Raw genomic sequence first — 55,265 nt, forward strand, 5'->3', positions numbered from 1 at the left:
CGGATCTTCCCGATGTGCCGACGCCGATCGAGGCGGGATACAAGGATGCGGATAGTGCAATCTGGTTCGGCGTCTTCATGCCGTCGAAAACGCCGCGTGATGTCGTTGAAAAATTTCACGCTGCAGGCATCAAGGTGCTGGCCGATCCTGCCATGCAGGCAGGATTGAAGCGCCTCGGCGTTGATCCGTGGCCGCTGACGACCAAGGAAATGGATGAGCTCGTGGGGCGCGAACTCGTTGCCAACGCGCAGCTCGTCAAAGCGGCGGGAATAAAATAAACGCAGAGAAGCGAATATTTGCGGATTATTAATAGTGAATCGGCCCGCGTAATGCGGGCCGATATTTTTATGATAATCTTTAGCGATGATCAGGCTCGTGACAGTTGCTTCGGTGCTGTCGTCGAATACCGGTCCTGCACCGGTGATCGACACGAAGGACGATTCTGCCGCGTCCTACTGGGCATCCAGGCTAAAAGTTTCACCTGAAGAGATCGCCCACGCGGTGTCGAAAGTCGGTCCCTCAGTGGCGGCCGTGCGTCGATATCTCGGCAAATAGAACCCCCGTCACGTTCTCTCGACTGTTCAGCGATAATAGTAATCGCGGAAGGTGCGGCGGCGCGGTGGGCGATTCAGGATGAGGGCCAACGCAAACCCCACGGCGCCGGCCACGAGCAGCGCGCCGAGTGGCTGTTCCTTCACAGTTGAGGCGACCGCGCGGCTACCTTCCCGATAGTATTCGCTGCCGGTGTCCATCGCATCCTTGGCGAAACTGCTTGCAGCTTCACCAACCTCACGCGCGGTATCCTTGGCCTGGCCGTAGAGATTTTGTGCTGTGCCGGATGCCTCGCGTGCACGTCCGGATGCTTCGCGCGCGGTATCGCCTGTTGCGCGTCCGAAAGCACTCTCGACCTTGCCCGCGGCATCGTTCGCCGCGCCCGTAATTCTATCCTTATCCATGGATGATCCTCCTGATATGGCAGGCTAACTGCCGTCATGTCCGAGGGTTCCGTGGAGCGATCAAATCACCAATTTGCCGCAGATGTTGTGAAGCGGTTCCCGCAACTCCCCGATCTTTTCGTCGTTAGCGTGAGGCAGACACGGAGATGAAGCAATGATGGATCTTTCGAAAATCAAGGAACATATGGATGTGTTCGATTCCACCGGAAAGAACATCGGTCAGGTCGACCATCTGGAAGGCAAGGATAAGATCAAGCTCACCAAGAGCAGCTCCCCTGACGGGCAGCATCATTTCGTACCGGTGGCATGGATCGATCACATCGATACCCATGTTCACCTCAAGAAACCGGTGAGTGACGTGACCACCATGATGTAAGCGTTGCAGGCGGTCGCGCGAGGTCAGCAGACTTCGAGATCGCAAACTTGGCCTAACAAACTTGGCCCAAGAAGGCCCGCTCAACCGAGCGGGCCTTCTTGTTTGGAAAATCTGACCTGTTTCAACTTTTGATAAACGCGAGAAGATCGGCGTTGATTGTTTCAGCCTCCGTGGTCGGCATGCCGTGCGGAAAACCCTTGTAGGTTTTCAGGGTGCCGTTCTTCACCAGCTTGGCGCTGAGCGGACCGGAGTCGGCATAGGGCACGATCTGATCGTCATCGCCGTGCATGACCAGAACCGGCACCGTGATCTTCTTGAGATCATCGGTGAAGTCCGTCTGCGAGAAAGCGACAATGCCGTCGTAATGCGCCTTGGCACCGCCCATCATTCCCTGCCGCCACCAATTCTGGATGATGGCTTCTGAGGGCTTCGCACCTGGCCGATTGAAACCATAGAACGGTCCTGACGGCAGATCGCGATAGAACTGGGAGCGATTTGCAGCGAGCTGCGCCTGGAGATCGTCAAACACGCTCTTCGGCAGACCGCCGGGATTGTTCGGCGTTTGCACCATGATCGGTGGGACCGCGCTGATCAGCGCAGCTTTGGCAACGCGGCTTTCGCCGTGACGACCGATATAGTGTGCAACCTCGCCGCCGCCGGTCGAGTGGCCGACATGCACGGCATTCTTCAGGTCAAGATGTGCGGTCAGTGCTGCGAGGTCGTCAGCGTAGTGATCCATGTCATGGCCGTCTCCGGTCTGGGTGGATCGGCCGTGGCCGCGGCGATCATGAGCGATAACGCGAAAACCCTTGTTCAGAAAGAACAGCATCTGGGTGTCCCAGTCATCTGCCGAAAGAGGCCAGCCATGACTGAAAACGATCGGTTGCCCTGAACCCCAATCCTTATAAAAAATTTCGGTACCGTCTTTGACTGTAATGCTTGGCATCTCGATGTCCTCTTGAATCAATCCACAAACCTAGCGGACGGAATGTAGCGAATCCTCGTGGCATTTGCGCGGCCCGACATCGTCGCCTTAAGTATAGGCCGATCGTCCCTAAGGTGTAGGTTCGCAAAATAAACGCCTGTCCTCGAGAGCGAGACAGGCGTTCGTTGGCATTGTGTGGTCTGAAAAAAACGGCGGCATCGATACCGATACTGCCGTTTCTTTAATTAGCCGTGCAGCTTCTTGGCTGTTTCGGCGATGGTCCTGCCCTGGTAGCGGGCGGCGTTGAGTTCGTTCTCGCTTGGCTGACGGCTGCCGTCGCTGTCGGTGATGGTCGAGGCGCCATAAGGCGAACCGCCGGTGATTTCTTTCACGCCCATCTGTCCGGCAAATCCGTAGTTCAAGCCGACAACCACCATACCGAAGTGCAAAAGGTTGGTGATGATCGAGAACAAAGTCGTTTCCTGGCCGCCATGTTGCGTGCCCGTCGATGTAAATGCACCGCCGACCTTGCCGTGCAGTGCGCCCTTCGCCCACAGGCCGCCGGCCTGGTCGAGGAAGTTCGCCATCTGCGAGGTGATACGGCCGAAGCGTGTGCCGGTGCCGACGATGATGGCGTCATAATTCGCAAGGTCTTCAATCTTCGCGATCGGCGCGGCCTGATCCACCTTGTAATACGAGGCCTTGGCAACCTCGGCGGAAACGAGCTCCGGCACGCGTTTGATGTCGACGGTCGCGCCGGCTTCACGAGCGCCCTCGGCGACAGCGTTCGCCATCGCCTCGATGTGGCCGTAAGCCGAATAATAAAGAACGAGAACCTTAGCCATTGTAGTCTCCATTTACGGATTGGTATTTCGGTTGTGATGCGAGAGAAAGGTGCTTCAGATTCATTCGCTGTCATGGCTGCACTTTGTGTGCAGGTGACGACAGAAAATCGAGGATCAGGCTGCGTCGACCATCACGATCTCGGAATCGTCGAGCGCGGTGATCTTCAGCGTTGCTTCGTCCGCGATGGCGAGGCCGTCGCGAGCATTGACGCGAACACCATTGACTTCGACAGTTCCGGCTGCGGGCACGAGGTATCCCTTGCGACCGTTCGCGAGCGCATACTCCGCGCTTTCGCCGGCCTTCAACGTCGTGGCGAGCACGCGCGCATCCGCACGGATGGGAAGTGCCTCCTTATCCGCCTCAAAGCCGCTGGCAACCGTGACGAGTTTGCCGGAGCGATCCGCTTTCGGGAAAGGCTTGGCACCCCATGTCGGCTGGCCGCCTTCTCTCGTTGGCTCGATCCAGATCTGAAACAGCGTCGTCTTCACGGGCTCGAGGTTGTATTCGGCGTGCCGGATTCCCGAGCCTGCGCTCATCACCTGAACGTCGCCGGCCTCAGTGCGTCCCTTGTTGCCAAGGCTGTCCTGATGGGTGATTGCGCCTTCGCGGACGTAAGTGATGATTTCCATGTTGGCATGGGGATGCGCGGGAAAGCCGGTATTGGGCTCGATCTCGTCGTCGTTCCAGACGCGCAGCGCGCCGTGGCCCATGTTGTTGGGATCGTAGTGGCTGCCGAATGAGAAGTGATGCTTGGCCTTCAACCAGCCGTGATCGGCACCGCCAAGCTTATTGAAAGGACGAAGTTCAATCATTGGATTGGCTTTCTTCTTGGGGACAGTGAAGGGAGAGGGCCAAGCCACGCGGGTCCCGCGTGGCTTGATGGAGTCTAGTGTCAGGCAAGCACGCCACCATCGACGTTGAGAACGGTGCCGGTGACGAAGGACGCCCCGGGACTCGCGAGAAAGACCACACCCGCAGCGATCTCTTCCGGAGTGCCATACCGTTGCAGTGCATGCAGCATGCGCTGACCTTCGGCTTGCGCGCCGTCGGCCGGGTTCATGTCCGTGTTGATGGAGCCCGGCTGCAGAACGTTCACCGTGATGCCGCGCGGACCGAGGTCCCGTGCTGCGCCTTTCGAGTAGCCGACGATCGCCGCCTTGCTCGCGGTGTAATCGGCCAGTCCCGGAAACGAGGCACGGTCTGCAAGGAAAGAACCGATGGTGACGATACGGCCGCCTTCGCCCATGAGCTGTGAAGCCGCGCGGATCGCCGTCACGACGCCGTTGACGTTAATCGCATACTGACGATTGAAGGCGGCGACATCACTTTTGGGATCATCGACAGCACCACCAACGGCCACACCCGCATTGTTAATGAGGATATCGAGGCGGCCAAATTGCACGGCAACGTCCCTGATCAGTTGCTCGACTTCTGCCGGCTCTGCCTGATCGGCCTTGAAGGCCTTTGCCTTCACGCCCTTGGCCTGCAATTCGCGCACAACCGCCTCGGCCTTGTCCGGAGATGACGTGTAGCTGATGGCGACATCCGCGCCTTCATCAGCGAGTGCTTTGGCGCTCGCCGCGCCGATGCCGCGTGAACCGCCGGTAACGAGTGCAACTTTCCCTTTGAGTGTCTTGGTCATCGCATTTCTCCGTGAGCTCGTTGCTCTTGTTTGATGACCCCTAGCTAAAGGGTTCTGGTTGATGCATAAATAGAAACTATTGAAACTTATCGTTTCCAAAATTGCTATTAAGGGGGGAGGCCGACATGCCCAAGTTGCCGGACTTCGAGGGTCTGGCGATCTTCGCGAAGGTCGTGGAAATGCGATCGTTCGCCAGGGCGGCCACCGAGCTGGCACTGTCCAAGGCAACGGTGTCCAAAGCGGTGACCCGCCTGGAGGAGCGTCTCGGCGCGCGGCTGTTCAACCGCACCTCGCGGCAACTGGCGTTGACCGACGCGGGTCAAAGATTGTCGGAGCGGGCCGCACGTCTGCTTGTGGATGGCGAAGCTGCCGAGAACGAGGCGCTTGCGCAGTCGGTGGTGCCGCGCGGGCTGGTCAAGGTCGCGGTCCCGATGACCTATGGCGTGAAGGTTATCTCGCCGCTTCTGCCTGAATTTCTTGCGACCTATCCTGAAGTGTCGATCGATCTGCATCTCAGTGATGCAACCGTCGATCTGATCGGGGATGGGTTCGATCTCGGCGTGCGCATCGGCAGTCTTCCGGACTCATCACTTGTTGCGCGCAGGCTGTCCCCGATGCGGCGTTACACCGTCGCCGCGTCGTCTTACTTGAAGAAGTATGGCTGCCCGACGCATCCCATGCATCTCGCGCAGCACAAATGCTTTGCATATGCCTATCTTTCGACCGCGAGCGCCTGGCACTACACCAACGCTGCAGGTGAAGAGGCCTCGGTACGCCCCTCCGGGCAACTGCGCGTCAACAATGGCGAGGCCGTGATTGCGTCGCTGATTGCGGGGTTGGGCATCGCGGATCTGCCGGATTTCATCATCGGCGAGGCTCTGGCGTCGGGACAGGTCGAGGCCATCCTGAAGGACTGGCGGCAACAGGAAGGTTCAGTGCACCTCGTGATGCCGCCGGGCGATCCGCGTCCCGCGCGGGTCGAGGTGCTCGCAGACTTTCTGACGAAGCATTTATCGGGCGCGTCCATGCGCAAGCGGCGCTAGCCAGTGCTGGTTCATAAAGTTACGGTGCCCCCCTCATTTCTAAAGGTTCCATCATGCGCAATTTCATGACTCCATCCCGCTCGGTCGCGGTGGGTGAACGCGGCATGGCCGCCACCTCTCATCCGCAGGCCACGCTTGCTGCCCTCGATATTCTCAAAGCCGGCGGCAACGCGATGGATGCGGCCATCGCGGCCGTCGCCCTGCAGGGCGTCGTGGAGCCGCAGATGACCGGCGTCGGCGGCGATTGCTTCGTGCTCTATTCGCCCAAAGCGGGCAAGCCGGTGGCATTGAACGGATCCGGCCGGACGCCAGCCAGGACCGATCTCGCGACTGCGATGGCGAAGGGTGCAAAGGATCTCGCGCCGACGGCGGTTGAGGGCGTGACGATTCCTGGCGCAATCGATGCGTGGTGCAAGCTCGCCGCCGCTCACGGCAGCAAGTCGCTCGAAGAAATTCTCAGGCCTGCCATCGATGCCGCCGAGAACGGTTTCCGTGTCACGCCGCGCGTCGCCGCGGATTGGGCGAAATTCAAGGCGCGGCTGGAAAGCAATCCTGCGGCGAAGGAGCATTTCCTGCCCGGCGGCGTCGTGCCGGCAATTGGCGATAAACGCAGTCAGCCTGCTCTTGGCAAGACGTTGCGCCGCGTCGCCCGCGAGGGCCGTTCGGCCTTCTATGAAGGCGAGGTGGCTGAAGAGCTGGCCTCGGTCCTGCAAGCATTAGGCGGCGTGCATACCGTCGAAGACTTTGCGGCGCATTTTTCCGAAGATGTCACGCCGATTTCGACCAAATTTCACGGCTACGATATTCTTGAATGCCCGCCCAATGGACAGGGACTCGCCGCGCTGATGATCCTGCGCGTGTTGGCCGGATTTGACATCAAGTCTCTCGCGGAAGTCGACCGCGTTCACGTGCTGGCTGAAGCAACCAAGGCGGCCTATCGCGCCCGCGATGCATTTTTCTGCGACCCCGCACATGGTAGGGTCGATGCCGCGCATTTCCTGTCGGACGACACCATCGGCAGGATCCGCAGCAAGATCGACATGAAGCGCGCGAGCAGCAAAGCCGACTGGGACGATATCGAACATACCGACACCGTGTACGTGACGGTGGTCGACCGCGATCTGAATGCAGTCTCGTTCATCAACTCGCTGTTCAATCCGTTCGGCAGCGGCATTTACGCGCCGAAGTCGGGCGTGCTGCTACATAACCGCGGTTATGGGTTCAGACTGCTGCCGGGACATCCGAACGCACTCGCCCCCAACAAGCGACCGATGCACACCATTATTCCCGGCATGGTGATGAAGGATGGACGCTGTCAGATGCCGTTCGGCGTCATGGGTGGTCACTATCAAGCGACGGGCCATGGCAACTTCCTGTCCAACATCTTTGACCTCGGCATGGACATCCAAGCGGCGTCCGAAGCACCGCGGTCGTTCGACTTTGATGGCGTCCTGTCTCTTGAGACCACACTTGGGAAGGATGTCGGCGCGGAGCTTGCCGCGCGTGGCCACAACGTGAGCTGGGCGGAAGCGGCAATCGGTGGTTGTCAGGCAATCTGGATCGACCACGAACGCGGCGCGCTGCTCGGCGCAAGCGACCATCGCAAGGACGGCGTTGCGCTCGGCCTCTGATGCTCTGCTTTCGGCGTCTCGCGCATCCAGCTTTGGCTGGATGTGCAAGACGCGTTAGCCGTCTCTATATGCTGCCGTACTTCATGAAGAAGCACCGCCTTTCTCCAGCATAGTTATGGCATCGCCATGTTTTGCCATCTTCGCTGGGCGTCGCCTGGTCGAAGGGAACCAGCTCCTTGAAGCGGGTGAGCCAGATTCCATCGGGCCGCACCTGAACTTCCTCGGAACTCAATTGCTCGCAATCACTGGGTCCACAACAGTGGACGCCGTCGGGACCTCTGTAAGCCCCCTCGGCAATCCAGTTTGGTCGCCCTTGCGCATCGTGAGCAAAACAGGCGGGGGTCAACAAACCCATCGCCAGCAGCAAGAAAATGATTGAGCGCATCACATCACCTCCTTCAAGGTGTATGCGAGGCATCAATCATGCCAAATGAAAGGCAGGCCGGGCAAGGTGTAGGTCTGAGCTACAACTTATTTTGAAGCAGCAGAACCAACGCCTCTAGCCGGCGTTCTTTGCGATTTTCGGCAAGTCCATCAGCGCAGAAATGCGATGATCCGGTTCCCAGCCATACTCGTCCATCTGCATTCGGAGTGCCTTGAACATCGACAGCGGCCGCACGAGATCGGCTTTCTTGAATTCATCGGCCATCGCTTGCGGCGTCACCCGTTCAATCCAGGCCACGTTGAATCCAAACGCCTTGGCGCCGCATGCATCGAACGGGTTGGATGAAACGAACAGCACGTCATGCGGCTTCAGGCCGAGCTTCGTTTCGACCAGCGTATAGGTTTGCGGATTCGGCTTGTAGGTCTTCGTTGAGTCGATGCTGATCGTTGCGTCAAGAATTTTGTCGAGGCCGGTATTTTGAACCAGCGCATTCAGCATGTCGGTGCTGCCGTTTGACAGGATCGCAAGCTTGCGGCCCTTCAATGCGGTGAGGGCATCTTTCGCATCGGGATAGAGATCGAGGTGGACGTATTTGTCCATGATGCGATCGAAGACAGCGTCATTGAACGAGAGCCCAAGCGTTCGCAGCGTGAAGGCGAGCGATTGGCGGGTGATGACGGAAAAATCCTCATAGCGCCCCATCAGCGAGCGCAGCCAGGTATATTCGAGCTGCTTCAAGCGCCAGATCTGGCTAATGAGTTCACCATAGCCGGGAAACGCTTCATCGGTCACTGAAGTCACCGATTGAACATCATAGAGCGTGCCATACGCATCGAATACTACTGCCTTGATCGTCATTTTTTCATCCACTCAAGAAGAATAAGCAGCCGGATACTAGTCCGTGATTTTCTCCGGGCAACCAACGAAATCTCATGGGAGCGCCGCCCCGGTCGATCGAGGGGCGTGGTTGTTAGGAGCTATTTCACCAATTCGAGCTAACACACTGGACTGCATAGAATCCGCTTATTGCTCGTTGTTTTTTCAGGAAGGTCGTCCTCCATGCTCGGTAACTTGCGAATCTCCTCCAAGCTCCTGATCATGGTAGCTCTCTCGGTCCTTGGCATCGTTGTCGTCGCGGGCATCGGCCTCTCGGAACTCAAGGACAATTTGCTGGAAGATCGCAAAGCCAAGCTTCAGGACCTCGTTCTTCTCACGCGGCAGGCGCTGCAGAACGATTACGAGTCGTCCCGCAAGGCCGGACTTTCGGAGCAGCAGACTGTCGAAAAGGGCAAGGCGCTGTTGCGCGGCCTGCGCTTCGGCAAGGACGATTACTTCTATTCCTTCAACAAGGAAGGCGTTCTCGAGGCGCATCCCAATCCCAAGGTTGAGGGCAAGAACCTCTATGCGGTGCCGGATTCCGATGGCGTATTCTATACCCGGACACAGATCGAGCTAGCGGCAAAGGGTGGTGGCTTCGTAGGCTATCGCTTCTTAAAGCCGGGTTCAGATCAGCCCATGCCGAAGATTTCCTATGCCGTCGAGTTCAAGCCCTACGGATGGGTCATCGGTGGCGGCATCTATCTCGACGATATTGATGCGATCTTCTGGTCTCAGGTCATGAAGATCGGCGCGATCGCTACGATCACGCTGCTGTTGGTTGCCGGCATGTGTCTGCTGCTCGGCCGCAGCATTGTACGACCCATCACCGCGATGACTGCGGCGATGCGCAAGCTGGCGGGCGGCGATACCGCGACCATGATTCCGGCTCAGGAGCGCCACGACGAAGTCGGTGCAATGGCCCAGTCGGTCCAGGTCTTCAAGGACAACATGATCGAGGCGACGCGGCTGCGTGGCGAACAGGACGAGATGAAAGGCCATGCTGAAACCGAGCGGAAAGCTTTCCTCGGCAAGATGGCGGATGACTTCGAGATGGGCATTCGCAGTTCGCTCGATGCGGTCGCGGGAGCGGCCACCGATATGCGCTCGACATCGGCGAGCATGACGGCTGCCGCCGAGGAAGCGAGCCATCAGGCCACGAGCGTTGCCGCCGTGGCAGAACAAGCCTCGGCCAATGTGCAGGCAGTCGCTGCGGCAACCGAAGAGCTGTCGTCGTCGGTCGCCGAAATCGGACGCCAGGTGGCCGAATCGACCCGGATCGCCGGGCAGGCTGTGGGCCAGGCCAACCGCACCAACGTAACCGTTCAGGGGCTTTCCGCTGCGGCGCAAAAGATCGGTGACGTGGTCAAATTGATCAGCGACATCGCAGGCCAGACCAATCTCTTGGCGCTGAATGCGACCATCGAGGCTGCCCGTGCCGGCGATGCGGGCAAGGGCTTTGCCGTGGTCGCGAGCGAGGTCAAGTCGCTCGCCAGCCAAACCGCGAAGGCGACCGAAGAGATTTCCGCGCAGGTTGCGGCCATGCAAGGCGCCACGACCGAGGCTGTCCAGGCGATCGAGGGCATCGGCGGGACGATCGGGACGATCAACGAAATCGCCACCGCGATTGCGTCGTCCGTCCAGCAGCAGGGCTCCGCGACCCAGGAGATCGCCCGCAATGTTCAGGAAGCGGCTCAGGGTACCGGCATGGTGTCGAGCAACATTGTCGGCGTGAACAATGCGGCTACCGAAACCGGCGCTGCGGCAGGGCAGGTGCTCGTGTCCGCCGAGCAACTGAACGGTCAGGCGGCGATGCTGCGTGCGGACGTCGATCGCTTCCTCGCGAACATCCGCGCCGCATAACCCCCGAACCAGATTTGTCGGCCTCCCAGAGTGTGCTAGTCACACGGCATAAAAAATAAAACTGGGAGGTTTGGAATGAATCGGCGTGAGATTCTCAAGGCTGGAGCGGCCCTGCCGCTGTCGCAGGTGGCGTGGTCTGCATTGTCGGGACATGCGCAGGCAGAAGCGGCTTGGCCAACGCGTAACATCACCATGATTGTGCCGTTTCCGGCCGGCGGTCAGGCGGACCTTGCCGCGCGTCCGGTCGCGGCGGCGCTGGAGAAGATTGTCGGCAAGCCGGTGATCGTTGATAACCGGGCGGGTGGCGCCGGCGGTTCTGTAGGCAACGCAGCCGCAGCACGAGCCGAGCCGGATGGCCATACGCTGCTGATGACGTTGTCCTCCCTGGCCGTGTTGCCGGAAGCGGACCGGCTGTTCGATCGCCCGGTGGCGTACGAGGTTTCGCAATTCGCGCCCGTCGCACGTGTTCTGGCCGATCCGACAATGCTCGCCGTTCCTGCGTCCGCTCCCTGGAAGACGGTGGAAGAATTCGTTGCCGATGCCAAAAAACGGCCCGGTGAAATTCCCTATGGATCGTCGGGACCTTACGGCACGCTTCACGTTGCGATGGAGATGTTCGCCGCCAGTGCCGGCATCAAGCTGCTGCACGTGCCGTTCCGCGGCGCGGGACCTGCGCTGACCGGATTGCTTAGCGGCACCGTGCAGGCGGTGGCATCGGCACCCGGCACGCTGCGTGCGCAGGTCGATGACGGCAAGATGCGGGTGCTGGCCTGCTGGGGCGCGCAGCGGGTGCCGAGCTTCCCGGACACACCGACCTTCCAGGAGCTCGGTTACAAGGATGTGGAGTTCTACATCTGGGCCGGTCTGTTCGCTCAAAAGGCTTTGCCCGAGCCGATCATGACCAAGCTGCGTGACGCAACGCGAAAAGCGGTGCTGGCGCCGGAAGTGAAAAAGACCTTCGAGACGGCCGGAAGCCCGGTTGCCTATATGGACGCGCCGGAATTTGCCAAGTTCGTCGAAACCGACAGCGCGCGGCTGATCGCCGCCGTCAAAAAGATCGGTAAGGTCGAGTAATACTCGATCGCCTTCTGTTTCCTGTTCAGCACTGAGTGGAATCCAAAATGAAGTTTGCTTCGTTCTCTCATAAGGGCTCGATCCACATCGGCGTGGTCGATGACGCAGCCGGCCGCGTGCGGCCGGTGAGCGGTGTCACCGGCATGGTCGATCTGATCGCGCGCTACGACCAGATCAAATCGTCGCTCAAGTCGGATGGCGCGGATATCGCGCTGTCCGATGTGAAGCTGCTTGCGCCCATTGCAGCTCCAGCCCGCAACATCATCTGCGTCGGCAAGAATTACGGCGAGCATGCGCGCGAATTCTCGAACAGCGGTTTTGAGGCGGGCGCGGTGAAGGGCGCGGAAATCGACGAATACCCCGCCGTGTTCTCGAAGGGACCCAATACCGTTGTGGGTCCCTATGACGACGTGAGGCTCCACGCACACATCACCTCGAGCGTGGACTACGAGGTCGAACTGGCGCTCGTGATCGGCAAGGGCGGCCGCGACATTTCCAAGGCGGACGCTTATCGCCACATCTTCGGCTACACGATCGTCAATGACGTGACTGCGCGCGATCGGCAGAAGAATCACAAGCAGTGGTTTCTCGGCAAGACGCTCGACACGTTCTGCCCCATGGGCCCATGGATCACGACGAGCGACGAACTCGATCCGGAAAATCTCGACGTCAAGTGCTGGGTCAATGGCGAATTGCGACAGAACGCCAATACGAGCGACCTGATCTTCGACATTCCATCGCTGGTGTCGACGATTTCCGCCGGCATGGCGCTGGTCCCGGGCGACATCATCGCGACCGGCACGCCGGCCGGTGTCGGCATCGGCTTCAATCCGCCGAAATTCCTGAAGTCCGGTGACGTCGTGGCGATGGAAATCTCGAACATCGGCCGGATCGAGAACAAATTCGTTTGATAACGTCCGGCACAGTCCTGATCTATCAGGACTGTGCCGGAACGGCGATCTCGCTGACGTCGATCCATTCCGCGTTTGTGAGTTCAGCCATCCGCTGAGGTGAAATGCGCACCGCGCTATTGATTGAGCCGGCCGCAGGCACAACCTCAGCAAACTGTTTCAGCGATACATCACAGTAGACCGGCAACGGCGTCTTCAGGCCGAACGGACATATTCCACCCACTGGATGTCCCGTCGCCTCGAGTGCTTCCTCGGCGCTCAGCATGCGAGGCTTGCCTCCGAATACGGCACGGGCTTTCTTGTTATCGAGCCGCGCGGTCCCGCACGTCACCACCAGGAGCACGCGGTCGCCGACGCGCAGCGACAAGGTCTTTGCGATCTCCGCGGGCGTTACGTCGAAAGCTTCGGCCGCCAGCGTGACGGTGGCGGAACTCTTGTCCGATTCAATGACGGAAATGTCGGGTGCGTTTTCTGCAAAGAACGCGCGAACCGATTCAATGCTCATGCTTTGTCCTGTCAGGAAGAATCCGCGCGAACGCGCGGGAGACGATGCAGGAGACCTAGCATGGCACGAACCGCCCGCAAATCTTCGACAACCCGCACAACGACGCGCAGGTCAGCCCCGCGGAAGGGGCGCAAGACATCGGCCGCCCGCAAAAGCGCAAAGCGGCCGGCCAGCAAATGGTCGGGCCGTGTGACCGAGACGAGCGATGCGCTGGATCTCAAGAAGGATGTCTTTAAGCTGGATAGCCCGAAGGCCATCGCACGCTCTCTGAAACGTTCAGCCGAACAGAGCCATCGCCGCAAGAGCGATCCGTATCGCTCGGCGATGTCGATGCTGGTGTTCTACATCAACCGCGCCGGCAAGAATTTGCCTGCGACCCGCAAGCGCAAGCTCGAGGCGGCCAAAGACGAGCTGCGCAAGGTGTTCGGCAAAGCGAGTTAGGATCGCTAGGATCCGCTTGCGGCGGTTTGGGTGCGGATATCCTGCGCCGTCCGCTTCAAGGCGACCAGATAGCGTTGCTTGGCTTCTTCCTCCGTCACCGTGCCTGAGATCGTGTTGATGCTGACGGCAGCGACCACCGCGTTGCTGTGGTCACGCACAGGCACCGCGATGCCGCAGATGGCGGGATCGAGTTCGCCATCGACCCACGCATAGCCCTGTGTGTTGACGCGATTGAGTTCGAGGTCGAAAGCCCGCGGATCTGTGATGGTGTGGGGGGTGACTGGTTTGAAATCGGTCATGGTCAGGTAGTGCGAGCGTTGCTCCGGTGGCAAGGACGCGAGAAGAACGCGCCCCAGTGACACCAGATGTGCGGGCAGCCGGCTTCCGATTCCGAGATTGGACGACAGGATGCGTCTTGCCGGCAGGCGCAACACATAGACGATCTCGCCTTCATCGAGCACCGCGAGCGCGCAGGATTCATTGATTTCGTTGCGCAGGTCTTCCAACGCGCGTTGGGCAAAGCCCCAATAAGGCAATGCATTGAGATAAGCCAATCCCAGTCCGAGCGCGCGGGGACGGAGGCTGAAATAGCGACCTTCGGCTTCACAGTAGTTCAATGCAACGAGTGTCGCGAGGATGCGCCGCGCGGTGGCGCGGGTGAGACCCGCGGTCGCGGCAGCTTCGGAGAGCGTATGCCGTCCCGGTGGTTTGCCCAGTGCTTCCACAATCGAAAACCCTCTGGCGATTGCGCGGACGAAGCCGTCGCTTTCCTTGGCCATGAATTCCAACCTTCCAAGACGCGCCGTTGTCAGCGCGGAAATGACTGTTCGAAATGTTCGTAAAGCGATTAAAAAGTTCGCCAAACGAACAATAGGCGGGAGATTGGAATGCCGCAAGCCCCAGTTATCTGCAGGGACGGCGCAAAACTCGTCGATGCTGAGATCAAGACGTGGGGCGGGTGGTGACGGCCGCGAATGTGCCGCTGGAGCGACTGGTTGCGGAGGTCAGTCCGAAGACGTGTCAGTGGAGTCGTGCGTTGTCGCGTGGACTCTTGCGGCGATGTGCGGGTTCGGGCCGACGACATCTTCGGCAAGCCCGACCATCTCGAACAGCCGGATGGTGAGATAGGTGGTGTCGAATTCCCACCATTTGTGGCCATGACGGGCGGAGCGCGGATCGGCGTGGTGGTTATTGTGCCATCCTTCACCATGCGCCAGCAGGCCAATGAAAACATTGTTCCTGCTGTCTTCGCCGGTCTCATAATTCCGGTATCCCCAGAGATGGGTCACGGAATTAACAGCCCAGGTTTGATGCCAGACGAACACTGTTCGCACGAACACGCCCCAGACCAGTAGGCTCAGGCCGAACTGCGCAGCCTCCGCGTACGTACCGCCAACCAGAAGTTCGGCGAGGAAGCCTGCACCGAAAAACACGACCCATTGAGCGAGGATGATCTTGAGCTGCAGGAAGTTGCGTTCCAGCGCGGCATAAAATGGATCCCGCAAGATGTCCTTGGCGTAACGGTCGTAAATGCCGAGACGGTTGAGTTCGGGATTCTTGATGACGACCCACCCGACGTGGCCCCACAGGAAATTGACCAAAGGGCTGTGCGGATCGGGCTGCTCGTCGGCATGCTGATGATGACGGCGATGGACCGCGACCCAGCGGGCAGGAGTGTCTTGAACACAGCAGATCGCAATCACCGCGAGGACATGTTCGAACCATTTGGGGCACTTGAAACCGCGATGGGTCAGCAGCCGGTGGTAGCAGATGTTGATCCCGAGCAAACCCGACAGCCGCGCGACGACGATCGCAAGGATCACCCCGGTCCAGCTGAAGAGCGATGGGACAAACGCCAGCAAGGCCAGCAAATGGTAAAGCACGATCACCGAGGCGATCGGCCAGTCGATCTTTTGCAGGATGACCCCAACGGGCAAAGGCAGGCGCCGGCGCGAGCCAGGGAACGGTAAATCGGCTTGGCCAAGTACAGCTGCCTTAGAGGCCGTCGGATGCTTTGTCGTCATATCGGCGGTCACTGGTCCCTATCTGGGGTCCCTGTCTGGAAGGCATGGCCTGTGTATCTGAAGTGCCGGCCAAGATGAAGGCAGTTGAACATGGTGGCATCCTCATCGCGACCAAAAATCGCGATTTGTCCCCGTTTCAGGCCGAAAATGGGGAAAACAGTTCCGTTGGAGCGCAACAAGCACGCTGATATGGCTAAACCAAGCCATGGTTTGGATTGACATTCCAGCCCCAGATGGCCTAGAACCCCGCCTGTCTCGCATGGCTGCGCCTACGGGACATTGCCCATTTGAACAAAGTTCCAACAACGGCCCCGCGGCCTTCCAGAGAGCATTGTCCCATGAAGGTCCGTAATTCGCTCAAGTCCCTGCGCGGTCGTCACCGCAACAACCGTCTGGTCCGCCGCAAGGGCCGGGTTTACGTCATCAACAAGGTCCAGCGCCGCTTCAAGGCTCGCCAGGGCTGATTGTTGCGTGCGGCGCTTGCCGCCGCTGCCTGAAATTCTGACTATCACGTGCCTTTGACGCCGCTTGCGCTTTGCAGGCGGTGTTTTTCGCGCTTACACTTTCGGTCATGAGACTACGATCGATATCAGCGACGTTAGCGATAAGCGCACTCGTTCTTGCGGGAACGGTCGGGACGGCGCCCGCCCAGGATCCCCGGCTCGTTCCTCCGGGAAAGCAAAAGACTTTGCCCGGGGCGCCTTCCAAGCTGCCCAACGTGTCCGGCGATAAGACCAAGAATCTGGACTTTTTGTTCGGAGCGCTGAAGGCCGCGCCAGACGAGGATAGCGCCAAGGCGGTTGAAGCTAAAATCTGGGCGGTGTGGACGACGACCACAAGCGACACGGCTGCGCTTTTGATGCTGCGCGCGAAGACCGCGATGGACCGCAAGGAGATGGATGTCGCGCTGAAGCTTCTCGATGCGGTGATCAAGCTTCGTCCCGATTACGTCGAAGCGTGGAACAGGCGCGCCACCCTCTATTACCTGCAGAACGACTATGCCCAGTCGATGGAAGATATTCGTCAGGTGCTGATCCGCGAGCCGCGTCACTTCGGCGCGCTGGCTGGGCTTGGCATGATCATGCAGGAGACCGGCGACGACAAACATGCGCTGGATGCATTCCGCAAGGCGCTTGCCATCAATCCGCATATGGAACGTGTGCCGGATTTGGTGAAGTCGCTCACCGAAAAGGTCGAAGGGCGGGACATCTGAAATTCCCGGACAACGTTGCCGGATCCGAACATTCTACCCGCCGCTTTTGGAACGCCGGGCAAATACCCTCAAATCTGAAACGGATTGGGTGGCTTCCGCGAAGCTGTCTCATTGATTTCCAAACAGGCCGCTGATAGGTCCGCGGCTTTCGCGGATGCAAAAGCTGTGTTTTGGAGAATTAATATGAAAGCCTCGTCATTGAGCTTCGTGATTGCGGTTTTGGCCGGTCTTGTCGGCATGTCCTGGGGCATCGTCATGGCAGTCTCCCACGATCATGCTGCGATGCCCGCTCACGCTCATCTCAATTTGCTCGGTTGGGTCTCTCTGTTTTTATTTGGAATTTATTATCGCCTGCACCCGGTGCTGGACCGAACCATGATGGCACGCGCGCAGGTTGGTGTGTGGGTTGCCGGTACCATTCTCCTCACGGTGGGTGTCGGTATGATTCATAGCGGCCGTCCGTCCGGTGAACCGTTCGCCGCTATCGGTTCAATCATCGTACTGGCCGACATGCTTCTGTTCGGTTGGCTGGTGTTGCGTCAGGAGCGCGCAGCAACTGCTGCTTAATTGCTACGCGTCATTACCCGATCGAGTAGTGCTGCGCGCGCGCTGCGTTTCCGATTGTGCAAAGCAAACTTGATTTCTTTTTCTCAGGTGAAGCAAACATCACACAACCGCCATGTGGCGATGATTGAGTAACGTCGTTCCACGTCCTTGTTCTGCTCTAGCAAAATGTAGGTCGCCAAATGACAAGCCCTTCAATCCATGAAAGCTATAAGCCGGCTGTCTCCCTGCCGTTCTTCGATTTCGCACGCGTGAGCGAGATGAATGGAAACATGCTGTCGGAGACAGCAAAGATAAATGCAAAATTCAGCGCAACGATGCAAAATCTCGGCAAAGAGTGGACCGAATTCGTTGGAGCTCGTTTGCACGAAGATCAGCAATTGCTCGACGCCTTGCGTCATTGCAAAACCTTGCCAGAGATCCAGCAGGCCTATGTCCAATTCTGGCAGGACGCGTTCGCGCAGTACGGCGAAGAAGCCCGACGCATCATGAAGATCTCACAGGGCGTCGTGGAAGAAACAGCGCGCGCGGTGCAAGAACATGCGGATGCGTCCGCAGAAAGTATCAATCGAGCAGCCTGACAGGTTTGCATCGAAAGGGTGTTGCGACCATCGCTCGCGCCGAAAGCAAAATCTGCGATATCGTGTTTCGATATCGCAGATTTTTTTGTTTGGAGACGGTATCAGTATGTCGCGGTCAGATACTCGATGATCTTGGCTGCATCGGCGTCGTCAATCGGGGCGCCATAGACCTTGATCATCTTTGTGACTTCCGCTTGCCAGAAATCCTTTTTGAACTTCGGGCCGTGCGGCTGGGTCTGGATATAGTCGGCCGAGTGGCACGCCGTGCAATTGTTCAGCGCAACGTCCTGATTAGGTCCGGGCTTTAGCGCGGCGGTCTCGGGCGGAAGCTCGTATTTCACAGGCTTGGCTTGAGCGATCAAGCCGCCGGCGGTCAGAGCGATGACGCCGATGGCGGCGCTGAGGATCGATGTCTTCATGATGATCAATCCTTTCACGCGGCCGTCACGTGCACGGTTTCGACAACGTTGCGCAGGTAGCCCGCCGGATTCCACAACGGCTCCATTGGCTGGGTCTGTCCGGCATTGTTTGTGGCGCGGACTTTCAGTTCGTGCGCTCCTGCCGGAAGTTTGACGGCTGTCTTCCACTCCCGGAATGAGTACTTGCCGAGATCCTTGCCGAGCTTCGCAGGCGTCCAGGTTTTTCCGCCATCGGTCGAGACAGCCACTTCCTTGATGCCCTTGCCGCCGTCGAAGGCGATGCCTTTGAGACGCGTGGGCTTGCCGGCCTTGACCTTGGCGCCATCGGCGAGGTTGGTGATGAAAGAGCGAACCTTAAACCGGTTGATCGGAATGGTCGCCTTCGGCGCTGTGCCGGGTTCGACGCAATTGCACTCGTTATCCGGAATCCGATAAGCCGTCTTCATCCAGAAGTTATCGAGCACGTTGTCGAGCACCGTGATTTCGTTGACGTGCTTGACCCAATAGGTGCCGTAGTAACCCGGCACGATAAGGCGCAACGGAAATCCGTTGAGCATCGGGAGGTAATCTCCGTTCATTCCGTAGGCCAGCATCACCTCGCCGTCGCGGGCGTGATCGATGTCGAGAGCCTTCGCAAAGTCCGGCGTCCTGTCGCTGACAGGGCCGTCCATGCCGGCGAACATAACCTGCTTTGTGCCGCTCTGTACGCCGGCTTTATCCAGAACAGCCTTAAGCGAAACGCCCTTCCAGCGCGCATTGCCCATGGCACCATTGCCGCTCTGTCCGCCAGCAACGCGCGGATTGGAGAAGCCGCGGCTGTTGCCCGAACATTGATTGACCGCCACCAGTTCGACGGACGGCATCTTCTTGATCTCGGCCAACGACAGCTTCAGTGGCTTGTCGACCTTGCCCTTGATCTCAAGGGTGAATGTGTCGGGATCGATACTGAGTGGGATGTCGGCCAGGTGATACCGGACGAAAAATGCGTCGTTCGGAGTAATCACGCCTTCGTTGAACACCGAGAACGGTGTCTCGAGCTGCGGTGGGCGGGATGTCTGGCCAATCATCATCCGCTTCTGCGGATATTTGACCAGCGGTCGCTCGCCGTTCTCGAACGGCAAGGTGACGGTTTCGGCAAGGGCTTTAACGGAATTAAAAATTGTCTCGGTACCGAGTGCTGCGATGGTCGCAGCCGATCCGGTGATCAGACGACGTCTGTCGATCATGGCTTTCTCCATAGGACGAGCAGTCCATTTCCGGCGATCTCAGGTCGCCTTCACACTTCGGAGTGACATCCGGGCAGGAAGCCACTGCCGAAGCTTGGCACTCAGCATGAATGGAGAACGTGTTGCCCGCAAGAAATACCTTCGGGCGATGTCTTGATGAGTGAAATTCGCGATCAGATGCGAATGTCAGATATCCGCGTCGCGATCGGGACCGACATAGGCGATGCGCACCATATTGGTCGTGCCCGGTGTGCCGAGTGGAACGCCCGCGACGATGATCACGCGCTGGCCAGCTTTGGCAAATCCGTCTCGGAATGCGATACGGCCCGCGCGATCCACCATGTCATCTTGATCGTGAGCATCTTCGGCGATGACGCAGTGCACACCCCACAGCAACGACAGTTTGCGGCCGGTGATGAGGTTGGGTGAAATGGCAACGACCGGTGGCTTGGGCCGTTCGCGCGCGACGCGCAGCGCGGTCGAGCCGGAACTGGTCCAGCAGATGATGGCCGAAAGCTCCAGCGTTTCGGCGATCTGGCGTGCGGCGTCGGCAATGGCATCGCCCACGGTCGCTTCCGGGTCCGGCCGCTGTGAGGAGATGACGCCGCGATAAGTCGGATCGCGCTCGCACTCCTCGCCGATACGGTTCATCGTCATCACCGCTTCGACCGGGAATTTACCAGCCGCGGATTCCGCCGACAGCATGATCGCGTCGGCGCCCTCAAACACGGCGGTCGCGACGTCGGAGACTTCAGCGCGCGTCGGCACGGGTGACTGGATCATGGATTCGAGCATTTGCGTCGCGATCACAACCGGCTTGCCGGCTTTTCGCGCCATGCGTGTCATCTGCTTCTGAAGGCCGGGGACGCGTTCGGCAGGGAGTTCGACGCCGAGGTCGCCACGGGCCACCATCAAGGCATCCGACGCTTCCATGATATCCGCGAGACGTTCGATCGCCTGGGGTTTTTCGATTTTGGACATCACCGCTGCGCGGCCGCGCACCAGTTTCTTGGCTTCGATCACGTCGTCGGCGCGCTGCACGAACGACAGTGCGATCCAGTCGATGCCCGTCTCCAGGGCAGCTTCGAGATCGGCGCGGTCTTTCGTCGTCATGGCCGAGACCGGCAAGTCGGTATCGGGCAGGCTGACGCCCTTGCGGTCGGACATGCGGCCGCCGGTCACGACGCGAACGAGAGCGTGATCGGGTGAGGTTTCTTCCGCGATCAGGCGCAGCTTGCCGTCATCGATCAGCAGTGCATGGCCCGGCTTCAACGCGCGGAGAATTTCGGGATGCGGAAGATAGACGCGGGTCTTGTCGCCCGGTGTCGGGTCAGAATCCAGCGTGAACATCGCGCCGTTGTTCAGCTCGACGGCGCCCTCGGCAAAATTGCCAAGCCGCAACTTGGGACCCTGCAAATCGACAAGGATACCGATTGGGCGGCCGTAGCTGCTTTCAACATTGCGGATCGTCGCCACCAGCTCCCGCATTTTGTCATGCGAGGTGTGGCTCATGTTGATGCGGAAGACGTCCGCACCAGCTTCGAACAATTTGCGGATCGTGGCGCTATCGGATGATGCTGGACCCAACGTGGCGAGAATTTTAATACGACGCAAACGTCTCATTTCGGATTTCCGGGGGCAGTGCCGGGAAGGGCGCCCGGTTGTGTGGCTCCCGGCGAATTCGGCATGCCGGGAAGACCCGGCGTGCGCTTTGGATTTTGCTCGCTCGACTCGGTCAATTGCACAGTCCAGGCGCGCTGTTCACCGGTATCGACTTCAAAGAACCCGGTCCGGTCGAAACCGCGCGCGAGGCAATCTTCAGTGCCTTTGATGGTGAATTCCTTGTCGCGCGAGCACATGAAGGCCTGGCCGGACCATTCTCCGCCGCGATCATAGTCGACCGCATAGATATAATAATAACGCGCGACGAGAGTGCCCTTCAGCAACGTCTCGCAGCTGTTGGAGGATACGTTCCACCAGCCTTCGGTGATCCAGCCTTCGTTATCCTTGTAGCCCAGCGCAATACCGACCCGGCTCGACGTGTTGTTGCAGAGCCGAAAATCTGCGGCCGCCGGGCTGCTCCAGGCGCACAAAGCCACGAACGCAACAAGCCCGGTGAGGCTGGCGATGATGGTGCGGCGGGAGAAGGCGTGTCGGGCGGGGGCTGTCATCTAATCGAGTGTATATCAACCAATGATTGATTTCGCGTAACAGATGGCCGGCATCGGTAAAAAACCGTCGCGACTTCCCTTTCGCGGTCAGTCAGTTCCAGTCCATCATACAGGCGCATCGGCGGATCGCCAAACCGTCGGGCATCGTCGATCAGCCGGTTGCACCTTTGAACCTGTTTGCCCCCGCGACATGGCAGATTGTGGGACGATACCCATGTTAAGTTCAATCTAGTGTCCCGTCTCCGAATAACCGACCCATTTGCGGCGCGCTCGCACGGTTATTCGGAGACGAAAGGACACTAGCAAAATCAAAGCGCTAGTGTGGCTTCTGTCTCGCAATTGTCGATATGAGACTAGCTGCAAGACAGGTCGGCAATTGCGAGACGCCACACTAGAAAACAACAATCTCAGGAAAGTAACCATGACGATGGACCACAAGACCCAGACCGAACTTGAGGCGGCCGCTTTTCGCCGGCTCGTCGAACATCTGCGGACGCGCACCGACGTGCAGAACATCGACCTGATGAATCTTGCTGGATTTTGCCGCAACTGTCTGTCGAACTGGCTCAAGGATGCCGCTGACGCCCAGGGCGTCGCGCTCAGCAAGGACGAGAGCCGCGAGGTGGTTTACGGGATGCCGTATGACGAGTGGAAGGCCAAGCATCAGAACGAAGCGACGCCCGAGCAGATTGCGGCGATGAACAAGAGCGCCGCGGGCCACTGATCTGAAACATCGAAGAATCGCGATGTTCCGTTTCATCATGGCAAGTCGAATTGCTCCTTCGGGACGGATTTTTCTTTCTTCTGTGGGTCGCTGTGGATGAACTGCCGCGTTGCCTTGACGCAGCGGGCCGTACTCTTGAGTGTGAATTGGAGATGACGTGTCGCCGTGAGGGTGCGCACTTCGTTCCCATCACAAGTTCAGGAGTACCCGATGGCCACCGCTGCTGCCGCCGTCACTGATGAAGCGCATCGCTTCGCAAAGGATCAGCTCAAGTCGATCATCGAACGTATCGAGCGGCTCGAAGAAGAGAAGAAGGCGCTCTCCGACGACATCAAGGACGTTTATGGCGAAGCCAAGGGCAATGGGTTTGATGTCAAGGCGTTGCGAACCATCATCCGTCTGCGCAAGCAGGACGCGGATGAGCGCCAGGAACAGGAAACCATCCTGGAGACCTATATGCAGGCGCTGGGAATGCTCTGATCGCGGCTGTCCGGACGTCTGATTGATTGGTGCGCGGTCGTGTACCGCGCAGCCCACCCAAAAATTTCTGAAAAGAACGGTCTGGCTAGGCCGACGGCAGTCGGGTGATCACCGCAGCGACGCGGTTCGCATCGCAAAGGATGTCGTCGGCAAGGTCGCGATCGCCGAACCGGTGAACTGCTCGCAAACCACGCCCATCTGCGGATCGTCCGAGAACGTCATGGCGACGGCGGTATTCGGTTTGACGAAGTGCGTACGTAGCACGGTCATGTCCTGATCGCCGATCGTTGAAGCTGTGAGCGTTCTGCTGGCGCTCGGCGCGACGATCATCGCGCGCAACCACAGATCATTCGCTTTCGACACCGCCCTGACGCGTACCGTTTTTGCGATCGCGCCTGACTGGTTCTGGGCCATCAAGGCTTCGTTTGTTCCCAGCGGATTGGGTGTCTGCGATGTCGAGCGCGTGCGTGGAGGGACAGGTGCGCTGGCGGCTACGATCTGGCTGCGGTCGAGCGGTGCTGCCGTCGGTGCGTAGGCGAGTGCGTCCGACACGTTCTCGGGCAGGCTGGCCGTCGACTGCGGATCGGCCGCCACCTGCGCGCCGCGCCGTTTGAGCGCTGCGACCTGCGCCGGCGGCGCGTAATTCTCTGCTGACGCGTTATCCCAAATGCCGCGGGCATTGATCATATCGACAACAGTTGGCTCCGACGGTTCTGCCGTCGCCGTGGCAGGCTCCTTGAGCACAACAGGTGTCGGAGCTGCGGCTGAGGCGACCTGATAGGTTGCTGCCGCTTTCGGCTTGGCACGGGGGAGCGGGACAATCTCGGCAAGTTTCGCCAGCGCGCTCGGCTTGGTCTCGGTTGCAACCTTTACGCTCGCATTGCTGCCAGCCGCATCGCTCGCAGCGCTTTCATCATCGTCGTCAGCTTGCTTGCGACCGAACAGCGAGGCCAGGAAGCTCTTGCTCTTGGACGGCGCATCGGCCTCGTCGCCACGCTTACGAATATCGGCCAGTGCCAGCTCATAACCTTTGAGCGGCTTGCCGTCGGTCGGCACATGCACCGTGCGGCCATCCGGGAACACCCGTGCCAGCTGGTCGTGCGTCATGCGCGGCCAGTGACGGATGTTGCCGGTGTCGAGATGCACGAAGGGCGAGCCGGAGGTCGGATAGAAGCCGACGCCGCCGCGCTGCAGGCGCAATCCGGCGAAGCGGATCTGCTCAAGCGGAACGCCCGGGATGAAGAAGTCCATCGCGTGGCCCTGCATATGCTGGCTGAAGCGCGCCACGCCCGAGGAGCGGCGGCGGAGCATCGCGTTGGTGGCCGGAGAGCGATAGGCGGAAATGATCTGGATCGGCTGCTTGCCGTCGACGTCGCGGTAGACCTCCCAGATGATGTCGAACAGCCGTCGATCCATCGTGGTCTGGTCCTGGCTGCGCCAGTCGCGGAGGAAGTGATTGAGCTTCTTCAGCGCGGCTTCGTCGTAGCGGCCGCTGCGCTTGAAGGTGATAGTGAGGTCTTCGCCGGAGTGGGTATGGTGGAAGGAGAGGGTGCGGGTGTCGCCGTCGGCGGTCGCATTATGGACGGAACGGGCGCCGGTGACGATCAGCAACAGTGCTGCGAAGCTGACGCGAACGCCGGTTCGCGAAAGTCGCCGATAGTCGAAGCTGCGTGGAAAACCGCCCGCCACTCAGAATCCCGTCAGCTGTAGCCTGTTCGTTAAAGGGATCCCCCGCTACCCCACGCAACGAGGGAGGATGTCAATTTGATGAACGCAGTCTTAAGGCAGGAGAGTTAACCGAGTTTTAGCCATCCCCAAAGTCACCTGCCCAAGTCAACCCGAAGTCTGCCCAAACGCGTCTACCCAAGTCCAGACTTACCCAAGTCTCAACGTACCCAGTTTGCAGGTACTCAAGTTACGTACCCAAGTCTTACCGATAGTTCATGAAGACCCGTCGGGATATGACGCGGCGAGTATGGCAAAAAAGGGCCGGTATGCCGATCCGACGGGGGACGGATTAAAAGGGATGGTTAATAAAAAGGCCCCGAACTCGGTTCGGGGCCTTTTTTAGTTCTATCGGGAGATGGAAACCCGCGTTTGTTCTCGCCAGATCAAAGGCTTAGCGGGCGACCCGGCGCCCGCGGACCGGTGCTGGCGGCGGGGTCGGGGCGCCGAACAGGCGCTCAAAGAATCCCAGGCCGCTGCCGCTGTTGCTAGCATAGGTGTCGCCGGGAACGTTCACATTTGCGGTCGGCCGCACGTAGTTCGGCTGCGAATGGGCCACGACCGTTTCGAGGTCCTTGCCGCTGCCCTTGAGCATCGCAATCATGGTCGCGTCGCGGCCATAGACGTCCTTGCGGAATTCAAGCTTGCCTGCATCGTCCACGAATGCCGTTTGATAGGTGATGTTCACCGGGATCGGCGTCGGGAAGTTGATGTTGACTTCGTTACGGCCGTACATGCTGCGGATTTTTTCCGGCGTGTAGTGATCCTGCGGCAGCACGATGCCCAGCAGTGTCGCCGCATATTGGTCGGGGTTCTGCACGCGCATGCAGCCATGGCTGAACGCGCGCTCTTCCTTCGCGAACAGATACTTGTCCGGTGTGTCGTGCTGATAGACCAGGAACTTGTTCGGGAAGTTGAAGCGGATGCGGCCAAGCGCATTGCCTTCGCCCGGCGGCTGCGAAATGTGGATGCTGCCATCCCGATTACGCTCAAACTTCAGGCCCATACGCTGCAAAACGGTTGGGTCCTGCTGCATCGCCGGAAGATATTCATTGTAGATGATCGAAGGCGGCACATTCCAGGTCGGATTGACGGTGATGTACTTCATCGTCTCCGTCAGGAGCGGTGTGGCGTGGGTCCCAGGCTTGCCGGTGACGACGCGGGTCTTCCAGACCTGCTCGCCATTGTGCATCACCTTCAACGTGTAGTCGGGAATGTTCAGGATCACGTAGGCGTTGCCCAGCGACTTGGCGCCTAGTTCGCGCGGCAGCCAGCGCCAGCGCTCCATGTTGACGCGCACGATATCGATCTGGCGCTCGCTCTTGGGTCCGTTGATGGCCTGCACCGTGCGGTTATCGAGAACGCCGGTCGCCTTCAGACCATTGCTTGCCTGAAACTTGCGGACCGCTGCGGCAACGTCAGCGTCGTAGTTCTTGTCGTCTGCGTTTTCAGCGACATTGAGCTTGGCGCGCAACGCCGGTACGCGCTCGTCTCCCATCACGACCGGCGCCGGATTCTTCTTCGTCGGCTTGACGAACTTCAGCGTCTCGCCTTCGGCGATCTGCTTGGAGGGGTCGTCGCTGACGCCACGCAGCTCCGCGAGCTTGGCCTTCAGCGCCTGATAGCCCTTGTGCTGCGGATTGTAGCCGTCGAGCGCGGCCGATGCGTTTTTCGCCGTCGAAAGGTTGGTCAGCACTTCCGTCGGATCGATCGGATGCTCCGGAAACAGAATGTCGGCGCTGACGCGTGACCAGTGCATGCGGCCGCTCTGGGCGTGGCGTGCATAATCCATCGCGCTTTCGGTCAACTTCAGCTCGGCTTCGGCCAGCGCGTCCGGGGTCGCTGCCGCGGCGAAGTCAGGCGTTGGATAGTCGTTCGGATTGAGACCTTCAGCGGCGGCGTCCTTCAGGCGCGACATCACACCCTTCGCGCGCTCGGTCGCTTTGCCGCTTTCGCTCCAGACCGGTGCGTAGCTGCGATCCTTATAAAAGGCTTCGACGGCGGCACGCTCTGCCTTGCGGTCGAAATATTTTGTTGCCCTGCTGGCAATCAAGTCGCGCAGCTTGTCTGCGACCGGCTGATCTGCGGAGGCAACGGCCGGAGCGGCCTTTGCCGCATCTGCCGGGGCGGATGCTGTTGCAGGAGCAGGATTAGCTGTCGCGGCTGCTGGTGCGGCAGGTGTTGCGTTGGCAGTTGCCGGTGCTGCAGTTGCGGCTGGTGTCGCCGCAGGTGCGGAGGCGGTTGATGCCGCAGGAGCAGGAACCGGAGCGGGCGTCGCGACGACTTCGTCTTTCTTCGGAAGCGCAGCCGGAGCGGTCGCGGTGGTGTCGAGCTTGATATCGGCCGCTGTCGGGGGAGGAACGTTTGCGGGTTCGGGAACAGGGACTGCTGCGTCGATGGCAAGTTCCGCTGGCGTCTTTGCCGGACCTGATTGTGCAATTGCTGCGGTCGATGCGACCGTAAGGAAAGTTGCTGCAATGGCTGCCACCACCCGGTCGAAGCCGCTCAGGCCACTGCGGCCAGTCGAAAAGTCATGCATTCTCGCACCCCTTGGGTGGAACCGTTCGCTATGGAACAGCTCCTTTGTTCCGTCAGAACCTTTGCAAAAGCGCCGGTCAGTACTGCAACACATCCCGCACCCGAAAGTTCGGCGAGAAGGTACACGCGCTCGGCTGAGGCGGCCAGTCACCGCCAGATCAACTCAAAGTCATCTCACAGAAATGACTTCAATTCGGCATCCCTTGCAACGGCTTGCGCGCATTGCCACGCGCTTTTCCTTGGTCTGTCACCGGACCGCAACGGTTCAACGCGAGGCAAAAAAAGAGATCGGACGCCGTGAATTTTACAAGTGATTCGAAGCTCAGTGATCCCGATCGGACGGCGCCGTTCCGGACGCCGTTTCATCGAGCTTCCGATACAATGTCGAACGGCCGATCTTGAGCCGCCGCGCGACTTCCGACATCTGTCCCCGATAGTGCGAGATGGCAAAGCGGATTGTTTCCGCCTCGATATCCGCCAGCGGACGGACCTCGCCATCGTCACCGGTCATGGTGAGGGCTCCGTAGGCCGATGCCGTAGATGTAAAGTGATGGCCAGTGGGGGCCGGCGCAATAGGTATTTCGGCACCGGCAATCAGCTCGGTTACGGAGGCTGCATCGGGATGGAGAGCCAGCGGCTCCGCAAGGGAAGCCACTGAATCCGCCTGCATCGTGCCGACCTGCGGGAAATCATCGACCCCGAGTTGATCGCTGTCGCTCATGACCACTGCGCGATAGACCGCATTCTCGAGCTGGCGAACGTTGCCGGGCCACGGCACGCGTCCCAGCAGCGCCATGGCTTCGCCGCTGATGCCCGTGATCCGCCGATTTTCCTCGGCGCAGAATCTCGCCACGAAATGGCGAACGAGATGGGGAATGTCTTCCAGGCGTGTGCGCAGCGGCGGAATGGTCAGCGGCAGCACGTGCAGGCGATAGAACAAATCCTCGCGGAAATGCCCGGCCTTCACGTGATTCAGCAGGTTACGGTTGGTGGCCGAGACGATGCGGACGTCGACCTTGACGGGCCTGCGGCCGCCGACCGGCTCGACCTCTCCTTGCTGCAGGGCGCGCAGCAGCTTGACTTGGGCGGCCAGCGGCAATTCGCTGATTTCATCGAGAAACAAGGTGCCGCCCGATGCTTCGACGAATTTGCCCGCGTGCCGTTCGGTTGCGCCGGTGAACGCGCCTTTCTCGTGGCCGAACAGGATCGACTCGACGAGATTTTCGGGAATGGCGCCGCAATTGACCGCGACAAATGGTTTCGCGCTGCGCTCGCTGGAGCCGTGAATAGCGCGGGCGATCAGCTCCTTGCCGACGCCGGACTCGCCTTCGATCAGCACTGGAATGGCGGAGGAGGCGGCGCGCTTGCCCATGGCAATGACGTTCGTCATCGCCTCCGACCGTGTGATGATGTCGGCGAAGGTCAGCTTGCCCTCGCGGCTGTGCTTGATGCGTTGCAGCTCGCCCTTCAGCGCGCTGGAATTGAGCGCATTGCGCAAGGACACTTGGAGGCGTTCGACGCCGACAGGCTTCACGACGAAGTCATGCGCGCCCGCGCGCATCGCGGACACGACATTGTCGATCCCGCCATGCGCGGTCTGCACGATCACCGGGAGATCGAGGCCGGCCTCGCGGATTTTTGCGAGCACACCCATCCCGTCGAGACCCGGCATGACAAGGTCGAGCACCAGTGCATCGATTGCTTTTGCGTCAGAATCCAGCAGCATGGCAACGGCTGCATCGCCATTTTCGACCGTCACAGCGTCATAACCGCAGCGCTGCACCATATTTTCGACGAGCCGCCGCTGTACTGCGTCGTCGTCGGCAATCAGAATGGTTGCAGCCATGGCGTTCCCCGCGTTTTAGTTTTATCTGTTTCGAATCGAGGCACTTTGGCGGATGGCGATTAACGGCCTCTTAAGAGTTGACCTCAGGTTGTCGCAACGCTGTCGTTGTCAACAGGTTAGCGTTCATTGCCTCGGTGTTTGATAGTGTCGCGTTGATAAAGCCGGTCTGAAACGAAAACACAGGTTTGAAAAAAGCATGGCCCCGCGTTCGTCATCTGCTCTCCGCAAGTCCCCTGCCAAACCGGCAGCTAAGTCAGCAGCCAAGAAGGTCGCGGCCAAGAAGGCAGTGAAGACGGCAGCCAAGAAGTCTGTCGCCAAGACGGCTAAGCGCAAGTCGACAGCGGGCGCAGCCAAGCCATCGAACAGGCTCGGCAAGTTGCCGGAGTGGAATCTGACCGATCTCTATCAGTCGATCGATGCCCCCGAGGTTGCGCGCGATCTCGACAAGCTCGATGCGGATTGTTTGGCGTTCGAGACTGCCTACAAGGGCAAGATTGCGGAGAACGTTGCAACGCCCGAGGGTGGCAATTGGCTGGCTGAAGCGGTCAGGACTTATGAGGCGATCGACGATCTTGCGGGCCGGCTGGCGTCTTATGCCGGGCTGGCTCATGCCGGTGACACCGTCGATCCTGCCATCTCCAAATTTTACGGCGACGTATCCGAGCGCATCACGGCGGCGTCGGTGCACCTGCTGTTCTTTGCGCTCGAACTCAACCGCGTTGACGACGATCTGCTGGAGCAGGCGATGGAGACGCCGGCGCTTGGGCACTATCGTCCGTGGATCGAGGATCTGCGCAAGGACAAGCCGTACCAGCTCGAGGATCGTGTCGAGCAGCTGTTTCATGAGAAGTCGGTCAGCGGCTACGCCGCGTGGAACAGGCAGTTCGACCAGACCATCGCCGGCTTGCGCTTCAAGGTGGGCGGCAAGGAGCTCGCCATTGAGCCGACGCTGACCCTGATGCAGGACCGTGATCCGGCCAAGCGCAAGGCAGCCGCCGAAGCCCTGGCGAAAACCTTCAAGGCCAACGAGCGCACCTTTGCGCTGATCACCAATACGCTGGCCAAGGACAAGGAGATTTCCGACCGCTGGCGCGGCTTCCAGGACATCGCGGACTCCCGCCATCTCGCCAACCGCGTCGAGCGCGAAGTGGTGGACGCGCTGGTGGCGTCCGTGCGGGCGGCCTATCCACGGCTGTCGCATCGCTACTACGCCATGAAGGCGCGCTGGTTCAAAAAGAAGAAGCTCGCTTATTGGGACCGTAACGCGCCGCTCCCGTTTGCGTCGTCCGCCCAGATCGGCTGGGACGACGCGAAAGGCACCATCCTGAAGGCCTACGGCGACTTCTCGCCGGAAATGGCCGGGATCGCCGGGCGTTTCTTCGATGACCGGTGGATCGATGCGCCGGTTCGTGCCGGCAAGGCGCCGGGCGCGTTCTCCCACCCCACCACGCCCTCGGCGCATCCCTATGTCCTGATGAATTATCAGGGCAAACCCCGCGACGTGATGACGCTCGCGCATGAGCTCGGTCACGGCGTGCATCAGGTGCTCGCAGCCAAGAACGGAGCGCTGATGGCCCCGACGCCGCTGACGCTGGCAGAGACGGCCAGCGTGTTCGGCGAAATGCTGACATTCAAGCGGCTGCTAGCCCAGACCAAGAGCGCCAAGGATCGCCAGGCGCTGCTCGCGGGCAAGGTCGAAGACATGATCAACACGGTGGTGCGCCAGATCGCGTTCTATTCGTTTGAGCGCGCGATCCACACCGAACGACGCAATGGCGAACTGACCGCCGAGCGGATCGGCGAACTCTGGCTGAGTGTGCAGGGCGAAAGCCTCGGTCCGGCCATTGAGATCAAGCCGGGCTACGAGACCTACTGGATGTATATCCCGCACTTCATCCATTCGCCGTTCTACGTCTATGCCTATGCTTTCGGTGATTGCCTCGTGAACTCGCTCTATGCGGTCTACGAACATGCGTCCGAAGGTTTTGCGGAGCGCTACCTTGCCATGCTGTCGGCCGGCGGTACGAAGCACTATTCGGACCTGCTCAAGCCGTTCGGGCTCGACGCCAAGGACCCCAAATTCTGGGATGGCGGGTTGTCGGTGATCGAAAACCTGATCGCCGAGCTGGAGGCAATGGGGTAGGGCGCCCGGGGCGGCAATCCCGCCCCGTTCCGTATCGTGGAAAAACTTCACAGATTGCGTTGCATAGCTTGCCTGCGGGCGGTTTAATCAGCCCGTTGGAGGCTGCTGGACGTTGCCCTTGCGCCGCATTTGGGCTAATTCCCGCTACCTTTTAAATGGTGCTGGAGGGACCAATGGCCGATCATAGTGAAGTCGCTTACACAACCGCGGATGGCAACGACTACATCGCGCACGAGCAGACCTATGAAGGGTTTCTGGCGCTGACCAAATACGGCACGCTGAGTGTCATCGCCATTCTCGTCCTGATGGCGATCTTCCTGCTCTGATCCTATCGTTCCGTCGTCACCGGCGGCGACGCCGGTGCTGGTCATGCGCGGCGTTACAGGGTCGCGGGAGGCGTCATGAAAATTGCGATAGCCAAAGAAATCGATGCAGCGGAGCCACGGGTTGCGGCGACGCCTGACACGGTCAAGAAATTTAAGTCATTAGGCATCGATGTAGCCATCGAACCGGGCGCCGGCCTCAAGTCGGGGCTGCTGGATGCGGACTATGAAGCCGTCGGCGCCACGGTGAGCGCCGATGCGGTGAAAGACGCCGACATCGTCATCAAGGTGAAGCGCCCGGAGGCGGCCGAAGTCGCCAAATACAAGAAAGGCGCGCTGGCCATCGCGATCATGGATCCGTACGGCAACGACGCTGCGTTGAAGACGATGGCGGATGCCGGTGTCGCGGCCTTCGCCATGGAGCTGATGCCGCGCATCACCCGTGCGCAGGTGATGGACGTTCTCTCGTCACAGGCCAACCTCGCCGGCTACCGCGCGGTGATCGAATCCGCCGAAGCCTTTGGCCGCGCATTCCCGATGATGATGACGGCGGCCGGCACCGTGCCTGCTGCCAAGGTCTTCATCATGGGCGTCGGCGTTGCCGGCTTGCAGGCCATTGCAACCGCACGCCGCCTCGGCGCTGTCGTGACCGCGACGGACGTCCGTCCGGCGGTGAAGGAGCAGGTGGTGTCGCTCGGCGCGAAATTCATCGCGGTCGAGGACGAGGAGTTCAAACAGGCTGAGACCGCGGGCGGCTACGCCAAGGAAATGTCGAAAGAGTATCAGGCCAAGCAGGCTGAACTCACGGCCGAGCACATCAAGAAGCAGGACATCGTCATCACCACCGCGCTGATCCCGGGCCGTCCGGCGCCAAAGCTGATCAGCCTCGAGATGGTGAAGTCGATGAAGCCGGGGTCGGTGCTGGTTGACCTCGCGGTCGAGCGCGGCGGCAACGTCGAAGGCGTGCAGTCCGGCCAGATCGCCGAGGTGAACGGCGTCAAGATCGTCGGCTTCCCGAACCTCGCCGGCAAGGTCGCGGCGTCCGCGTCGAGCCTCTACGCCAAGAACCTCCAGTCCTTCATCGAGACACTTTACGACAAGGAGAGCAAGTCGCTCGCCGTGAAGTGGGACGATGAGCTGGTGAAGGCCACCGCGCTGACCAAGGACGGCGCTGTCATTCATCCCAATTTCCAGCCGAAAGCATAAGGGAGAGCCGCCATGCACGGGATTGAGGCTGTCGATCCGTTTGTCTTCCGGTTGTCGATTTTCGTACTTGCCGTTTTCGTCGGCTACTTCGTGGTGTGGTCGGTGACGCCCGCGCTGCATACCCCGCTGATGTCGGTGACCAACGCGATTTCATCGGTCATCGTGGTCGGTGCATTGCTTGCCGTCGGCGTCTCGGCGGTCGGCGATGACAATGGCCCGCTGTGGGCGCGCGCCTTCGGCTTCGTTGCATTGATTTTTGCATGCGTGAATATTTTTGGCGGCTTCTTGGTCACCCAGCGCATGCTGGCGATGTACAAGAAGAAGCAGAAGTGAGCAGGGGCATAGTCAATGAGCGCTAATCTCTCTGCCGTTCTTTATCTCATCGCTGGTTCGCTTTTCATCCTTTCACTTCGTGGTCTGTCGAGCCCGGCATCATCCCGCCAGGGTAACTTCCTCGGCATGATCGGTATGGGTATTGCGGTGGCCACCACGCTGGCGACGCATCCGCCGACCAGCGCCACGGGCTGGATCCTGGTGATCCTCGGCATCGCCATCGGCGGCGGCATCGGTGCGCTGATCGCACGTCGTGTGCCGATGACCTCGATGCCGGAACTGGTCGCGGCCTTCCACTCGCTGGTCGGCATGGCGGCGGTGTTGGTGGCGGCCGGTGCGTTCTACGCGCCTGCGGCCTTCGACATCGGCACCCGTGGCAACATCCACGGCTCCAGCCTGGTCGAAATGTCGCTCGGCGTTGCCATCGGCGCGCTGACCTTCACCGGCTCGGTGATCGCGTTCCTCAAGCTGTCCGGCCGCATGAGCGGCGCCCCGATCATCCTGCCGGCACGCCACATCATCAACATCGTGCTCGCCCTGGCGCTGGTGTTCTTCATCTACGGCCTGGTGTCGTCGCAGAGCGCGGTCGACTTCTGGCTGATCACCATCATCGCCCTGGTGCTCGGCGCGTTGCTGATCATCCCGATCGGCGGCGCCGACATGCCGGTGGTGATCTCGATGCTGAACTCCTATTCCGGCTGGGCGGCTGCCGGCATCGGCTTCACGCTGGGCAATTCGGCGCTGATCATCACCGGGGCGCTGGTCGGCTCCTCCGGTGCGATCCTGTCCTACATCATGTGCCACGCGATGAACCGATCCTTCATCTCGGTCATCCTCGGCGGCTTCGGCGGCGAAACCGGTGGCGCGGCTGCTGCCGGCGGCGGCGGCGAAGCCAAGCCGGTCAAGCTCGGCTCGGCGGACGACGCGGCCTTCATCATGAAGAACGCGCAGAAGGTCATCATCGTGCCGGGTTACGGCATGGCGGTGGCCCAGGCTCAGCACGCGCTGCGCGAAATGGCCGACACGCTCAAGAAGGAGGGCGTCGAGGTCAAGTATGCCATCCATCCGGTGGCGGGCCGCATGCCCGGTCATATGAACGTGCTGCTGGCTGAAGCCAACGTGCCTTACGATGAGGTGTTCGAACTCGAGGACATCAACTCGGAATTCGCCCAGGCCGATGTCGCCTTCGTGATCGGCGCCAACGACGTCACCAACCCCGCTGCGGAAGAAGACCCGAAATCGCCGATCTACGGCATGCCGGTGTTGCAGGTCTGGAAGGCGGGCACGGTGATGTTCATCAAGCGCTCGCTGGCCTCGGGCTACGCCGGCGTCGACAACCCGCTGTTCTATCGTGACAACACGATGATGCTGCTGGGCGACGCCAAGAAGATGACCGAAAACATCGTCAAGGCGATGTAGGCAGAAACGTCGTCTACTTGCTAAATATTTGAAGGCCGCGCTGTTTGGCGCGGCCTTATCTTTTTTAGGCACGGTCTTCTCTTTAAGCCCGTGGGAGGCGATACAGCGCGCAGAGCTTGTTGCCGTCCAGGTCGCGCAGATAGGCGAGGTACATCTTCACACCGCCCATCTCACGGATGCCGGGTGGATCCTCGCACGTTGTGCCGCCGTTCGCGATTCCCATTGCGTGCCAGGCATCGGCTTCCTCAGCCGAAGCCGCTGTAAAACCAACGGTTCCGCCATTGGCCGCGGTGGCCGGTCTGCCATCGATTGGTATGGAGACGGAAAACGTCCCGGTCTTGGTCCGATAAAAGATGCGGTGGCGATCGACCACCGCCGGCTGTACGCCGAGCGTCCCCAGCAATTTGTCATAAAATGACTTGGCCTTGTCGAGATCGTTGGTCCCGATCATGATGTGAGAGAACATTTTTTCGTTTCCTTCCTAGAAGCAGTGCTTTTTGGTTAAGGTATCTTGCACCGGCGAGCAAATTTTCTTCACCTCCCGCGAGTACGGTGGGTCCCAAGGACACTAGGCCTTCGACCATGGAGCTATACCGCGCATGAGCGCTCACTCTCACATGCCACGGTCAGCCTGGGTCTACCCCACGCTGGCCGTCTTGCTTTTCGGCAGCACGATCTATCCTGGTCTCGGCTTCACCCATTCCCTGCCGGGATTCGTCTTCGCGGCGGTGCTGCTGGTCATCCTGTTCGGGACCGTGTTTGCCGCCGTTCACCATGCCGAAGTCATCGCGCACCGGGTCGGCGAACCCTTCGGCACGCTGCTGTTGACGCTGTCGGTGACGGTGATCGAGGTTGCGCTGATCGCGACCATCATGCTCGGCGACAAGGCGGCGGCGTCGCTGGCGCGCGACACCGTGTTCGCGGTGGTCATGATCGTGTGTAACGGCCTGGTCGGCATCTGCATTCTGGCAGGCGGGCTCCGCTACAAGGAGCAGGATTTCCAGGTCACCGGCGTGAACGTCTATCTCGGGGTGCTGATCGTTCTCGCGACCATCACTCTGGTCTTGCCGAACTATACGCGGGCTACGCCCGGGCCAATCTATTCCGCGCCGCAGCTCGCCTTTGTCTGTGTGGTGACGGTCGTGCTCTACGGCGTGTTTCTCTACACCCAGACCATCCGCCATCGCGATTACTTCATCGTCGAGACCGACCAGGAAGAGGCCGAGCACGCATCGGCGCCAGTTCAAGAACTCGTGCTCAGCAGCGCGCTGTTGCTGGTCTCGCTCGGCGCCGTGGTGCTGCTCGCCAAGAAATTTTCGCTGGTGGTGGATGCGGGCGCTGCGGCGATCGGCGCGCCTCCAGCTTTTGCAGGCGTCGTCGTGGCGCTGCTGGTCCTGCTGCCTGAAAGCATCGCAGCGTTGTCCGCGGCGCGGAAGAACGACCTGCAAAAGAGCCTCAACCTTGCATTGGGCTCGTCGCTGGCGACCATTGGATTGACGATTCCAGCGGTCGCCATTGCGACCTATGTCCTCGGCAAGACGCTGGTCCTCGGGCTCGACGGACGCGACACGGTGTTGCTGGTCATGACCATGTTCGTCAGCCTGACGACATTTGGGACCGGCCGCACCAACATCATGTTCGGACTGGTGCACACGCTGATATTCGCCGTGTACATCTTCCTGGTGCTGTCGCCGTAATCGTCAGCGCCAACCGTTTGATGCCCTACTGATACGACGCAACGATATCAGTCACGGCGCGCTCAAGCTGCTTTGCCGAAGAGCATTGCCGGACGACGTTGCAATAGGTGGCGTAGCGCGGCATTTCCGAGTCGCCCCAGCCCCATCCCATGCGGCCTTCGGGATTGAGCCACACCAGCCGTTTCGATCGCTCCGAGATGCGCCGCAGGATGTCGGCGCGCGGATTGAGATTATTGGTCCGCGCATCGCCGAGCACGATCACCGTTGTCAGCGGGGTCACGGCTTTGAGGGCGAGTTTTTCGAAATCAGCGAGCGACTTGCCGTAGTCGGATGACCCGAATCCAACCTTCGCCATGATCTCCTTCATGGCCTGAGTGGAGTCCTCCGAATCGAGAATGTCACTGACTTCGATGAGATGGCTCGAAAACGCGAAGGAGCGGACATCGGAAACCACTTCGTGCAGGCTGTAGATCAGCAGCAGGAAGAAGTCTGACACGCGGGCAACCGATCCGCTGACATCGCACAGCGCAATGATCCTCGGCTTCTCACGATGCTTGCGCTTCCATGTGGTCAGGAAGGGCACACCGCCCCATGCTGCGTTGCGCCTGATCGTACGACGGACGTCGAGGTGGCCGCGTCGCGGGCGCTTGCGCGGCTTGCTGTAGCGCTCGCGCAAACGGCGCGCGATCTGGCGGATCAGCAGGCGCATCTGCTCAACCTGCCGTTGATCGAGCTGCGACATCGGCGCGTTGCGAAGGATTTCGTGACGCAGGTTTTCGCTTTCCTCGCGGGCGTACAACACCAGGGCTTGAGACACGGTATCGCGGACCGTCTCGCGCAGCGCTTCGGTTGCTGCCGCAAGGCGTTCCGCTTGTGCAGGGTCTGACGCGGTCAACGCATCGAGATCGTCTCTCAATTGCATGATGCCGAGTTGATCGAGGATCCGGCTCGAATAGATGCCGCGCTGAGTGAAAAACCGGATATCCGAAAGTCCGGCGGCATTGGCGGCGCTTGCAACAGCGGCCGCGATCGCGTTGCGATCCTGTGCCATCAGCATCTGGGCCAGCGGTCCGAGGCTGGAGACGGACGCAGCTGTTTCGCTGGACGACGCCTGCTCGGCAGGCGATGCATCCGGCTGGTTGTCCTGTGTCGCCGGAGCGGCGATGTCCGGTTGCTGGAAGAAGAGGTCGAAGCACTGGCCGAGCGACTGCTTCTCGTCCTGGGTCTTGGCCAGCGTCAGCAGAAGCGTGTCGCGTAGTACGCCACGGTCTGTAAAGCCGACCTCGGCGACGGCTCTCATCGCATCGATGCTTTCAGATGGCGACACCCGTACGCCGGCCCCGCGCGCCGCCCGAAAAAAACGATGGAGGTTCTCTCTCATCTATCTAACCGAAGACGTTTTCGCGGCGGTTCTTGCTGATGAAGGTGGTGACCTGGGGCAGGGTGGTCTCGATGTCCGCCTCGTACTTGAGGAGGACATTGAGTGTGTCCTTGACCGTCTGCTGATCCAGTTCGCTCGCCTGCAGCAGCACGAGCACGCGCGCCCAGTCGATGGCCTCGCTGACCGAGGGCAGTTTCTTCAAATCAAGCGTGCGGACATCGTTGATGAAACTGACGATCTGGCGCCGCAAGGTTTGGGAAATGCCGGGGACACGGCTCTCCACAATACGCTCCTCGAGCCGCTGCTCGGGAAAGCCGATGTGAAGATGCAGGCAGCGCCGCTTGAGGGCGTCGCCGAGGTCGCGTTCGCTGTTGGAGGTCAGGATCACCGTCGGTGCCGCCAGCGCGGAGACGGTGCCGAGTTCGGGAATCGTGACCTGAAAATCGGACAGGATTTCGAGCAGCAGGGATTCGAATTCCGCATCCGACTTGTCGATTTCATCGATCAGCAGCACGCAGCCTTTCGGCTGTTCGAGCGCCTGCAGCAGCGGCCGCGGCTCGACGAATTCCTTTGAGAAGAACACATCGCCGAAATCGTGCAGCTTGTTCAGCGCCGCCGGCAGCGTCTCGGCTTCGCCGAGGACCTCGCTCAGCTTGTCCTTCAGAATCTGGGTGTAGAGAAGCTGCTTGGCGTATTTCCACTCGTAGAGCGCCTTGGCTTCATCGAGCCCCTCGTAACATTGCAGGCGGATCAGTTTGAGGCCGCGCCATGCCGCGATCGCCTTGGCGAGTTCGGTTTTGCCGACGCCGGCCGGGCCTTCCACGAGAATCGGCTTTTCAATCCGCTCCGACAGATAAACGGCGGTCGCGATCTGGCGGTTGGCGATGTAGCCGGCCGACGCCAGACCCTGTTCGACGGCGTCGATGGAGGCTGTCGGCTGATGTTCGGTCACGATCGTGAAACTCCCGGAAAGCTTTGGTTGGCGTAGTGTCTTGGGCCCGCCGGCGATGATGCCTGGGGAAGCCGGTTCCTTGCTACGCCGCTGTGACAGTTTCGTCTATATCGGCGCCGTGACGCATGTCAGGTCGGCTTTCCGTCGAACCGCTGTGCGAAATCAGGAACTGCCGGGTGGCCAGCGGCGACCGTTGCCGGCCTGTTAACGAATTGTTGCCAACACCTTGTTTGGCCGACGCGGATTTGATCGTGAAACCCGATGGACCGTAGTGTTTGCCACCGATCCGTCGCAGTTGATCCCACAATCGGCCCCAAAGTTCCGGCATTCAACAGCGGGGAGCCGGGGAGTTGACGATGCTCAAGAAATTTCTGTCCAAATACATTCTGGAAGTCATTCCATCGATCGTGGCGACCGTGGTCGGCGCCTACATCGTGACCCACTACATCAACAACAAGCCCGAGGCCGACAAGCCCCAGGCCGCGATGGCCGCCCCGACAAATCCCGCCAAGGCGAAGGCGCCGGACGCTCCAGCAAGCAACAAACCAGTTCAGCAGAATGATACGGCGCAGGCCGAGAAAGCCGCCAAGGAAACCGCGAAGGCCGAGGCTGCCAAGGTAAAGGCCGCGGAAAAAGCCGCTGCGGAGAAGGCTGCCGCCGAAAAACTCGCCAGCGAGAAAGCCGAAAAAGCGGCTGCCGAGAAGCTTGCGGCCGAGAAGGCGCAGGCTGAGAAGGCCGAAAAGGCGGCCGAAGCGGAAGCCCGCCGGGCCCGCGAAAAGACAGTTGCGAAGGCCGCGCCAGCGGCTCCCGCCGTCGAGGCCAATGCAGTTGCGGAACGTGATGCCAACGATCTGGCCCGGGCCGCGATCGAGCGTCTGCGCAGCTCTGACCAGCAGCGTCAGGCCGAACAACCTCGCGCCCAGCAGGACACAGCACGCGTCATCGAAACCTCGCGGCCGCAAGAGCGCCGGGTCAACAGCGTTGTCTATAACCCGCCGTCAACGGTGCAGCCGCTCCCGCCCGCGGTGACGATTGCACCCACGCCGAGCGAAAGCGACATGGCAGCGCCGGCGCCCCAAGGACGTGGACCTCGCTCTGCCGAAGCGCAGGCCGACGATTCGATGCGCCTTACGCCGCCGGCGGATATCCCGCCGCGTCAACTGCGTGTTGAACAGGAACGTCCGTCGGTTGCCGAGGATGTGGTGTCGGCTGCGAAGTCGGTGTTTCAGGCTGTCGTGCCGCGCTAGCGCGGCACCTGTCATTTCGGCAGCGAAGCTTTCGCGCCGCGCTTTACCGGCTCGTCACCTTCCACGCTCTCCAAAAACTCTTTCACGGTACTGACCGATCCGGATCGGGTCTCGACGTATCCGGGCAGGCTTGCGATCGCGTCGCGAAATTCCTGGCCCTTCATGATATCGATGACGCGCTGCACCGGTTCGGTTTCGAGGAAGGCGCGGCGGCACACGAAAAAATAGTCCTCGGTGAGCAATCTCACGAAGTCGAGCCCAAATTGGCGGGCTGCAGCTTCGACGCCGAAACTTACGTCCGCCATGTCGCTCGCGACATAGGCCGCCACCGCGGCATGGGTAAATTCGATCTGCTGGGCGCCGTTGATCTTCGCCTCGTCGATCTTGTGCAAGGCCAGCAGTTGATTGAACAACAGCCGCGTGCCGGAATCGTGGTCGCGATTGACGAACCGGGCTTTGCGCGCAACCAGATCCTCCAGCGAAGAAATCTTCAGCGGATTGCCGCGTTTCACCATCAGCCCCATCTCGCGCGTCACGAAACTGATGACGCGGTCCTCACGCGGATCGAGCCACTCGCGATAGGCCTGAATATTCTGAGCGCGCAGTTCGCCGCGCGGAAGATGAACACCGGAAAGGTCGCAGGCGCCTTGAGCCAGTGATTCAAGCGAATGCTGGTTGCTGACGTAGCGCAGATCGACACCGATACCGGGCTCCCGATCCAGCAACTCACGCAATTTCGAGACTGCGAAGCCGTGGCTGGCGTGGACGCGGATCACAGATGGGCGTTGGTGCAGAAACGGCTTGACCTCCGTCGCCAACTCCTGGGCGAGGTTTTCTAGCTGCGGCCCAAGCCGTGCCTGCATGCGCTCGCCGGCCCATACCAGCTTTTCTCCGAATGGCGTCAGCGTGGTGCCTTTGCCGCGCTGGGTTTCGACCAATGGTACGCCGAAAAACTCCGACCATTGTTCGACGAGGTTCCAGACATGCCGATAGGACAGCTGGGCGTGGTCGGCGGCGCTGGTGAGCTTCCCGGTTTTCCGGATCTCGTTGAGGATTCCGAGCATCACCACAGCAGTCTGCGGGCTGCCTTCCTTGTGGAATCGCCAGATGGTTTCGATCTCGATATTCAACATGCGTGGACCAGTATTATGAATTTGATTTCATATATGAGCAATTCACCGGCGCGCGATTTCATATTTACGTTAGCATATTTAATACACAAGTTAAGGGACAAGAATAGGAGGAATATGATGTCGATTGCATATGACTACTCCCAAGAAAAGACGTCCCTGGTTTCCCGCTCTGCTGAAAAGCTGTTGTTGATCGACGGCCAGCGTGTCGCATCGCTCTCGGGGCGCACCTTCAACACATTGAACCCGGCCACAGAGCAGGTCCTCGCAACCATTTCCGAGGGCAATGCGGACGACGTCGATCGTGCGGTCGCCGCAGCCCGGCGCGCCTTCGACGGTCCATGGCGCACGATGCGCGCCTCCGAGCGCGGCCAAATCCTGCTGCGCCTCGTCGAATTGATGAAGCAGCACGCGGACGAAATCGCTGAGCTCGAAAGCCTCGATGCCGGCAAGCCGATTGCGGGCGTGCTGCGGCAGGATCTGCCGGCGGCGATCGATACGCTGACTTACTATGCCGGGTGGGCCGACAAAATTCATGGCGAAGTCGTCCCAACCCGCGACGAGGCTTTGACCTATACGCTGCGCGAGCCTGTCGGCGTGGTTGCCGCCATCGTGCCGTGGAATTTCCCGTTGATGATCGGCATGTGGAAGCTGGCGCCAGCACTGGCTTGCGGCTGCACGGTGGTCATGAAGCCGGCGGAACTGACATCACTGTCGGCGCTGCGCATTGCCGAACTGGCGCTGGAAGCCGGCTTGCCGCCCGGGGTCTTCAACATCGTGACGGGGCCGGGCCGCGTGGTCGGCGATGCGCTGGTCAATCATCCGGACGTCGACAAAGTCACCTTCACCGGTTCGCCGGGCGTGGGACGCGGCATTCTTCGTGGTGCGGCGGGCAACTTCAAGCGCGTGTCGCTCGAATTGGGCGGCAAATCCGCGAACGTGATCTTCGAAGACGCTGATATCGATGCCGCCACCAAGGCCGCCGCATCGGGCATTTTCTTCAATGCCGGCCAGGTGTGCTCGGCGGGTTCGCGTGTGCTTGCCCACGAGGCCGTCTATGACGAAGTGGTGGAGCGGCTGACGGCACGTGCGAACGCGATCCGCATCGGCAATCCGCAGGATCGCGCCACAGTGATGGGCCCGGTCATTTCAGAGAAACAGATGAAGTCGATCCTCGACTATGTCGACATCGGTCAGAAGGAAGGTGCGCTGCTGACCACGGGTGGCGAGCGCATCGGGACACGTGGCTACTTCATCAGCCCCGCGGTCTTCGCCAACGTGAAACACGAGATGCGGATCTCGCAGGAAGAGATCTTTGGACCCGTGGTGAGCGTCATCAAGTTCAAGGATGAAGCTGATGCGTTGCGTATCGCGAATGGTACAGCCTACAGCCTCGCGGCTGGTGTCTGGAGCCATGACATGGGCCGCGTGCAGCGGTTTGCCAAGAAGGCGCGGGCCGGCACGGTCTGGATCAATACCTATGGCTACACCGACGTTCGGTTGCCGTGGGGCGGTGAGCGCGATTCCGGCTTCGGCCGCGAGCACGGCTCGGCCGCGATCGAGAATTTCACCGAGCCGAAGGCTGTGTGGATGAATCTCAACGTGTAGGCCGCTCTTCCTCCTGCGGGTGAGAAACTGTCTTAGTTGGATTGGCACCAGTTTCTCACCCGGCTTTTTCAGGCATCTGCCTGAGATCACGGAAGAAGTGGCGAAGTGACAAACGCGGGCGAGAGCCCGCGTTTTTATTTGCGCAACGCTACCCAAATTGGCGCAATCCTCACCCTATGATTGGAGCAGGGAAGCAGGGTCAGCGTTGAGCCATGAAAACCATTCTATGGATCGTGATGTGCGCGGTGGCGATCTACGCCGCCGCGATCGGTGCGCTTTTCTTTTTCCAGCGCTCACTGCTCTATCCGGCGCCGCAGACGACGCGGACGGATCCGGCATCAGCCGGCTTTCCGCAAGCGCAGGAAGTCGTCCTCGATACCAAGGACGGCGAGCGGGTGATCGTCTGGCATGTGCCACCGAAGGAGGGAAAGCCGGTCGTGCTGTTCTTTCATGGCAACGGCGAGGTGCTGGCGTGGCGGGTGCCGCGCTTCCGTGCGATTACCGCGGATGGCACGGGTCTGATTGCGCTCTCGTTTCGTGGCTATGGCGGCTCGAGCGGCACGCCGAGCGAGGAAGGTTTGCTGAATGATGCCGCGGCAGCCTATGATTTCGCGGCGGCTCATTATGCGCCTTCACGCATCATTCCGTGGGGCTATTCGTTAGGGAGCGGCGTCGCCGTTGCCGTCGCAACAACGCGGCCCGTCGCGAAGCTTATTCTCGAAGCGCCTTATACGTCGACCGTGGATGTCGCGGCTGCCGCATTCCCGTGGGTGCCGGTACGGTGGTTGATGCGCGATCGCTTCCATTCCGATAAGCGGATCTTGAAGCTCAACGTACCGCTGCTCATCATGCATGGCGAGAAGGACGGCGTCATTCCAATCGCGGTCGGTAGGCGGCTGTTTGATCTAGCGCCTGGCCGCAAACGTTTCGTGGCTTTGCCCCAGGGCACGCACATCAATCTGGATGAGCAAGGCGCCGTCTCGATTGCGCAGGCCTTCATGGCAGGCGACGGCAAGGACTGACGTAAAAAAAACGGCCCAAACAAAAACGCGAGCCGAAAGGCCCGCGTTTTGATCTCAAATCTGACGGTCGCTTAGCGAGGGCCGCGCGGACCTGCGCCTGCACCACCACGGCCGCCACCCGCGCCGCGGTCTGCACCGGGACCAGCGCCGAACACCGGCTTCGGCTTCATCGGCAGCAGGCCTTCGCGCTGCAGCTTCTTGCGCGCCAGCTTGCGAGCGCGACGAACGGCTTCCGCCTTTTCGCGGGCCTTCTTCTCAGACGGCTTTTCATAGTGGCCGCGGAGCTTCATCTCGCGGAAAATACCCTCGCGCTGCATCTTCTTCTTGAGCGCCTTGAGGGCCTGATCAACATTGTTATCGCGGACGAGAACCTGCACGCGGCATCCTCTTGTTTTGAACGGTCTGTAATTCGGAAGACGTCGGAGGGGCCGACAAAAGGCCATGCCCTTCCCATCAAGGGCGCGGATTTACCAGATCAAACCTGGAATGTCCACCTGTGGACAACGATTTTCAACCTATAAGCGCGCAATAAATAAAGGCGAATATGCCGATCCCGGGCTTTTGAGTCGAACATTCGACGGGCCTTAAGGGGCTTTTACAGGGTCTCAAAGCTTTAATCGGAACCCTTCGTCCAGCAGGAGATAAAACATGAACGCAAAAAAATACACGGCTGAGGCTATAGGTACCTTCTGGCTAACCTTCGCAGGCTGCGGCAGCGCGGTGATTGCCGCAGCTTTCCCGCAGGTCGGCATCGGACTTTTGGGCGTCTCATTCGCGTTTGGCTTGAGCGTGGTGACCATGGCCTATGCCATCGGTCATATTTCAGGCTGCCACCTCAATCCCGCGGTGACGGTCGGTCTCGCGGCTGGCGGCCGGTTCCCCGGCGGGCAGGTCCTGCCTTATATCATTGCACAGGTGATCGGCGCGATAGCGGCCTCGGCGCTGCTTTATATGATTGCCAGCGGCGCTCCGGGATTTGACGTGACCAAGGGGTTCGCCGCGAATGGCTTTGAGGCTCACTCGCCCGGCGGCTACAGCCTGGTGGCGTGTTTTGTCATGGAAGTCACGATGACGGCGGTTTTCCTGTTCGTCATCATGGGGTCGACCCATGGCAAGGCTCCGGCTGGCTTCGCGCCGCTGGCCATTGGTCTCGCCCTGGTGCTTATCCACCTCGTCAGCATTCCTGTGACCAACACATCGGTCAATCCGGCGCGCAGCACCGGTCCCGCGTTGTTCGTCGGCGGCTGGGCCTTGCAGCAGCTGTGGTTGTTCTGGGTCGCGCCGCTGATCGGCGGCGTCATCGGCGGCGTCGTTTATCGCTGGCTCAGCGACGAACCGACAGGGGCGGTCACAGGCAATCGATAACCGACGAAACTGTTTGAATTAGATACCGGCTGCCGCGAGCATTCGTGGCAGCCTTTTTTTATATTTGGGACTTGGTCTGGAACGCGCCCGGACTCAGTCGTTCTCGACGACGGTCACATGGCCCATCTTACGGCCTGGACGCGGCGCGCCCTTGCCGTAGTGATGGACAGTTGCACCGGGCATCGTCAGCCACTTCCCGTAGTCGAGAATATCGTTCCCGATCAGGTTGGTCATGGTGACCTTGCCATGGCGGACCGGCTGAGCAAGCGACCAGCCCGCGATGGCGCGGATGTGTTGTTCGAATTGCGAGACCGATGCGCCATCCAAGGTCCAGTGACCGGAATTGTGCACGCGTGGCGCGATCTCGTTCACCAGCAGAGACGGCGCCTGCCCGTTGGCCCCAGGAACCACGAACATTTCCACTGCCAGCACACCAACGTAATTAAGGGCGGTCGCGATTTTCTCCGCCATGGCGCGGGCCTGGACGGCCACTGCGTCTGGAATGGCGGCGGGCGCGCGCGAGACCTTCAGAATATGGTCGCGGTGCTCGTTCTCGGTGACATCGTAGCAAACCACCTCGCCAGTTACACTACGCGCGGCAATCACGGAAATTTCCCGCTCAAACGGCACGAAGGCTTCGAGGATGGCGGAGCGCGTTTCGAGCTCGGCCCAGACCCTCTCGGGATCATCGCCCTCGCGCACCACGATCTGGCCCTTGCCATCGTAACCGAAGCGCCGCGTCTTGAGCACTGCAGGCAGGCCGATTTGCGCAATCGCTGTTTTCAATCCCTCTGCGGAGGAGACATCCGCATAACGCGCAGTCGCGATCCCGAGCTTGGTGACGAAGTCCTTCTCCACGAGCCGGTCCTGGGTGGTTTCCAGAACCTTCGGATCGGGCAACACGGCGCGCCGGGCTGCAAGGATCATCGCCGTGGCGGAGGGGACGTTCTCGAATTCGTAGGTGACGACATCAACGTCAGACGCAAACAGTTCGAGCGCCTCGACGTCTGCATATTCCGCGCAGGTCGCATTCTGCACCACGTCGAAGGCGGGCGAGTCCGGATCGGGTGAAAAGACCTGCGCCTTGAGGCCGAGCCTTGCGGCGGCAAGCGCCAGCATTCGGCCCAATTGTCCGCCGCCGAGAATTCCGATGGTGTCGCCTGGCTTCAGCGTCACCCGCTTCGAAGATGTCACTTGGGGTCCTCCGGGCGCTCACGGACCGCCTCGGTCTGTTGCTTCCGCCATGTGGCGAGCTTGGTTGCAAGGCCAGCGTCGTTCAGCGCCAGCATGCTTGCCGCGAGCAGGGCGGCATTGATAGCGCCGGGCTTTCCGATCGCCAAGGTGCCAACTGGAATTCCGGCGGGCATTTGCACAATCGAATAAAGCGAATCGACGCCGGACAGGGCCTTGGACTCGACCGGGACGCCCAGCACGGGAAGTTCCGTCAGGGCGGCCGCCATTCCCGGCAGATGAGCTGCCCCCCCGGCGCCTGCAATCACGATCTTGAAGCCGGCCGCCTTGGCCCCCTTGGCAAAGGCATACAGCCGGTCCGGAGTGCGGTGCGCCGACACGATCAGCGCCTCGTGCGAAACCCCCAGCGCGGTCAGGGTTTCAGAGGCGTGACGCATGGTTTCCCAGTCGGACTGGCTTCCCATGATGATGGCGACGGCGGCTGTCATGCGAGAAATCTTTGAAAAGAGTGGAAAAAAGAGACGCGGATTATAGGGTTGCACTTTCGCGTGGCAAGCCGTTGAGAAAGGACTATCCTTTCATGGTCAACACCGGCAAGGCCGATTCTCGGGCCTGTTTTGGTGACCAACACTGCGGCAGGACGCGTGGCAAAGGTGCCAAATTCGAGAGTCTCGAAGACCAGGGCGACCGCAGGGCATCCGGGCCGAAAAGCGTCCAGCACAACAGCCGAGGCGCGGCCGAAAGTTCCAGCCAAATCGGCTTCGCAAGGCAAGCGTTTGGACGCCAGCAAAGGCAGGCTGCATCCCGACAGCGCGCTGGAGAAAGCCGAGGCTGAAATCCAAGCTCTCAAGGTGCAGCTTGCGACCGCACACGCCAGGATTGATGAGCTACAGGCCTGGGCGGACACGGACTTTCTGTTGAACATTTACAACCGCCGCGGCTTCGAGCGGGAACTCGGCCGCGCCAGCGCTTATATCGACCGCTACCGTGCCGCAGGCGCGTTGATCGTGCTGGACGTCGATCGCCTGAAGCCGATCAACGACACCTACGGGCACGCGGCGGGCGATATGGTCCTGAAGGGCGTGGTGGCGGTGCTGATGCGGCATATCCGCTCATCGGACGTTGTCGGACGGCTTGGGGGTGATGAGTTCGCGCTGCTGCTCTGGAATCTGTCCGATGCAGATGCGCGTGCCAAGGCCACCGCGCTCGAGAAGGCGATCGATTCCCTGACGTTCATGTTCAAAGGACGGGCTGTCGCGGCGGGTGCTTCAACAGGCGTCGCGATGCTGAAACCGATGGACGATGCAGCTTTGGCATTGGAGCAAGCGGACCGGGCGATGTACGCGCGGAAGGCTGAGCGCAAAGGGACCGCGTTGTCCTCAACTCAGGCGATAATGTCCGGCGTGATCTGATCTTCGATAAAGGAGATGCGGTCTCGCAGTTGCAGCTTGCGCTTCTTCAATCGTTGCAGCCGCAGCAGGTCTGGAGCAGGCGACTGGTGCAGCGCCTCGATCGCAGCATCCAGATCGCGATGCTCTTGTTGCAGTCGCGCCAGCTCAAGCGCGAATTCGTTGTTGTCCTGATCTACCATAACCGTTGGTGAGTTGGCTTTGCCGGGCTTCAGCAAACCTATTGCACTACATGGTGTGCTGCACGTGCATTGTCATTACAGATAACAGGAATAATTTCCAGTAATGGAAATGCCAAATAGTTCCTTGAGAACCGATTTTTAATCGTGAGAAAAATTTTAGGCTCGGTTCGTCGTTCCTTGTCGACAGTCCGCCTCCGTCATGTACACTTCATAGTCCGGATGGAGTGGATCCAACCACTCTGTCTCAGCAAGAGGAGCGCGTTTTTCACGCGAACCCGATACGCCATTCGCTTGAAAGCGCGTTTCATCCAACTTTGAAGGCAATCAACAAAGGAGGATACATATGGCGATCGAGTCGCATCTCGTTGAACTGGAACGCAAGCACGAAGTTCTGGAAAACGAATTGCACGATGCTCTGCAGCATCTTTCCACAGACGACCTCCACATCATCGAGTTGAAGCGCCGAAAACTGGTGCTGAAGGACCAGATCGAACGTATCCGCCACGCGGCCAGTTCGACCATTCACTGATAGCAAAAACCATCGTCAATGCGGCTAGTGGGGTGGATTTGACATCCGCTCCCGCCAGGCTGCGCGTGATGATCGTGACGGCAAATGCCGTCACGGCACTTGAGTTATGCTCGCACGTCGGCCAATCGCGCGACTTCGTCCGCGATGGCCAGTGACGACGTGAGTCCGGGTGACTCAATGCCGAACAGATTGATCAATCCGGATACGCCGTGTTCTTGCGGGCCCTGAATCAGGAAGTCCTGCTTTGCAATGGCAGGCGGCACAATCTTCGGGCGGATGCCGGAATAGCTGGGAGACAACGCTCCATCCGGCAATGCCGGCCAGTAGCGACGGATGGCCGGATAAAACCGTTCGGAGCGTGAGGCATCGACTGCGTAATCGATTTTGTCGACCCATTGCACATCCGGTCCAAACTTCGCCTGTCCGCCGAGATCGAGGGTGAGGTGGACGCCGAGGCCACCCGGCTCCGGTACCGGATAGATCAGGTGTGTGAATGGCGCGCGCGCGCTGCAACTGAAGTAATTGCCTTTGGCGTAGTAAGCGGTGGGGATGCGATCGGCCGGCATGCCATCGATTGCGCGTGCAATGGAAGGCGCCGCGAGACCGGCTGAATTGATAAGCAGTTTGCAGCCGATCTCCATCGGAGCATCGCCCCCGACGTGAAGCACGAACCCGTCGGTGGTGACTTTCGCCCCCATCAACGGCGCATGAAACGCGAATGCGGCTCCCGCGCTCTCCGCGTCGCCGCGAAGCGCCAGCATATAGGCGTGGCTGTCGATGATGCCGGTCGAGGGCGACAAAAGAGCGCCGACGCAGTTGAGCGCAGGTTCAAGCGCGCGCGCCTCTTCGCCTGTCAGGGTCTTCATGTCATCAACGCCGTTCGCTTCGGCGTGGGCCTTGATCGAGGCGAGTTTGGCGACTTCATCTTCGGTGGTGCCGACGATCAATTTTCCGCATCGGCGATACGGGATGCCGTGGTCGGCGCAATAAGCGTAGAGCGCCTTCTTGCCGCCGACGCACATGCGCGCCATCAGGCTTCCTGCAGGATAATAAATTCCGGCATGGATGACCTCGCTGTTGCGCGATGATGTCCCTGTGCCGATATCTTCCGTGGCCTCCACGACGATTACTTCGAGGCCTGCCTGTGCCAGCCGCCGTGCTGTCGCGAGACCGACAACCCCGGCACCGACAACTACGCAATCAATCTTGTCCATTCATCGTCCAAATTGCCGGAGTTCGTCCGAGTGCGGGAGACGTAATCGGTCCATACAGCGCTTCGGCATTAGGGCTTCGTTAATCACGAACCGCCTTTGCCTCCATTTTAGACAAAATTACGTCACGTTCAGCGTCAGCATTTACCCGATTCAAACGGCACCGACCAGACAATCCCTCCCGGAAGAATCCGTGGAATGGGAATGACCGGCTGGCAGAAGCAAGCGAACGAACTGAGCATCACGAGTCCGTCGAGGGGCTCGGCGCTGTCGTTTGCCTTGTTGACAGCCGCTTCGGTGCCGGAAGCCTCGGCTGCCGCCGCGTCTCCGCCATCTGTGATCCTGGCATCCTATTCTGATCCCAGCATGATCTGGAATATTCTGGTCGGCGGATTTGTCGTTTTTGCATTTCTGACGTGCGTCATTCTGTGGGTGATGTCGGCTCTGCGGAAGCTGCGCCGTGCAAATACCAGCCGCTCGGCGTTCGTCTCGACGGCGCTGAACAATCTGAGTCAGGGCGTCGTCATGGTGGATGCGCGCAAGCGCATCGTTTTCTGCAACGATCGCTACCTCGAAATCTATGGATTGTCGCGGTCGGACATCTTCAAAGGTATGACCGGCCGTCAGTTGATCGAACTCCGTGCAGCGCGGGGCATGCTCGGCCCGCTCGATGAAGCCATCGATGACTATTACAAGCAGGTCCAATCGCAGGAAGGTTACATCTGCGAGCTGAAGGACGGGCGCTCGATCCTGATCAAGCATCGGGAGTTGACGAGGGGCGGAGGGGTCTCCACGCACGAGGATTACACCGCGCAGCGCAATCTCGCGAAGCAGCTTGCGACGACCAAGAATTTCCTTGAATCGGTGATCGACAACATTCCGGTTTGCGTCGCCGCCAAAACCATCGAAGACGGCCGCTATATCCTGGCTAATCGCGCTTTCGAGCAGTTTTCGCGATTGGGGCGCGAGCAAATTCTGGGAAGAACCGCGGAAGAACTCTTCACCCCAGCAACCGCGTGCACGATCAACCAGGCTGATCAAGCGACAATTTCCTCGGCCGAAGGCCAGGTGCGTAGCGAGTTTTTCATCGAACGTCGCCGCGAGAGGCGCATGCTTGCGAGCAATCGCGTCATCGCGCGCAACGAGAAGAATCAGCCGGAATATCTGGTCGCGCTGTTCGAAGATGTCACCGAACGCCGCAGCGCCAAGAAATTCCTCGAGCTGGTCGTCGACAATATTCCCGTCGCTCTTGTCGTGAAGCGGCTGCGCGACGGTCAATTCGTTTTGGCCAATCGTGGCGCTGAAACGACGTTGAATCGCCCGCGCGAAGAAGTTGTTGGCCGGACCGTCGAGGACATTTGCACGCCAACCGATGCGCAGTTCATCCTGAAGCGCGATGAAGACGCGGTGCGCAAGGGAGGGATTGTCACCGAGGAACATCCGATCCAGACCGAGAATGGGCTGCGCTTGTTCCTGACACGGCGAATGACCGTTCAGAACGAGGCCGGCGAACCGGAATATCTCATCAAGACCCACGAAGACATCACCGACCGGCGCGAGACGGAATCGCGCATGGCCCACATGGCTTATCACGATACTCTGACTGGTCTGCCGAATCGTGCCGCGTTCCAGCAGGCTATGGCCCAGATGATCGATGCCTGTGCGGACACTGATGAAAAGTTCGCAGTCTTATCGGTCGATCTGGATCGTCTGAAGGACATCAACGACGTCTTCGGTCACGAAGTCGGCGACAAACTGTTGATCGAGGTATCGCGGCGAATCGAGAGTGCGTCGCCCGGCGCAGTGGTCGCACGGCTGAGCGGCGACGAGTTTGGCCTTATCATTGATGGTGCGCAGCCGGATACGGCAAAGGCGCTTGCTGCTCGCCTTTCCAAAGCTGTGCAGGACGAGTTCATCGTCGATGGGCGCTCGCTCCGCATTGGCCTGACCATCGGCATTTCACTGTTTCCCGATAACGGTAGCGACGGCGAAGCGTTGCTTTCAAATGCCGATGCAGCGTTGTTCCGCGCCAAGGCGAAGTCGCGCGGCTCCGTCAGTTTCTACGAAGCCGAGATGGACCAGCAGATCCGCGACCGCCGCGCCCTGCATCAGGACCTTTCAACCGCCATCCGCAACGGCGAATTGTCGCTGCACTATCAGCCGCAGGCAAAGACGCGCCACCATCTCTCCGGCGATGATGTCATCGGGTTCGAGGCGCTGGCGCGATGGGTTCACCCCAAGCGCGGCTTTGTCCCGCCGAGTGACTTTATCCCGCTGGCAGAAGAAAGCGGATTGATCGTCGAGATGGGCGAGTGGATTCTGCGCGAGGCGTGCCGCGAAGCGGCTTCGTGGCCCCGGCCGCTGCAGATTTCGGTCAATCTTTCCCCGGCGCAGTTTGCGCATGGTGATCTTGTGAATTTGGTCCATTCGATCCTGCTCGAAACAGGATTGGCGCCGAGTCGTCTGGAACTTGAGATCACTGAAGGCGTCCTGATCGACGATTTCGATCGCGGCTTGTCGCTGTTGCGCCGGTTGAAGGCACTTGGTGTGCGGATCGCGATGGATGATTTCGGCAGTGGCTATTCGTCGCTGACCTATTTGCAGGCATTCCCGTTCGACAAGATCAAGATCGACCGCGCCTTCGTCATGAATCTCGGCCGCAATACGCAGTCCGCCGCCATCATCCGCGCGATGATCGGCCTTTGTCATGGTTTGGGCATTTCCATCGTCGCCGAAGGCGTGGAAACACAGGACCAGCTGAGCTTCCTCTCCGATGAAGCGTGTGACCAGGTGCAGGGCTATTTCCTCGGCAAGCCGGCCGCCATCCCGCATTACGCGGAATGGGTTGGTCGTTCCGCCGTGACGTCTGCGGAAGCACGCAAGATAGGCTGAACGTCCGTCGTCCTCCGTTGTATTCCTTGAACCTTTGATGACTTGACTTATGGGGAGACCCGTTCGAGATCATCGACCCATGACCGATTTCGACGTCGCGATCATCGGTGGGGGATTGAACGGCGTTGCGATCGCCCGCGATGCTGCAGGTCGCGGATTGCGCGTCGCTCTTTTCGAGCAACATGACCTTGGCAGCAGCGGCTCTCAGGGTTCTCCGCATCTGATCCATGGCGGTTTCATGGACCTTGAGCGGCGGCAGTTTTTTCATGTACGGCGTGCGTTGCGCGAGCGCGACATGATGTTGCAGACGGCGCCGCATCTCGTGCGGCCGATGCGCTTCATTCTGCCCGCGCATTCTGAAGAGCGACCGCTCGCGATGCTGCGTATGGGCCTCTATGTCTATGAGCGCCTCGCCTCAGATAGTCCGCTGCCTCGCCCCGAGGCGCTCGACTTGACGATTCACACGACGGGCCATCCGCTCAAGCGCTCGCTGAGAACGGCGTGTGCCTATTCCGACTGCTTGGTGGATGAGTCACGATTGGTGGTGCTCAAGGCCCGCGACGCGGCGGAGCGCGGCGCTGTCATCTGGACCGGGGCGCGTTGCGCTCGTGCGGATCGCAGCGACATCTGGAAGCTTGCCGTGATCAATCGCGGTCACCGGGAAATCGTCACCGCCCGTGCACTGGTCACCGCGACCGGAGCCTGGACTTCGACTGTCGCTGAAACTGTCTTGCATGTGCCGGCGGTTCCGGTGCGCATCACCCGGATCAGCCAGATCATCGTGAAGAGACTGTTCGAAGGTGACCATGTCTATGTCTTTCAGAACGACGATCAGCGCGTGATCCACGCAATCCCTTTTCATGAGGACTTCACGCTGATCGGAACGTCCGCTCAGGCCTTCAAGGGCGATCCGGCGATCGTGTCCGCGACGTCGGCCGACATCGGGTATTTGTGCAAGGTCGCAGGTCGGTATTTTCGCGAACGCCTGGAGCCGGCTGATGTCATTCACGCGATGGCCGGGCCTGATGTGGCAAATGACCGCGGCAGCCATCTCAGTGACGGGTTTACGAAGCTCGACCGAAAATATGGCGAAGCCCCTTTGCTGACGGTGTTCGGTGGCGACACGACCACAGCGCGCCGCCGCGCGGAGCAGGCGGTGACGCAGCTGGCGCCATTCTTCGTCGCGGAGCCGCCCTGGACTCTCACTTCGCCGCTACCCGGGGGTGATTTTTCGTGGGATGACTACGACGATCTGGTTGAAAACACCCGGCAGCGCTGGCCTTTTCTCACCGAGCGTCATGGGCGTCGGCTGGTGGCAGCCTACGGCACGCGGGTGGGGGATATCTTGGACGGGGTAGGGCAACCCAACGATCTCGGTCCTGTGTTCGGCGAGGACCTCACTGGAGCAGAGGTGCGTTATCTGATGGCGAAGGAATGGGCGAGATTTTCTGACGATGTTCTCTGGCGCCGCTCCAAACTCGGATTGAGCATGTCTGTTCCGGATCGAGAGGCCTTGGCAAAATTCATGGCGGCGGCATGAGGTTCGATCAGTTGCAGCAACAGCCTCTGCTGAGAATCGCGTCGGTGGTGAAACGCTTCGGCGGTTTCACGGCGGTCGACGGCTTGTCGCTCGACATCGGTGCGGGCGAATTCTTTGCCTTGCTGGGCCCAAGCGGCTGCGGCAAGACCACGCTGTTGCGCATGCTGGCAGGGTTTGAAACTCCCGATGCCGGAGCGATTCACCTGAACAATGCGGACATCGCACATGTGCCGCCGCATCGGCGGCCGGTGAACATGATGTTCCAGAATTATGCGCTGTTTCCGCATCTTTCCGTGGACAGCAATATTGCGTTCGGCCTCAAGCGCGCAGGGCTGCCGAAGGCCGAGATCGATACGCGGGTTGCGGAAATGATTGCGCTCGTGCGTCTCGGTGGCTTCGAAAAGCGGCGGCCCGATCAATTGTCCGGTGGTCAGCGCCAGCGGGTGGCGTTGGCGCGCTCGCTCGCACGGCGTCCGCAGGTCCTGCTGCTTGATGAGCCGCTGGCTGCGCTCGACAAGAAGCTTCGTGAGGAAACGCAGGCGGAATTGGTCGACGTCCAGCGCCGTCTCGGCATGACCTTTGTCATCGTGACCCATGACCAGGAAGAGGCCATGACGCTCGCCGATCGGATCGGTGTGATGGACAAGGGACAGCTCGTGCAGGTGGCGCCGCCGCGCCAGCTCTATGAGGGTCCCGTCTCGCGCTGGATCGCGAGCTTCGTCGGGGACGTCAACCTGATCGAGGGGCAGATTTCGTCGCGCGAAGCGGATCGCGTCACGATCAGTACGCAGGCAGGCGAGGCGATCATCGCGTCACAGGCGCCACCAAGTGCCTCCGCTATCTGCGTTGCCATCCGGCCGGAGAAGATTCGGCTCATGCATCCGGAGCAGGCCGCAACGGCTGTGCCGAACACCTTCGCAGGCGAGCTGATCGACATCGGGTTCCTCGGCGGCGTGTCGGTCTACAAGGTCAAGCTTGCTTCGGGCGCTGTGCTGCGGGTCGCATCATCCAATGCCACGCGCCGTGCCGCGAATGGATTTGCGGTTGGGGGAAAGGTCTCTGTTTCCTTCGCGCCGGACGATGTCGTGGTACTGGACCGATGAGTACGCGGAAGATTTTTACGCGTCCGGCGCGGATCGCGGCGATCGCGCCCTATCTCTGGATGTTGTTGTTCTTCCTGGTGCCGTTCGGCTTCGTGCTGAAGATCGCTTTCTCGCAGACGGCCATCGCGCAGCCGCCCTATGTGCCGGTGTTCGATCTCGCTGCCGGTTGGGAGAGCTTCAAATCGGCGCTGGCCGCTTTGTCGCCTGAGAACTTCAAGCTGCTGACGTCTGACGATATCTACATGCTGTCTTACGCCCGCAGCCTTGTCGTCGCGTTGAGTGCAACCGCCATTCTTCTGCTGATCGGCTACCCGGTCGCGTATGGCATGTCGCGCCTGCCGCAACGCTGGCAGCCTGTCGCCATGATGCTGGTGATCATTCCCTTCTGGACGTCCTT

At 60.0% G+C, this 55,265-nt stretch carries 57 protein-coding genes (2 of these 57 only partly in view); 31 read left to right on the plus strand and 26 right to left on the minus strand.

Features of this window, described 5'->3' with window-relative positions; translation table 11 throughout:
• Positions 1-278, plus strand: the end of a protein-coding gene (locus ACP0KA_RS13720) for a Bug family tripartite tricarboxylate transporter substrate binding protein (RefSeq protein WP_424629315.1). The gene continues 682 nt to the left of window position 1, outside the view; 278 of the gene's 960 nt are visible here — the last part of the coding sequence; the start codon falls outside the window, past its left edge; the stop codon is at positions 276-278.
• A gap of 97 nt (positions 279-375) precedes the next feature.
• The gene (locus ACP0KA_RS13725; RefSeq protein ID WP_424629316.1) at positions 376-555 is read left to right on the plus strand and encodes a DUF3606 domain-containing protein; all 180 of its coding nucleotides are present in this window, start codon (positions 376-378) and stop codon (positions 553-555) included.
• A 26-nt stretch (positions 556-581) separates the two neighbouring features.
• Here the strand turns inward: ACP0KA_RS13725 and ACP0KA_RS13730 are convergent, their stop codons facing one another.
• On the minus strand, positions 582-956 hold the full coding sequence (locus tag ACP0KA_RS13730) for a CsbD family protein (protein WP_424629317.1): 375 nt from the start codon (positions 954-956) through the stop codon (positions 582-584).
• 154 nt (positions 957-1,110) lie between these two features.
• Here ACP0KA_RS13730 and ACP0KA_RS13735 point away from each other — a divergent pair, with 154 nt between their 5' ends.
• Positions 1,111-1,332 (plus strand): DUF2171 domain-containing protein, encoded by a 222-nt coding sequence (locus ACP0KA_RS13735; RefSeq protein WP_424629318.1) that lies wholly within the window; start codon positions 1,111-1,113, stop codon positions 1,330-1,332.
• Positions 1,333-1,453: 121 nt separating this feature from the next.
• Here the strand turns inward: ACP0KA_RS13735 and ACP0KA_RS13740 are convergent, their stop codons facing one another.
• The 4 genes from ACP0KA_RS13740 to ACP0KA_RS13755 form a co-directional block, all read right to left on the minus strand.
• A complete protein-coding gene (locus ACP0KA_RS13740; RefSeq protein ID WP_424629319.1) occupies positions 1,454-2,278 on the minus strand; it encodes an alpha/beta fold hydrolase in 825 nt (274 codons plus the stop codon).
• Between the two features lie 224 nt (positions 2,279-2,502).
• Positions 2,503-3,102 carry an NAD(P)H:quinone oxidoreductase gene (gene wrbA, locus ACP0KA_RS13745; protein ID WP_424629320.1) on the minus strand — a complete coding sequence of 200 codons (600 nt, stop codon included), beginning with the start codon at positions 3,100-3,102 and terminating at the stop codon, positions 2,503-2,505.
• Between the two features lie 114 nt (positions 3,103-3,216).
• A complete protein-coding gene (locus tag ACP0KA_RS13750) occupies positions 3,217-3,915 on the minus strand; it encodes a pirin family protein (RefSeq protein WP_424629321.1) in 699 nt (232 codons plus the stop codon).
• Positions 3,916-3,995: 80 nt separating this feature from the next.
• Entirely contained in the window at positions 3,996-4,745 is a 750-nt protein-coding gene (locus ACP0KA_RS13755; RefSeq protein WP_424629322.1) for an SDR family NAD(P)-dependent oxidoreductase, read from the minus strand.
• A 125-nt stretch (positions 4,746-4,870) separates the two neighbouring features.
• Here ACP0KA_RS13755 and ACP0KA_RS13760 point away from each other — a divergent pair, with 125 nt between their 5' ends.
• Positions 4,871-5,788, plus strand: coding sequence for a LysR substrate-binding domain-containing protein (locus tag ACP0KA_RS13760; protein WP_424629323.1), 918 nt, complete (start codon positions 4,871-4,873; stop codon positions 5,786-5,788).
• A gap of 53 nt (positions 5,789-5,841) precedes the next feature.
• Positions 5,842-7,419, plus strand: coding sequence for a gamma-glutamyltransferase family protein (locus ACP0KA_RS13765; RefSeq protein ID WP_424629324.1), 1,578 nt, complete (start codon positions 5,842-5,844; stop codon positions 7,417-7,419).
• Positions 7,420-7,483: 64 nt separating this feature from the next.
• Here the strand turns inward: ACP0KA_RS13765 and ACP0KA_RS13770 are convergent, their stop codons facing one another.
• On the minus strand, positions 7,484-7,804 hold the full coding sequence (locus tag ACP0KA_RS13770) for a hypothetical protein (protein WP_424629325.1): 321 nt from the start codon (positions 7,802-7,804) through the stop codon (positions 7,484-7,486).
• Positions 7,805-7,918: 114 nt separating this feature from the next.
• Entirely contained in the window at positions 7,919-8,662 is a 744-nt protein-coding gene (locus ACP0KA_RS13775) for a haloacid dehalogenase type II (RefSeq protein ID WP_424629326.1), read from the minus strand.
• 201 nt (positions 8,663-8,863) lie between these two features.
• On the opposite strand from ACP0KA_RS13775, the gene ACP0KA_RS13780 reads away from it, so the two are divergent.
• The 3 genes from ACP0KA_RS13780 to ACP0KA_RS13790 all read left to right on the plus strand — a co-directional run bounded on the left by ACP0KA_RS13780 (position 8,864) and on the right by ACP0KA_RS13790 (position 12,528).
• Complete coding sequence (locus tag ACP0KA_RS13780; RefSeq protein WP_424629327.1) at positions 8,864-10,543, plus strand: methyl-accepting chemotaxis protein; 1,680 nt, start codon at positions 8,864-8,866, stop codon at positions 10,541-10,543.
• A gap of 75 nt (positions 10,544-10,618) precedes the next feature.
• On the plus strand, positions 10,619-11,617 hold the full coding sequence (locus ACP0KA_RS13785; protein ID WP_424629328.1) for a tripartite tricarboxylate transporter substrate binding protein: 999 nt from the start codon (positions 10,619-10,621) through the stop codon (positions 11,615-11,617).
• 47 nt (positions 11,618-11,664) lie between these two features.
• Positions 11,665-12,528 carry a fumarylacetoacetate hydrolase family protein gene (locus ACP0KA_RS13790; protein WP_424629329.1) on the plus strand — a complete coding sequence of 288 codons (864 nt, stop codon included), beginning with the start codon at positions 11,665-11,667 and terminating at the stop codon, positions 12,526-12,528.
• 25 nt (positions 12,529-12,553) lie between these two features.
• On the opposite strand, the gene ACP0KA_RS13795 is transcribed toward ACP0KA_RS13790, so the two are convergent.
• Complete coding sequence (locus ACP0KA_RS13795) at positions 12,554-13,033, minus strand: YbaK/EbsC family protein (RefSeq protein ID WP_424629330.1); 480 nt, start codon at positions 13,031-13,033, stop codon at positions 12,554-12,556.
• Between the two features lie 60 nt (positions 13,034-13,093).
• Here ACP0KA_RS13795 and ACP0KA_RS13800 point away from each other — a divergent pair, with 60 nt between their 5' ends.
• On the plus strand, positions 13,094-13,474 hold the full coding sequence (locus ACP0KA_RS13800) for a DUF3175 domain-containing protein (RefSeq protein ID WP_424629331.1): 381 nt from the start codon (positions 13,094-13,096) through the stop codon (positions 13,472-13,474).
• Positions 13,475-13,479: 5 nt separating this feature from the next.
• On the opposite strand, the gene ACP0KA_RS13805 is transcribed toward ACP0KA_RS13800, so the two are convergent.
• Both ACP0KA_RS13805 and ACP0KA_RS13810 read right to left on the minus strand, forming a co-directional pair.
• Complete coding sequence (locus tag ACP0KA_RS13805; protein ID WP_424629332.1) at positions 13,480-14,253, minus strand: IclR family transcriptional regulator domain-containing protein; 774 nt, start codon at positions 14,251-14,253, stop codon at positions 13,480-13,482.
• 225 nt (positions 14,254-14,478) lie between these two features.
• Complete coding sequence (locus ACP0KA_RS13810; RefSeq protein WP_424629333.1) at positions 14,479-15,498, minus strand: acyl-CoA desaturase; 1,020 nt, start codon at positions 15,496-15,498, stop codon at positions 14,479-14,481.
• A 338-nt stretch (positions 15,499-15,836) separates the two neighbouring features.
• Here ACP0KA_RS13810 and ykgO point away from each other — a divergent pair, with 338 nt between their 5' ends.
• The 4 genes from ykgO to ACP0KA_RS13830 all read left to right on the plus strand — a co-directional run bounded on the left by ykgO (position 15,837) and on the right by ACP0KA_RS13830 (position 17,856).
• Positions 15,837-15,962 (plus strand): type B 50S ribosomal protein L36, encoded by a 126-nt coding sequence (gene ykgO, locus ACP0KA_RS13815; RefSeq protein ID WP_002718645.1) that lies wholly within the window; start codon positions 15,837-15,839, stop codon positions 15,960-15,962.
• 107 nt (positions 15,963-16,069) lie between these two features.
• Positions 16,070-16,711 (plus strand): tetratricopeptide repeat protein, encoded by a 642-nt coding sequence (locus ACP0KA_RS13820; protein ID WP_424629334.1) that lies wholly within the window; start codon positions 16,070-16,072, stop codon positions 16,709-16,711.
• A gap of 183 nt (positions 16,712-16,894) precedes the next feature.
• Complete coding sequence (locus ACP0KA_RS13825) at positions 16,895-17,278, plus strand: hypothetical protein (RefSeq protein ID WP_424629335.1); 384 nt, start codon at positions 16,895-16,897, stop codon at positions 17,276-17,278.
• Positions 17,279-17,535: 257 nt separating this feature from the next.
• The gene (locus tag ACP0KA_RS13830; RefSeq protein ID WP_424631596.1) at positions 17,536-17,856 is read left to right on the plus strand and encodes a phasin family protein; all 321 of its coding nucleotides are present in this window, start codon (positions 17,536-17,538) and stop codon (positions 17,854-17,856) included.
• Between the two features lie 101 nt (positions 17,857-17,957).
• On the opposite strand, the gene ACP0KA_RS13835 is transcribed toward ACP0KA_RS13830, so the two are convergent.
• The 4 genes from ACP0KA_RS13835 to ACP0KA_RS13850 all read right to left on the minus strand — a co-directional run bounded on the left by ACP0KA_RS13835 (position 17,958) and on the right by ACP0KA_RS13850 (position 21,672).
• Entirely contained in the window at positions 17,958-18,275 is a 318-nt protein-coding gene (locus ACP0KA_RS13835; RefSeq protein ID WP_424629336.1) for a cytochrome c, read from the minus strand.
• Positions 18,276-18,289: 14 nt separating this feature from the next.
• Positions 18,290-19,501, minus strand: a complete 1,212-nt coding sequence (locus tag ACP0KA_RS13840; RefSeq protein WP_424629337.1) for a molybdopterin-dependent oxidoreductase — start codon at positions 19,499-19,501, stop codon at positions 18,290-18,292.
• Between the two features lie 186 nt (positions 19,502-19,687).
• Positions 19,688-21,124, minus strand: coding sequence for a pyruvate kinase (gene pyk, locus ACP0KA_RS13845; RefSeq protein ID WP_424629338.1), 1,437 nt, complete (start codon positions 21,122-21,124; stop codon positions 19,688-19,690).
• A complete protein-coding gene (locus ACP0KA_RS13850; RefSeq protein WP_424629339.1) occupies positions 21,121-21,672 on the minus strand; it encodes a DUF1036 domain-containing protein in 552 nt (183 codons plus the stop codon). The genes pyk and ACP0KA_RS13850 overlap by 4 nt, the downstream gene beginning before the upstream one ends.
• Positions 21,673-22,093: 421 nt before the next feature.
• Here ACP0KA_RS13850 and ACP0KA_RS13855 point away from each other — a divergent pair, with 421 nt between their 5' ends.
• The gene (locus tag ACP0KA_RS13855) at positions 22,094-22,396 is read left to right on the plus strand and encodes a DUF1244 domain-containing protein (protein WP_424629340.1); all 303 of its coding nucleotides are present in this window, start codon (positions 22,094-22,096) and stop codon (positions 22,394-22,396) included.
• Positions 22,397-22,606: 210 nt separating this feature from the next.
• The gene (locus ACP0KA_RS13860) at positions 22,607-22,876 is read left to right on the plus strand and encodes a DUF2312 domain-containing protein (protein WP_424629341.1); all 270 of its coding nucleotides are present in this window, start codon (positions 22,607-22,609) and stop codon (positions 22,874-22,876) included.
• A gap of 108 nt (positions 22,877-22,984) precedes the next feature.
• Here ACP0KA_RS13860 and ACP0KA_RS13865 read toward each other — a convergent pair whose 3' ends face one another.
• From ACP0KA_RS13865 to ACP0KA_RS13875, 3 genes are all read right to left on the minus strand, one after another.
• Complete coding sequence (locus ACP0KA_RS13865) at positions 22,985-24,565, minus strand: DUF882 domain-containing protein (protein WP_424629342.1); 1,581 nt, start codon at positions 24,563-24,565, stop codon at positions 22,985-22,987.
• Between the two features lie 430 nt (positions 24,566-24,995).
• On the minus strand, positions 24,996-27,140 hold the full coding sequence (locus tag ACP0KA_RS13870) for a L,D-transpeptidase family protein (RefSeq protein ID WP_424629343.1): 2,145 nt from the start codon (positions 27,138-27,140) through the stop codon (positions 24,996-24,998).
• A gap of 321 nt (positions 27,141-27,461) precedes the next feature.
• Positions 27,462-28,985, minus strand: a complete 1,524-nt coding sequence (locus tag ACP0KA_RS13875; RefSeq protein WP_424629344.1) for a sigma-54-dependent transcriptional regulator — start codon at positions 28,983-28,985, stop codon at positions 27,462-27,464.
• A gap of 196 nt (positions 28,986-29,181) precedes the next feature.
• On the opposite strand from ACP0KA_RS13875, the gene ACP0KA_RS13880 reads away from it, so the two are divergent.
• The 5 genes from ACP0KA_RS13880 (at position 29,182) to ACP0KA_RS13900 (ending at position 34,409) form a co-directional block, all read left to right on the plus strand.
• On the plus strand, positions 29,182-31,128 hold the full coding sequence (locus tag ACP0KA_RS13880; RefSeq protein ID WP_424629345.1) for a M3 family oligoendopeptidase: 1,947 nt from the start codon (positions 29,182-29,184) through the stop codon (positions 31,126-31,128).
• Between the two features lie 173 nt (positions 31,129-31,301).
• Entirely contained in the window at positions 31,302-31,454 is a 153-nt protein-coding gene (locus ACP0KA_RS13885; protein ID WP_424629346.1) for an aa3-type cytochrome c oxidase subunit IV, read from the plus strand.
• 75 nt (positions 31,455-31,529) lie between these two features.
• Positions 31,530-32,657, plus strand: coding sequence for a Re/Si-specific NAD(P)(+) transhydrogenase subunit alpha (locus ACP0KA_RS13890; protein ID WP_424629347.1), 1,128 nt, complete (start codon positions 31,530-31,532; stop codon positions 32,655-32,657).
• Positions 32,658-32,669: 12 nt separating this feature from the next.
• Positions 32,670-32,990, plus strand: coding sequence for a proton-translocating transhydrogenase family protein (locus ACP0KA_RS13895; RefSeq protein ID WP_424629348.1), 321 nt, complete (start codon positions 32,670-32,672; stop codon positions 32,988-32,990).
• Between the two features lie 15 nt (positions 32,991-33,005).
• Entirely contained in the window at positions 33,006-34,409 is a 1,404-nt protein-coding gene (locus tag ACP0KA_RS13900) for an NAD(P)(+) transhydrogenase (Re/Si-specific) subunit beta (RefSeq protein WP_424629349.1), read from the plus strand.
• 82 nt (positions 34,410-34,491) lie between these two features.
• On the opposite strand, the gene ACP0KA_RS13905 is transcribed toward ACP0KA_RS13900, so the two are convergent.
• On the minus strand, positions 34,492-34,875 hold the full coding sequence (locus ACP0KA_RS13905) for a VOC family protein (protein WP_424629350.1): 384 nt from the start codon (positions 34,873-34,875) through the stop codon (positions 34,492-34,494).
• 133 nt (positions 34,876-35,008) lie between these two features.
• On the opposite strand from ACP0KA_RS13905, the gene ACP0KA_RS13910 reads away from it, so the two are divergent.
• The gene (locus ACP0KA_RS13910) at positions 35,009-36,106 is read left to right on the plus strand and encodes a calcium:proton antiporter (protein ID WP_424629351.1); all 1,098 of its coding nucleotides are present in this window, start codon (positions 35,009-35,011) and stop codon (positions 36,104-36,106) included.
• A 25-nt stretch (positions 36,107-36,131) separates the two neighbouring features.
• Here the strand turns inward: ACP0KA_RS13910 and ACP0KA_RS13915 are convergent, their stop codons facing one another.
• Together ACP0KA_RS13915 and ACP0KA_RS13920 are read right to left on the minus strand one after the other, a co-directional pair.
• On the minus strand, positions 36,132-37,487 hold the full coding sequence (locus tag ACP0KA_RS13915; RefSeq protein ID WP_424629352.1) for a vWA domain-containing protein: 1,356 nt from the start codon (positions 37,485-37,487) through the stop codon (positions 36,132-36,134).
• Between the two features lie 4 nt (positions 37,488-37,491).
• Entirely contained in the window at positions 37,492-38,439 is a 948-nt protein-coding gene (locus tag ACP0KA_RS13920) for an AAA family ATPase (protein WP_424629353.1), read from the minus strand.
• 356 nt (positions 38,440-38,795) lie between these two features.
• Here ACP0KA_RS13920 and ACP0KA_RS13925 point away from each other — a divergent pair, with 356 nt between their 5' ends.
• Positions 38,796-39,686, plus strand: a complete 891-nt coding sequence (locus tag ACP0KA_RS13925; RefSeq protein WP_424629354.1) for a cell envelope biogenesis protein TolA — start codon at positions 38,796-38,798, stop codon at positions 39,684-39,686.
• A gap of 11 nt (positions 39,687-39,697) precedes the next feature.
• On the opposite strand, the gene ACP0KA_RS13930 is transcribed toward ACP0KA_RS13925, so the two are convergent.
• Positions 39,698-40,819: a substrate-binding domain-containing protein gene (locus ACP0KA_RS13930; RefSeq protein ID WP_424629355.1), complete on the minus strand. Its 1,122-nt coding sequence runs from the start codon at positions 40,817-40,819 to the stop codon at positions 39,698-39,700.
• Positions 40,820-40,936: 117 nt separating this feature from the next.
• Between ACP0KA_RS13930 and ACP0KA_RS13935 the strand changes: the two genes are divergently transcribed.
• Entirely contained in the window at positions 40,937-42,424 is a 1,488-nt protein-coding gene (locus ACP0KA_RS13935) for an aldehyde dehydrogenase family protein (RefSeq protein WP_424629356.1), read from the plus strand.
• Positions 42,425-42,636: 212 nt separating this feature from the next.
• A complete protein-coding gene (locus ACP0KA_RS13940; RefSeq protein ID WP_424629357.1) occupies positions 42,637-43,446 on the plus strand; it encodes an alpha/beta hydrolase in 810 nt (269 codons plus the stop codon).
• 71 nt (positions 43,447-43,517) lie between these two features.
• Here the strand turns inward: ACP0KA_RS13940 and rpsU are convergent, their stop codons facing one another.
• Complete coding sequence (gene rpsU, locus ACP0KA_RS13945; protein WP_424629358.1) at positions 43,518-43,823, minus strand: 30S ribosomal protein S21; 306 nt, start codon at positions 43,821-43,823, stop codon at positions 43,518-43,520.
• A gap of 271 nt (positions 43,824-44,094) precedes the next feature.
• Between rpsU and aqpZ the strand changes: the two genes are divergently transcribed.
• A complete protein-coding gene (gene aqpZ / locus ACP0KA_RS13950; protein WP_424629359.1) occupies positions 44,095-44,811 on the plus strand; it encodes an aquaporin Z in 717 nt (238 codons plus the stop codon).
• A gap of 93 nt (positions 44,812-44,904) precedes the next feature.
• Here aqpZ and ACP0KA_RS13955 read toward each other — a convergent pair whose 3' ends face one another.
• Both ACP0KA_RS13955 and purE read right to left on the minus strand, forming a co-directional pair.
• Complete coding sequence (locus tag ACP0KA_RS13955; RefSeq protein WP_424629360.1) at positions 44,905-46,005, minus strand: 5-(carboxyamino)imidazole ribonucleotide synthase; 1,101 nt, start codon at positions 46,003-46,005, stop codon at positions 44,905-44,907.
• Positions 46,002-46,490 (minus strand): 5-(carboxyamino)imidazole ribonucleotide mutase, encoded by a 489-nt coding sequence (purE, locus tag ACP0KA_RS13960; RefSeq protein ID WP_424629361.1) that lies wholly within the window; start codon positions 46,488-46,490, stop codon positions 46,002-46,004. Before purE ends, ACP0KA_RS13955 begins: the two co-directional genes overlap by 4 nt.
• A 288-nt stretch (positions 46,491-46,778) precedes the next feature.
• Here purE and ACP0KA_RS13965 point away from each other — a divergent pair, with 288 nt between their 5' ends.
• On the plus strand, positions 46,779-47,414 hold the full coding sequence (locus ACP0KA_RS13965) for a GGDEF domain-containing protein (RefSeq protein WP_424629362.1): 636 nt from the start codon (positions 46,779-46,781) through the stop codon (positions 47,412-47,414).
• On the opposite strand, the gene ACP0KA_RS13970 is transcribed toward ACP0KA_RS13965, so the two are convergent.
• Positions 47,387-47,593 carry a YdcH family protein gene (locus ACP0KA_RS13970; protein WP_424631597.1) on the minus strand — a complete coding sequence of 69 codons (207 nt, stop codon included), beginning with the start codon at positions 47,591-47,593 and terminating at the stop codon, positions 47,387-47,389. The two genes, ACP0KA_RS13965 and ACP0KA_RS13970, sit on opposite strands and share 28 nt — an antisense overlap.
• A gap of 343 nt (positions 47,594-47,936) precedes the next feature.
• On the opposite strand from ACP0KA_RS13970, the gene ACP0KA_RS13975 reads away from it, so the two are divergent.
• Positions 47,937-48,122, plus strand: coding sequence for a YdcH family protein (locus tag ACP0KA_RS13975; RefSeq protein ID WP_424629363.1), 186 nt, complete (start codon positions 47,937-47,939; stop codon positions 48,120-48,122).
• A gap of 104 nt (positions 48,123-48,226) precedes the next feature.
• Here ACP0KA_RS13975 and ACP0KA_RS13980 read toward each other — a convergent pair whose 3' ends face one another.
• Positions 48,227-49,336, minus strand: coding sequence for an NAD(P)/FAD-dependent oxidoreductase (locus ACP0KA_RS13980; protein WP_424629364.1), 1,110 nt, complete (start codon positions 49,334-49,336; stop codon positions 48,227-48,229).
• Positions 49,337-49,537: 201 nt separating this feature from the next.
• Between ACP0KA_RS13980 and ACP0KA_RS13985 the strand changes: the two genes are divergently transcribed.
• The 4 genes from ACP0KA_RS13985 to ACP0KA_RS14000 form a co-directional block, all read left to right on the plus strand.
• The gene (locus ACP0KA_RS13985) at positions 49,538-52,225 is read left to right on the plus strand and encodes an EAL domain-containing protein (protein WP_424629365.1); all 2,688 of its coding nucleotides are present in this window, start codon (positions 49,538-49,540) and stop codon (positions 52,223-52,225) included.
• Between the two features lie 79 nt (positions 52,226-52,304).
• Complete coding sequence (locus ACP0KA_RS13990) at positions 52,305-53,765, plus strand: glycerol-3-phosphate dehydrogenase (RefSeq protein WP_424629366.1); 1,461 nt, start codon at positions 52,305-52,307, stop codon at positions 53,763-53,765.
• Positions 53,762-54,868 carry an ABC transporter ATP-binding protein gene (locus ACP0KA_RS13995; RefSeq protein ID WP_424629367.1) on the plus strand — a complete coding sequence of 369 codons (1,107 nt, stop codon included), beginning with the start codon at positions 53,762-53,764 and terminating at the stop codon, positions 54,866-54,868. Before ACP0KA_RS13990 ends, ACP0KA_RS13995 begins: the two co-directional genes overlap by 4 nt.
• Positions 54,865-55,265, plus strand: partial view of an ABC transporter permease gene (locus tag ACP0KA_RS14000; protein ID WP_424629368.1) — the 5' portion only. The gene runs 514 nt beyond the window's last position; 401 of the gene's 915 nt are visible here — the first part of the coding sequence; its start codon is at positions 54,865-54,867; its stop codon lies beyond the right edge, outside the window. The genes ACP0KA_RS13995 and ACP0KA_RS14000 overlap by 4 nt, the downstream gene beginning before the upstream one ends.

It is taken from the genome of Bradyrhizobium sp. SYSU BS000235 (assembly GCF_049747295.1).
Lineage (GTDB): Bacteria > Pseudomonadota > Alphaproteobacteria > Rhizobiales > Xanthobacteraceae > Afipia.

Coding starts and splice junctions, on each gene's coding strand:
- ACP0KA_RS13730 (WP_424629317.1), bottom strand. CDS start 956: ATGGATAAGGATAGAATTACGGGCGCGGCGAACGATGCCGCGGGCAAG.
- ACP0KA_RS13735 (WP_424629318.1), top strand. CDS start 1,111: ATGATGGATCTTTCGAAAATCAAGGAACATATGGATGTGTTCGATTCC.
- ACP0KA_RS13740 (WP_424629319.1), bottom strand. CDS start 2,278: ATGCCAAGCATTACAGTCAAAGACGGTACCGAAATTTTTTATAAGGAT.
- wrbA (WP_424629320.1), bottom strand. CDS start 3,102: ATGGCTAAGGTTCTCGTTCTTTATTATTCGGCTTACGGCCACATCGAG.
- ACP0KA_RS13750 (WP_424629321.1), bottom strand. CDS start 3,915: ATGATTGAACTTCGTCCTTTCAATAAGCTTGGCGGTGCCGATCACGGC.
- ACP0KA_RS13755 (WP_424629322.1), bottom strand. CDS start 4,745: ATGACCAAGACACTCAAAGGGAAAGTTGCACTCGTTACCGGCGGTTCA.
- ACP0KA_RS13760 (WP_424629323.1), top strand. CDS start 4,871: ATGCCCAAGTTGCCGGACTTCGAGGGTCTGGCGATCTTCGCGAAGGTC.
- ACP0KA_RS13765 (WP_424629324.1), top strand. CDS start 5,842: ATGCGCAATTTCATGACTCCATCCCGCTCGGTCGCGGTGGGTGAACGC.
- ACP0KA_RS13770 (WP_424629325.1), bottom strand. CDS start 7,804: ATGCGCTCAATCATTTTCTTGCTGCTGGCGATGGGTTTGTTGACCCCC.
- ACP0KA_RS13775 (WP_424629326.1), bottom strand. CDS start 8,662: ATGACGATCAAGGCAGTAGTATTCGATGCGTATGGCACGCTCTATGAT.
- ACP0KA_RS13780 (WP_424629327.1), top strand. CDS start 8,864: ATGCTCGGTAACTTGCGAATCTCCTCCAAGCTCCTGATCATGGTAGCT.
- ACP0KA_RS13785 (WP_424629328.1), top strand. CDS start 10,619: ATGAATCGGCGTGAGATTCTCAAGGCTGGAGCGGCCCTGCCGCTGTCG.
- ACP0KA_RS13790 (WP_424629329.1), top strand. CDS start 11,665: ATGAAGTTTGCTTCGTTCTCTCATAAGGGCTCGATCCACATCGGCGTG.
- ACP0KA_RS13795 (WP_424629330.1), bottom strand. CDS start 13,033: ATGAGCATTGAATCGGTTCGCGCGTTCTTTGCAGAAAACGCACCCGAC.
- ACP0KA_RS13800 (WP_424629331.1), top strand. CDS start 13,094: ATGGCACGAACCGCCCGCAAATCTTCGACAACCCGCACAACGACGCGC.
- ACP0KA_RS13805 (WP_424629332.1), bottom strand. CDS start 14,253: ATGGCCAAGGAAAGCGACGGCTTCGTCCGCGCAATCGCCAGAGGGTTT.
- ACP0KA_RS13810 (WP_424629333.1), bottom strand. CDS start 15,498: ATGACGACAAAGCATCCGACGGCCTCTAAGGCAGCTGTACTTGGCCAA.
- ykgO (WP_002718645.1), top strand. CDS start 15,837: ATGAAGGTCCGTAATTCGCTCAAGTCCCTGCGCGGTCGTCACCGCAAC.
- ACP0KA_RS13820 (WP_424629334.1), top strand. CDS start 16,070: ATGAGACTACGATCGATATCAGCGACGTTAGCGATAAGCGCACTCGTT.
- ACP0KA_RS13825 (WP_424629335.1), top strand. CDS start 16,895: ATGAAAGCCTCGTCATTGAGCTTCGTGATTGCGGTTTTGGCCGGTCTT.
- ACP0KA_RS13830 (WP_424631596.1), top strand. CDS start 17,536: ATGAATGGAAACATGCTGTCGGAGACAGCAAAGATAAATGCAAAATTC.
- ACP0KA_RS13835 (WP_424629336.1), bottom strand. CDS start 18,275: ATGAAGACATCGATCCTCAGCGCCGCCATCGGCGTCATCGCTCTGACC.
- ACP0KA_RS13840 (WP_424629337.1), bottom strand. CDS start 19,501: ATGATCGACAGACGTCGTCTGATCACCGGATCGGCTGCGACCATCGCA.
- pyk (WP_424629338.1), bottom strand. CDS start 21,124: ATGAGACGTTTGCGTCGTATTAAAATTCTCGCCACGTTGGGTCCAGCA.
- ACP0KA_RS13850 (WP_424629339.1), bottom strand. CDS start 21,672: ATGACAGCCCCCGCCCGACACGCCTTCTCCCGCCGCACCATCATCGCC.
- ACP0KA_RS13855 (WP_424629340.1), top strand. CDS start 22,094: ATGACGATGGACCACAAGACCCAGACCGAACTTGAGGCGGCCGCTTTT.
- ACP0KA_RS13860 (WP_424629341.1), top strand. CDS start 22,607: ATGGCCACCGCTGCTGCCGCCGTCACTGATGAAGCGCATCGCTTCGCA.
- ACP0KA_RS13870 (WP_424629343.1), bottom strand. CDS start 27,140: ATGCATGACTTTTCGACTGGCCGCAGTGGCCTGAGCGGCTTCGACCGG.
- ACP0KA_RS13875 (WP_424629344.1), bottom strand. CDS start 28,985: ATGGCTGCAACCATTCTGATTGCCGACGACGACGCAGTACAGCGGCGG.
- ACP0KA_RS13880 (WP_424629345.1), top strand. CDS start 29,182: ATGGCCCCGCGTTCGTCATCTGCTCTCCGCAAGTCCCCTGCCAAACCG.
- ACP0KA_RS13885 (WP_424629346.1), top strand. CDS start 31,302: ATGGCCGATCATAGTGAAGTCGCTTACACAACCGCGGATGGCAACGAC.
- ACP0KA_RS13890 (WP_424629347.1), top strand. CDS start 31,530: ATGAAAATTGCGATAGCCAAAGAAATCGATGCAGCGGAGCCACGGGTT.
- ACP0KA_RS13895 (WP_424629348.1), top strand. CDS start 32,670: ATGCACGGGATTGAGGCTGTCGATCCGTTTGTCTTCCGGTTGTCGATT.
- ACP0KA_RS13900 (WP_424629349.1), top strand. CDS start 33,006: ATGAGCGCTAATCTCTCTGCCGTTCTTTATCTCATCGCTGGTTCGCTT.
- ACP0KA_RS13905 (WP_424629350.1), bottom strand. CDS start 34,875: ATGTTCTCTCACATCATGATCGGGACCAACGATCTCGACAAGGCCAAG.
- ACP0KA_RS13910 (WP_424629351.1), top strand. CDS start 35,009: ATGAGCGCTCACTCTCACATGCCACGGTCAGCCTGGGTCTACCCCACG.
- ACP0KA_RS13915 (WP_424629352.1), bottom strand. CDS start 37,487: ATGAGAGAGAACCTCCATCGTTTTTTTCGGGCGGCGCGCGGGGCCGGC.
- ACP0KA_RS13925 (WP_424629354.1), top strand. CDS start 38,796: ATGCTCAAGAAATTTCTGTCCAAATACATTCTGGAAGTCATTCCATCG.
- ACP0KA_RS13930 (WP_424629355.1), bottom strand. CDS start 40,819: ATGTTGAATATCGAGATCGAAACCATCTGGCGATTCCACAAGGAAGGC.
- ACP0KA_RS13935 (WP_424629356.1), top strand. CDS start 40,937: ATGTCGATTGCATATGACTACTCCCAAGAAAAGACGTCCCTGGTTTCC.
- ACP0KA_RS13940 (WP_424629357.1), top strand. CDS start 42,637: ATGAAAACCATTCTATGGATCGTGATGTGCGCGGTGGCGATCTACGCC.
- aqpZ (WP_424629359.1), top strand. CDS start 44,095: ATGAACGCAAAAAAATACACGGCTGAGGCTATAGGTACCTTCTGGCTA.
- purE (WP_424629361.1), bottom strand. CDS start 46,490: ATGACAGCCGCCGTCGCCATCATCATGGGAAGCCAGTCCGACTGGGAA.
- ACP0KA_RS13970 (WP_424631597.1), bottom strand. CDS start 47,593: ATGGTAGATCAGGACAACAACGAATTCGCGCTTGAGCTGGCGCGACTG.
- ACP0KA_RS13975 (WP_424629363.1), top strand. CDS start 47,937: ATGGCGATCGAGTCGCATCTCGTTGAACTGGAACGCAAGCACGAAGTT.
- ACP0KA_RS13980 (WP_424629364.1), bottom strand. CDS start 49,336: ATGGACAAGATTGATTGCGTAGTTGTCGGTGCCGGGGTTGTCGGTCTC.
- ACP0KA_RS13985 (WP_424629365.1), top strand. CDS start 49,538: ATGACCGGCTGGCAGAAGCAAGCGAACGAACTGAGCATCACGAGTCCG.
- ACP0KA_RS13990 (WP_424629366.1), top strand. CDS start 52,305: ATGACCGATTTCGACGTCGCGATCATCGGTGGGGGATTGAACGGCGTT.
- ACP0KA_RS13995 (WP_424629367.1), top strand. CDS start 53,762: ATGAGGTTCGATCAGTTGCAGCAACAGCCTCTGCTGAGAATCGCGTCG.